Origin of the sequence: Neobacillus vireti (assembly GCF_036962345.1) — a bacterium.
GTDB lineage: Bacteria > Bacillota > Bacilli > Bacillales > Cytobacillaceae > Neobacillus > Neobacillus vireti_A.
Genome location: NZ_JBALNB010000010.1, coordinates 229,624 through 277,134 on the forward strand (window position 1 = coordinate 229,624; position 47,511 = coordinate 277,134).

Sequence of the window (47,511 nt, forward strand, 5' to 3'; positions counted from 1 at the left end):
CCTAATAGTAACGGATATTTTAAGTGAAAAATCCAAAATAACAGGGATGAAAGACCGCCGATAATAAGACAGACTAGGAGCTGACCTCTGATGTAGCTTCCAAGCGATTCATCAATATCTCTAAGAAATCGAGTTCCCTTTCTTCGCCATGATTTTGGTGTCAAATACCACACGGCTCTTTTAATCACCGTAAAATCCTTTAACATGTAGAATGCAATAAAAGGGATAATCATGATCGCAAAAGCAAAATTCAAAAAGTTTAATAAAGAATCTACAATAACAGTCAAGAGAGATTCTAATCGCCTTTCAAAACCCATGATTCCCTCATTAATTTGCTCTTGAAGACCATCCGGCCATTCACGTGTATGTGTTTGAAGTTCCTTTATCCAGTTTCGGTATTGTTCAGCAAGGATGGGAGCACTTTCTGCAAGATCCCTGACTTGTGAAATAAATGCAGGTATTCCTTTATAGATACCAAAGCCAATCCCGCCAAAAAAAAGAAAATAGATTAAAAAAATTGCTAGCCCGCGATGTAAGCCTTTTTCATTCAGCTTTTCAACAATTGGATGAAGCAAATATGTGATAAACCCGCCAATAAGAAATGGGAGCAGGATTATCAATGCAGCTTTTAAAATGGGTAACCATACAAACCTAATAATTAAAAAAACGTAAATTGCAATAAGTAAAAGAAGCAAAAATCCGATTCGATAAAACCATTTAATACGAATTTCCACCGATAAACTGCCTCCTTATCATACTTATTCTTAGAGACAGTTATCGGATTTATACACCAAAAATCCCCCTATCATAAGGGGGATAAATTTTTAGAATAAAGCACGCTTTACTTTTCTTGACATTCTTTTCATTTGACGCTCAGACATAAGGTTGTTTCTTTGTGCAAGATTATATGCTGCCATGCCTACCCCAAATGCCACAACGGAAGTCATCACTTTATTCATACGTCTCACCTCTTCTGTAGTTTGACAGTGCTTTTGTTACGTGCTTACTGTCTACCTTCAGTACATAAGTGTTTCCACTTTATATGGTGTAACGACGTTCTTCTTCTTCAAACAAGTCATCTAATGAACTGAGTGTACCATCTTCTTCGACTTGATGGGTATTTATTACGCCTTTGGCTAGAGACAATTCAATAAAACAATTCCAGCAATAGTATTGGTTTATTCCAATTTTCCCGATATCCTTGCTCTGACAATTGGGACACTTAAGCATGAAAAGACACCTCACGTATGATTTACGTCTACGATGATGGCATCCTTTCCGATTGCAGGGGGCTTCTCGGATTGTATAATCTGCTTCCCTTCCGTAATATCTGAAAAGAAACCATCCGTAATTTCGTACCCTACGATTGTGCCCAATTCTTCATGAAAATATACATCCTTAAGCAACCCAAGGGACTCTCCGCTTTTAGAAATAAGCATTTTTCCATTTAAAGAGTGTTGATGGTGAAGGGTATATTCTGGAGTTGTTTTACGTTTTTTGAGGTGATCATCATCTTCAACCATGATCCCATCCCCGCCAAACGATGTTACATCTTGTATGTCCAGAAAATAGGATTGTTTGAAGAAAACGCCTTTTTTAACCATCAGGCCCTTTACGACCCCTTCATTCGTGATACATAAATCCGTGACTTCACCAATTCTAGCCCCAGACTTCGAATCAAAAACTGGCTGACCTTTTAATAACGAAAATGTTCGCAAAGAGTGCCTCACCTCCTGTGAACATTTATAGTTTCACTCACTTACCATAAAATCATAAGGAGAAAGGTTTTCCATTGGGTAGAAATAATGATAACTACCCAATCATAATTTGTGTAGATGAATGAAAGATTAAACAAGTTATTATTTTGCTGTATAAGCGATTAACAAAGAAAAGTAAGATGTAAAAAAATAGGGTAGAACGTTCCTCTGCTTTACATCCTTTTGGTTTAGCCAGTATTATCTAAAGAAGAAATCATTATTTTGGTCATATTAAAAGTAGCGTTTGCTTTGGCAAATATACAAAATGTCACCTGAATTTTGACTTCTCATTTTTGGCGAACTGCTTCAGGAGGTTTTGAAGTGGAACAACACATTGATTATCTTATCGAGCATTTTGGTTACTTCGGCATCATTATCATGTTAATCGGAGGAATTATTGGGCTTCCTATACCTGATGAAGTCCTTTTAACCTATGTTGGCTATAACGTATACCACGGCAAATTATCCTAATCATTTCTCTGATAAGCGCTGTAGTGGGTTCTGCCGCAGGGATTTCTATCAGTTACTACATTGGTTATAGATTTGGATTACCTTTATTAAAAAAGTATGGTCCGAAAATTTACATTACAGAAGAAAAGGTCAATAAGACACATAAATTATTCGAAAAGATTGGGCCTCCACTCATATTGTTCGGTTATTTTATTCCCGGCGTACGGCACCTTACTGCATATGTTGCCACGCTAAATAAGTTCCCTTTTAGAAAATTCGTTGTTTATGCTTACATTGGTGCTATCCTTTGGAGTTATACTTTTATCACATTAGGTAGAGAACTTGGAAAAAGATGGGATGTAGTTGGACTTTATGTATCAAAATACAGCATGTATTTAGTTTTGTTGGTAATTATTATTGCGATATTGGTTTATCTATATTGGAGAAAAAAGCAGAATTAAGAGGCGGAGAAAAATGGCTGCCCACATTATGTGTTGAATAGCGGACTCTTCAAGGTTAATAATTGATCGTCTTTAAGTAAAAAGAATCCCTTTAAACCAAATTTTTTAAATAAAAAAAGAAGCCGTTATTCAAGGATTTCTTTAAAACAGCTTCTAAGACAACTTAAAATTATTTAAAAAACTTAAGAATTGATCCCATTTGCCTTAACGTATTAATTCCGTTTGTAACTTTTCCCACGTGTCCCATCATCGTTCCTAATCCATTAAATTTAGAAGTTGGTGCTTGTTGATTTTGATTTGGAGCAAAAAAACGACGAGGCTGTTGTCCCATATGATTAGGTGGTCCAAACCTTGGCCTAGATCCTGAAGGGAATCGTCTTCTTCCCGGATTGGGAGAAAAAAATGGCATATTTTATTCACCTCCTATTAGTTCTTTCCAAACTAACATATGACTAGTGTTTTTCAATTGATTAGACATTAAGGAAGGTGGTTTAAAAATATGCTAAATACCTACCAACAGCATTACACCAAAATCATAACGAAGGAATGATTAACTTTCAAAATTCCATGTTTGTCCATTTCAGATTTACCATATTTCCATAAAATATATAGATTCTATAAAGAGGTGGTGATACATTATGTCATATGATGGTGGATCTAGAAACAACTTCGTACTAATCGTGGTTCTATTCATTCTTTTAATTATTGTTGGTGCGAGTTTCATGAGCGGGTACTAACCTGTAAAAGGAACACATAACAAAACACACTACTTCTTCTTTAGTGTATAGAAGCGTCAACCGACGCTTCTATTTTCTTTTTTATTTAGTAATCCACATTAGATTTTTTATTACGAAGAAAAAAGAGACCCATGCTGATTTTTGCCTTGTTTAGATTACTTCATACACTATTAATGGGCTGCATCCACACAAGAATACACAACTAATCATAGCTTATCTAAAAGAGTATTAAAGAGAGGAGGAAGAAGTTGTTGGAGGGTATTGATAATAATCAAACACATAAGTCCAATAAAGAAATGGACCCTTTTTCAAGATTAATGTTTGGAAACCGTAAACCCAGGGAAACTTACAAAGAAAGTGAAAATATTTCACAAGAAATCCCGGAACAAAAAGAACAATTATCTTTTGATACCAGATCAACTCTTGATACCAGATCAAATCTTGATACCAGATCAAATCTTGATACCAGATCAAATTTTAATGTTGATGACTGGTTTTTTGGACGTAGAAGAAAGGAATCTGTATCGGGTTATCAAAACTGACGGAAACAGACTCAAAACACTCAGAATAAAATAGAACATTTCATTAACAATGTTGATATTGGACTGCTTATGGAAACCTTTGATACCATAGTTGCAACATCTAAACAATTTAAACCATTAATTAAGAAGCAGCACTTTTTTTAGTAAAATTTTAAAAAAATTTAAAAAATAGTTTCTTTCTTTAATAATTTAGATGTATTGCAGACGTTTTTCAAAAGATAAAAATAAAAGCCCTTTTTAGGGGCTTGGCTTTAACAATCAGCACTTGTCCCATTCAGATTTATTCTGGGTGCATATGATATTATTAAGCCCGCCAGCCTATTTAAATACCTCCGAAGAGGCGTTTGCATGTATTGCAGACGCTTTTTTATTTTTAGAAATTGTTTAAGGAAATCGCTGATTTTTTTCAGACAGGAAGATGTTTGTCCAATCAACCCTTGTCCTAAGAAAATATATATACATAGAGAAGTATTTTCTCAATGAATATTCCAATAAATAGGTGGTGAGAGAATATGTGGGGATCATGTGGATACGGCGGTGGCTACGATGGTGGTGACTACGGCGGTGGTTATGGCGGCAGCAGCTTTGTATTAATCGTTGTATTGTTCATTCTATTGATTATCGTTCTTGCCGTGGTTTAATAAACCAAACGGCAGATTTTGGCTAAGTAAAATCCTATTTAAGCATTGACTGGAGGTGTTATTAATGAGTGAAAGGCATGGACACGAACATAGACACGAACATGGTGACGGTAAGACGTTAGTCGTTGTATTGTTCATTCTACTGATCATTGTAGGAGTTTCTTTTATGAGTGGCTACTAAATTGTACGGAACAAAGGGCAGGTTAAGTTAAACTGCCCTTTGTTATATAGAGAATTCTAAAATGAAAGGAGGGTGAATTAAATGCCATTTTTTGGATTTAGACGAAGAAGGTTTTTCCCCATTGAAATTGAAATCGAAATCGAGAGAAGAAGACGGAGACGGAGACGGAGACGGTTTTTCCCTATTGAAATCGAAATCGAAATCGAGAGAAGAAGACGGTTTGAAATCGAGAGAAGAAGAAGACGCGGATTCTAATTAAGCAAATAATTTAAACAGTGTTTCCATAGGCCTACGGGCCATTTTTTTTATAGAGAAAGAACATCTGTTGTTAAATAAAAAATCCACATTTAATTTTTTGCAAATTGTTTATTGCATGAAACTCCCGTTTTATCCTGTGGATTTATAATTAAATATTCTTTGAATGGAATATTATCTTGTTCATACAGATAAATCTTCCCTTTATCACCATAATAACTCCATCTTTCTCCTTTTTTCTTTTTACAAAATAGCTTATGTTGTAAAATTCTTTAACATTAGCAAATCTCCTTTAAGATTTTATTTACCAATCCTGCCCCGTTTCTTGAATAAGAAAATAATTAGACATTTTTCAGCAGCGCTCGGCTCATTATCTACTGCTTTAATCATATTCCGTAGTTTTAAAGGTGTTTCTTTAAATGATTGAACTAATATATTCAAAATTCCATGTTTGTCCATTTCAGATTTACCATCGTTCCATAATATATATAGATTCTATAAAGAGGTGGTGATACATTATGTCTTACGAAGGCGGATATGATGGTGGATCTAGAAACAACTTCGCACTAATCGTGGTTTTATTCATTCTTTTAATTATTGTTGGTGCGAGTTTCATGAGCGGGTACTAACCTGTAAAAGGATCACATAACAAAACACACTACTTCTTTAGTGTATGAAGCGTCAACCGACGCTTCTATTTTCTTTTTTATTTTATTAATGGGCTGCATCCACACAAGAATACACAACTAATCATAGCTTACCTAACAGAGTATTAAAGAGGGGAGGAAGAAGTTGTTGGAGGGTAATGATCATAATCAAAAACATAAGTCCAATAGAGAAATGGACCCTTTTTCAAGATTAATGTTTGGAAACCGTAAATCAAGAGAAACTTACAAAGAAAGCGAAAATATTTCACAAGAAATTCTGGAACAAAAAGAACAATTATCTTTCGATACCAGATCAAATCTTAATGTTGATGATTGGTTTTTTGGTCGTAGAAGAAAGGAATCTGTATCGGGTCATCAAAACAGACAGAAACAGACTCAAAACACTCAGAATAAAATAGAACATTTCATTAACAATGTTGATATTGGACTGCTTATGGAAACCTTTGATACCATAGTTGCAACATCTAAACAATTTAAACCCTTAATTAAAGAAGCAGCACCTTTTTTTAGTAAAATGTATAAAAAATTTAAAAAGTAGTTTCTTTCTTTAAGAATTGAGTTATTTAGTTATTGGATATGTTAAATTTTTTGTTGATTTTCGACAAGTCGTAGTGCCAAAATCTTAAATTACTTTAATCAGCACTTGTCCCATTCAGATTTATTCTGATTGCATATGCTATTAGTAAGCCCTCCAGCTCTATATATAAACCTCCTAAGAGGCGTTTGCATGTATTGCAGACGCTTTTTATTTTTAGAAATTGTTTAAGGAAATCGCTGATTTTTTTCAAACAAGAAGAAGATGTTCATACAGATAGGTAAGGGTTGTTTAGCACAATAATGACATTTTGCCAATAATCGTGCTTACAGCATTTTTATACTAGTTTTGTTAAGTTTTTTATCCAAAAAAGTAAAAATGAGGTAGTATAAAGAAGAAATAGAATATAACAAAAGACTATTATTGTGTCACAATTGGAGGGGAATTTAATTGGCAAATAAATATTGCCCTATATGCGGGGAAGTTAATGGATGTATGTCTGGTGCTGGAGAACACGGCAATTGTTGGTGTGATATGGAGGAATTCCCTAAAGAAATCTTTGAATTAGTTCCTTTCGAAAATATAAGAATAGATTGCATATGTAAAAAATGTTTAATTAAATTTCAGGAAGAACAAATTTTAGCGTAATTTCCGCACAAATTGCTTTATATCAATAAAAAATAAGTGCCAAATTCATATACAATTTGGCACTCATTTTAAGTTACATTTTAATGTTTACGATAGGTAACAGAACCAGTTAGTTACGCCATTGGGTCCTTTTTTGCCTTGAATATATAAGGTTCTTTCCTGATCTATTTCTTCACCGATCAAATCTAAGCGTTTGTCCAAGACATCGATATCCTTAATCTTCGAATTGCCCAAATGTTTCTTCCTAGCTATTCTTTATGCTCTATATGCTGATTTTTCTACCCTCCTACAAAAAATCATAAGGTGTAATGTTTTCCATGCCAATCATTGGATGAACCTGCATTAACTTTTCCTCAGCCGATAACGTCAGTTCGTCCTCGTGTTCTTCATTGGAATTTTCCACCGAAATCATTTCTTGAAGCTTTAGAGATAAAGTGGTTTGTCTGCTTTGTTCATCAGCTCGTTCAATTCCCATCCTTAATGCTTCTTCTTCACCGCATAGGATCAATGACTGTTTACTCCTTGTAATGGCTGTATAGATGAGATTTCTTCGCAGCATCCGATAATAGCTTCTTGTGATGGGCAGAATGACGATCGGAAATTCACTTCCCTGAGACTTATGTACAGAACAGCAATAAGCATGCGTAATTTGATTTAAATCCTGTCTTGAATATTCGACTTCATTTCCTTCGAAGGAAATGTATACCATATCCTGTTTCTCTGTATTTTCCTTTGCATAAATAATTGAAATAATTTCTCCAATATCACCGTTAAAGACATTACTTTCGGGCTGGTTGACGAGCTGAAGTACTTTATCACCAATACGATATTTTACTTCCCCAAATATAAGTTCCTTACGAGTGCCATCCGGGTTAGGATTAAAAATTTCTTGTAATAATACATTTAATCGGTCAATACCCGCTGGTCCTCTATACATGGGTGCAAGGACTTGAATATCCCTGGCTGAGTATCCTTTACCTTTCGCATTCAAAGCAACCTTTTCAATAACTTGAGGAATTTGAGCAGTTGAACATTTGATAAACGAACGGTCTGGCTGCTTCATGGTTACATTCGGAGGCAAATACCCCTTTTTAATATCATGTGCGAGTTCAATAATCGAAGAACCTTCAGCCTGACGGTAGATATCTGTTAATCTAACCGTAGGAACTACCTCTGATCTCAATAAATCCTTAAGCACTTGACCAGGTCCCACAGACGGCAGCTGATCCTCGTCCCCAACAAGAATTACTTGAATAGTATCAGGCAAGGCTTTAAATAATTGATTTGCCAGCCATATATCAAGCATTGAGGTTTCATCCACAATCAGAATCTTCCCCTCTAGCGGACTAGCCTCACTTTGATCAAATTCTTCCATACCATTAAAGCCAAGTAAACGATGAATCGTTACAGCAGGCAGACCGGTGGATTCACTCATTCTTTTTGCTGCTCTTCCTGTTGGAGCAGCAAGTAAAAAAGGAAAGGGCTCACCCTTTTTATCGTAGTCTTTCGGCTCTAAAGAGCATCCATGCAGTTCCGCATAAAGCTCAACAATTCCTTTTATAACCGTAGTTTTCCCTGTCCCAGGACCACCTGTTAAGATAAGCATTGGAGACATTAAAGCAGTTTGAATCGCTTCCCTTTGCGTAGGGGCATATTGTACCTTTAATCTTTCTTCAAGATTTCCTAACGCTAGCAAAAATTCGGATTCAGGAAATTGTTCGTTATATTCTGTTTGCTTCAAGATTTTGTTTATACTCGTGACAAGTCCTTTTTCTGCAAAATACAAGGATGGCAAATAAACACGCTTTTCCTCACCGACTAATTTCCCTTCTTCTTCTAGCTTTAAGATTTCAGTTGAGATGTCGGTAAATTCAATTTGGTCGCGTTTATTTTCCTCTAACAGATTCTTCACCTGTACAAGCAGGTCTTCGACGTGCACATAAACATGACCAGTCTGCATACTTTCGTTCTCGAGTGTATAAAGGCATGCAGCTTTTATCCGATCGGGATGATTTCCTGATATCCCAAGCTGATAGCCAAGCTCGTCCGCCCGGCCAAATCCAATTCCCTCGATATCCTCTACAAGCTTATAAGGATTCTTTTGGATAATATCCAGGGTTTCATCCTTATAGGTTTGATACATTCTCATTGAAAGCTGCGGACCAAAGCCGTATTGGTTTAAAGCAACCATAACCTGCTCTAAACCTTGGTGCTCCATTAAGGTATCATAGAGCATTTTTGCTTTATCAGGAGGAAGCTTTGGGACAGAATCAAGTAAGGAGGGTTGATTTAGAATTTTTGTAATCGCATTTTCTCCTAGTGTTTCCACAATGTTTTCCGCGGTTTTCTTCCCAATCCCCTTGAACAATTCACTTGATAAATAAGCCGCTACCCCTTGCTTCGTTTGTGGGATATCTTTCCGAAAATGCTTTGTTTGAAATTGCATGCCAAATTTCGGATGATCTTTAAATTCACCAAAGAATATATAGGTTTCATGCTCATGAATTTTTGGGAAATATCCGGTGATAACCGCTTCCTTATCCTCATACTCATGATTCGTCTCTTCCACACGAATTCGTAATACCGTGTAAAGATTTTGCTCGTTATGAAAAATCGTAACAAGATGCTTCCCTTTTACGAACTTACCTTGTTCAGCAAACAAATCAAGCGAGCTTTGTTTATCCATGGGTGCTTCCTCCTTTCTTTATTTTGTGAAGGTTTATTTTGCTGCTTCTATTAATTTTTTCGCATGTCCTGCTAAAAGATGATCAGGTTGGATCTCAAGTGCTTTATTAAACATGTCAATTGCTTTTTTTCCATTCTCTTTAAAGGCATAGGAAACACCTAAATTATAATAGGCATCTGAATGGTTCTCATCTAATTCAATGCATTTTTCTAATTGCACAATCGCCTCATCAATTAATTCTAACTGCGCCAGACATAAACCATATTGAAAACGCGCTTCTACATCGTCTTCATTTAGCTCGACGCTTCTTTGTAAATAAGGAAGTGCAAATTTCCCCTGATCCATTTGTAAAAGGGTTAGTCCCAGCATGAAATAATTATCACTAGAGTGCAGCCCTTTTTTCATAGCCATTTCAAACATTTTTTTGGCTTTTTCAAACTGATCGTTACTAAAATAAATTGTACCAGTACTATAGTAAGCCGCTGCTGCATTTTCATCCAGCTGAATCGCTTTTTCATAAAATTTCAACGCTTTGTCGTCATCGCCGACAGCGGAAAGCACGTTACCAAAATTTATGTAGGCAATTGGGTCGTTGGGGTTTTCTTCAATTACTTCATTAAAGATTTTTGCTGCATCTTCCCATTTGCCTTCTTGCATGTATTGAACACCTAATTGGTTTTTATCCATGTTAAAATCACTCCGTTCTAATTGTAGAGTATAACATTTTTTAGTGAGATTTGGGATATGATTGGGTAGCTTGTTCGGATTGATTTTATGGAATTTTTTTCTAATTGTCCAAAACCTATTGGAAATTGTCCAAAACCCTCTGAATTTTATCCATAACTTATTGAAAATTGTCCAAAATCCAAAAACATCCTTAAAGGAACTATTTTTCAATCAAAAAAACCCTGATTCCAGCAGGAATCAGGGCATTTATTATCCAACATATGTCAATCGTTGCCCATTTTTATAGACTTCATCGATGGTACCGCCGCCGAGACATTCGTCATCATTGTAGAATACTACTGCTTGTCCAGGAGTAACTGCACGAATTGGTTCGTCAAAGATGACTTTGACTTTATTATCTTCTAAAATTTGCACACTTACTTTACTATCTTCCTGACGATAGCGGAATTTAGCGGTACAGCTAAACTCTGCTGGTTTTTCCCGATTTGAAACCCAGCTTACATTATCAGCAATGATGGAGTCGGAATAAAGCTTTTCATTATGAAAACCTTGTCCCACATAAAGGATGTTTCTTTTCAAGTCTTTTCCAATCGCAAACCACGGTTCACCTGAACCACCGATTCCTAAACCATGGCGCTGACCGATGGTATGGTACATCAAGCCTTCATGCTTCCCTTTTACTTCGCCATCCATCGTTTCCATGTTTCCTGGCTGCGCTGGTAAGTATTGGCCAAGGAACTCTTTAAAGTTGCGCTCGCCAATGAAGCAAATACCCGTGCTGTCTTTTTTCGTCGCCGTAGCGAGGTTTGCCTCTTTGGCAATTTCACGCACTCTTGATTTCTCAAGATTACCAATAGGGAACATTACTTTACTTAACTGCTCTTGCGTTAATTGGTTTAAGAAATACGTTTGGTCCTTATTTTCATCTTTACCACGAAGCATTTTATATTCGCCGTCACGGTATTCTACTTGAGCATAGTGGCCTGTTGCTAGATAATCAGCCCCTAAATTTACAGCATGCTCAAGGAAGGCTTTGAATTTTATTTCTTTATTACACATAACGTCTGGGTTCGGCGTCCGTCCAGCCTTATACTCTTCTAGAAAATAAGTAAATACCTTATCCCAATATTGCTTTTCGAAATTAACGGCATAATATGGGATACCAATTTGATTGCAGACACGGATAACGTCGTTATAATCCTCTGTTGCGGTACAAAATCCAGTGTCATCGGTATCATCCCAGTTTTTCATGAAAATCCCGATGACATCATATCCTTGCTGTTTTAACAACAGCGCCGCGACGGAGGAGTCAACGCCTCCTGACATACCGACCACCACTCGTATATCTTTCGGATCCTTCTTTTCCATTTTTTCACCCCTCTTCCCTATAAAAATAAGGTACATTTATTTTTTCAGACGAGAAACAATTCTTGCAATCTCTTCAGCTGTTTTGATGATTTGGTTTTCTGTTGTATTAAAACCAAAGCTAAAACGGATTGAATTGATTAATCGCTCTGATTCTTTACCATACATGGCAACCAGGACGTGTGAAGGTTCAATCGAACCAGCGGTGCAGGCAGATCCACTTGAAACAGCAATTCCAGCTAAATCAAGATTTACCAGCATCGCCTCCACGTTCGTTCCCGGAAAGCTTAAGTTTAATACATGAGGCAATGATTGTTCAAGTAATCCGTTTATGGAAAAGTCTACATTTTTTTCAGTCAAAACCTCTAAAAAGATATTCTTAAATTCTTGATACTTTTCTCGCTTCACTACCCGGTCTTCTGAAGCGATTTTTGCAGCTTCTTGAAAACCAACGATGGCAGCAACATTTTCCGTTCCCGCCCGTCTTTTTCGTTCCTGCTCCCCGCCGTAGGCACGAGGTACCAATTTAACCTTGTCACGCACATAAAGAAAACCCGTTCCTTTTGGTCCATTGACTTTATGAGCGGAAACAGATAATAGATCCACTTGGAGTTCATCCACGTTGATTTCTTCGATTCCATAGGCTTGAACAGCGTCGCTGTGAAACAGAGCCTGATGAGATTTTAACAGCTCGCCAATCTCCTTAATAGGCTGGATGGCTCCCACTTCATTATTCCCGTACATAATAGAAACCAAGATGGTATCTTCCCTTAATTCCCTTTGAAGATCTTCAACTGAAATTCTACCTGTTTGATCCACCTGTAAATAGGTTACATCATAGCCCATTTTTTCTAATCGTTGACATGCATGCAGGACAGCATGGTGTTCAACCTCAGTTGTTATTATGTGTTTGCCTTTATCCTGATAGTTTTCAGCCACACCAAATAATGCCATATTATCGGATTCCGTACCGCCGCTTGTAAATATAATCTCATTTTCCCTTGCACCAATACTCTTAGCCAGCGTTTCTCGTGCTAAGTCAATATAGTGACGTGCTTCCCTGCCAAAAGAATGAATACTCGATGGATTACCAAAGTTCGTATTCATAATCTCCATCATTTTTTCAATTACCTGGGGGTGCATCGGAGTTGTCGCAGCATGGTCAAGATAGATTCGTTCCATCATTACACCTTCATTCAAAATAATTCTCTTTTCTACTGTTAACATTAAAAAAGGCTCTTTTCTTTACCAGTATTGCTTTATGGAACAAAATTTATAAGAAAAGAGACTGCAAACAAAATTCATAAGCACAAAATAGCTTTTTCCGCGTTAAAATCGGCTTTAAGATTTTAACAACAATCTTCAGGAAAACAGCCTAAATGTAAAACATATAACCGTCGACTTCCGCATCATCACTATGACTTGCAAGATCTTCGAGAGTAGTATGATCGAGAACAGACTTTATGGCATCGCGGATACGAATCCAAAGCTCCCGTTGAGCTTGTCCTTCATCCTCAATCCCTTCAACCAAAGTTATGGGTCCTTCTAGTACACGTATGACATCACCGGCAGTAATTTTTGAAGGTGAATTTGCTAATATATATCCACCATAAGCACCTCTTATACTTTTAACCAATCCTGCGTTTCTTAGGGGAGCTATTAATTGTTCAAGATAATGTTCGGATAAGTCGTTGGCTTGGGCGATCGATTTTAGGGATGTTGGCCCCTCCCCTTGATTTTTTGCCAGTTCAATCATAATCGTTAAACCATACCGGCCTTTAGTAGAAATTCTCATTTTTTATGCACCTCTATTTATATTTTATATCTTTAAATTCTAAGTAATTTGATAGGCATTAGCTATTATATCATATTGTACTTTAATATGCTTTTTCGCGAAAAAATGGTAGAGTTATACCATAAGTTTATATTTAGTTGGAGAGATGATGATGCAGCAAAAGCCACTAGCATTTCGAATGCGGCCTAGAACAATTGAAGAAGTCGTTGGACAGCAGCACCTAGTGGCCGATGATAAGATTATTGCCAGAATGGTGAAAGCTAAACAGCTGACATCGATGATTTTATATGGACCGCCTGGTATTGGTAAAACATCCATAGCCAGTGCGATTGCCGGAAGTACAAAATATGCCTTTCGAACACTTAACGCTGTCACAAGTAATAAGAAAGACATGGAAATCGTTGCTGCGGAGGCGAAAATGTCTGGGAAAGTGATTCTGCTCCTTGATGAAGTCCATCGCCTCGATAAAGGTAAACAAGATTTCCTATTACCTTTTTTAGAAAATGGAATGATCACGCTCATTGGTGCAACAACAAGTAACCCGTATCATGCCATTAATCCTGCTATCCGCAGCAGGTGTCAAATTTTCGAACTAAAGCCGTTAACTCCAGATGAAATTAAGCATGCTCTAACCCGTGCCATTGAAGATGAAGAACGTGGGTTTGGAAATCTGAAAATCAATATTTCGGAAGAAGCATTAATTCATTTTGCTACAGCTTCAAATGGAGACGTTCGTAGTTCTTTAAATGCACTTGAACTTGCTGTTCTTTCAACCGACAAAGATGAGGAAGAAGTTATCCATATTGAAATAAAAACAGCAGAAGAATGCATGCAGAAAAAAAGCTTTGGTTCAGATAAAGATGGTGATGGGCATTATGATGTATTATCTGCCTTTCAAAAATCGATACGCGGCAGCGATGTGAATGCTGCACTCCATTATCTAGGAAGATTAATTGAAGCTGGAGACCTTCAAAGCATTAGCAGACGGTTACTCGTGATTGCCTACGAGGATATAGGTCTAGCCAGCCCGCAGGCAGGTGCTAGAACGCTGGCAGCGATTGAAACCGCAGAAAGAATTGGTTTTCCTGAAGCAAGGATTCCGCTGGCAAACGCTGTGATTGAGCTTTGTTTGTCACCCAAATCCAATTCAGCGGTCATCGCAATAGGTGAGGCAATTGCTGATATCCAAAAGGGGATCATTGGTGAGGTACCCGATCATTTACGTGATGCTCATTACAAAGGCGCAAAAGAGCTTGGCAGAGGAATCGGCTATTTATACCCGCATGATTATGAATCAGGCTGGGTTCCACAGCAGTATTTGCCGAACAAATTGAAGAACAAACAATATTACAAGCCAAAGAAAACAGGTAAATTTGAACAGGCACTTGCTGTCGTTTACGAAAAACTTATTCGCAAAAAATAACCTTTGGGAGGGGTCCCAAAGGTTATTTTTATGCGTCAATATCTCTTTTATTAAAGACGTAGAACGCCAAAAACTGAAAGATCACGTAGTAAATAATTAACACGATAATCGAGAATGACATCGTCATCCCCTCTAACAGCGGGGCTCCCTCAATATATTGCATTAAATTCGTATTCGCAAATAAAATATATTTTGCCCAATCAAACTTCATTGACAATAGTGCAGTGAATTGTCCCCCGGTAAACATTAAAAACAACGATAACCCAATCGCCAGTGAACTATTTCGGAAGACAGATGAAATCATAAATGCCATAGTAGTCAGCATAATCATTTCAATCGACCCTAGACCATAGTAAACGAGCAGGTGGAGTACAATGTGCTGCTCGGTCACTTTCCCATTTAAATAATTCAAATAAGGCAGTGTTTGGTCTGGCAATCCAAATAGCATTGCCCCAAGCAATGCGGAAAAGCCAAATAAAAGCCCTACCATGATCAAAGCAAACAATAATACGGTTAAGTACTTTGATAATAATATCTTGCTTCGATTAATTGGACGGATGAGCAGCAGCTTAATCGTCCCCCAATTAAATTCACTGGCAACAATTCCTGCTGAAATGACAATCGTAAATAGTCCTGCGAGTAAAATAAGCTCAGAATTGTCCTTTACAAAGGACCAGATATTATACTTTTCTCTAAAGGGAATATCATTCTCTATTCGATATTCATTGATTGCAATTTGTTTTTTATAGTAATCCTGCTCCGTTTTAAAGGAACTTGATTCTAACTGTTTTTTCAACGCTTCATTTTCCTGCTGAAGTACCGGCTTCCAGTTTTCCGTCACATTAGGCTCTTCTTCGACCAAATTATACTTCATAAAAACGCCCGTTACCGAAATAATTCTGTACCAGGTCTTCTGAAAATCTTCATTAATTCATTCCGAATCAAGTTAATCATGGTCAGACGCCCCCTTATCTGACGTCACTTCAAGGAAGCGGTCTTCTAATGTTTTGGAAACTTCTTTAATGCCAAACACTTGAATATCCTCTTCCACGAACAGTTTAACCATTTCAGGTACTTCTTTTTTAGGAAGTTCCAACGTTATACCATTTCGTGAATGGGTTACTGGGACATTCGGAAAGGTTGCACGGACAAGGTCTAACGCCTTTTCACTTGGTATCGCGTCAAATTCAAAACTTGCAGTATTACTATGCACGAATTCTTGTACCATTTGGACATCAATGAGACGCCCATTTTGAATAATTCCAATTCGGTCACACATCATTTCCATTTCTGAAAGGATGTGGCTGGAGACAATCACGGCCATCCCCTTTTCCCTTGCCAAGAGACGGATATAATCACGTATTTCTCTTATCCCTGCAGGGTCCAGGCCATTTGTGGGCTCATCCAAAATTAACACTTTGGGATCATGTAAAAGACATTGAGCCAAACCCAATCTTTGCCGCATTCCTAGGGAGTAGGTTTTTACTTTATCGTGGATCCGGTCAGATAATCCCACAAGTTTAACTGTCTCATCAATTTTTTCCTTTGATATCCCTCTTACCATCCGCGCGTAGTGGACTAGGTTTTGATAGCCGCTTAGAAATTTGTACATTTCCGGATTTTCAACAATGGCACCGACATGTCTAACAGCGTCTTCGAACTTGGTTTTGATGCTCGCACCGCCGATTGTAATGTCTCCTGATGTAATACTCATAAGACCAACAATCATTCGAATGGTAGTCGTTTTACCAGCTCCATTTGGGCCTAAAAATCCAAAGACTTCCCCTTTATTTACGTTGAAACTAATGTTATCTATAATGGTTCTGCCTTTTATTACTTTTGTTAAATCCTTGATAACGACGATAGATTCCAAGAAAACTCCCCCTCTCTCTTAACAAGTGTAACTTATACTAGATAAAATTTACCAATTTCACATAAAAAAATACCCCTGAACATTTTGATTCAGGGGTATCGCTTATTTTTCATCCGATACACGATGGATTTTGATATCCTTAAGTAATTCTCGAACTACATAGCTTGCCATGATCAACCCGCAGGCAGATGGGACGAAGGCATTTGAAGCAGGGGGCATTTGTCCCTTACGAGTCGGTGCGTTCTCATTCCCAACCTCTTTCTTGATATCCTCACGAATGACAATTGGGCTCTCATCTGAAAAAACCACTGGAATACCTTTGTGAATTCTTTCCTTACGAAGCTTTGTACGGATTACCTTCGCGATTGGATCGGTATGTGTTTTGGAAATATCCACAATTTTAAAGCGAGTTGGGTCCATTTTATTAGCCGCACCCATGCTGGAGATAATCGGAATATTCCTTTTTAAGCATTCTTTCATGAGATGAATTTTGTAAATAATCGTATCCGAAGCATCAATCACAAAATCCAATCCATATTTAAAAAACTCTTCATACGTCTCTTCGGTATAAAACATTTTTAGGGCAATGACTTCACAATCAGGATTGATATCTTTAATACGTTCTTTCATTAGGTCTGCTTTCGGCTGACCAACCGTAGAAAGAAGAGCAATAAGCTGACGGTTAACATTGGTAATATCAACAACGTCTTTATCAACTAATACTAAACGGCCAACTCCGGAGCGTGCAAGCGCTTCAGCAGCAAATGTTCCGACACCGCCAATTCCTAACACAGCAACCGTAGCGTTTTTCATTATATCCAGGCCTTCTTTGCCAAATGCAAGTTCATTACGAGAAAATTGATGCAGCATGTGAATCCTCCAAAAATTAAATTCGATTTACTATTATCTTTTACCCTAAAAAAATATAACATACTCTTGTATTAATTCAAGTATTTCTATGGGAATTAAAATGCCAAAGAGGGATTGTTGCCCCTATTTCTTCAGCTCCAGATTATCGGCACAATTATTTTAGGGGGGATTCTTCCCCTATTTCTCTAACTCCACATTTATCGGCACAATCATGAGGGGGATTCTTCCCCTATTTCTCCAACTTCACATTTATCGGCACAATCATCCGGGGATTCTTCCCCTAATCTGTCAACTCCCCATTTACGGGCACAATCTCATTTCATTCTAAAAACTAAAAAATAAAAATAGCCCCCTGCATTGCAGGAGACTATTTTTATAAGGGTCCCAATGGTGCCGTCGCGCTTAGTTCCTTCTTTTGATCCCGCCACTCTCGCAGGTGGGTGTCTTGTTCCAAGTTTTTGTAAGTCCCTTTAACCGTATAGGTTGAGGCTTTTACGCGGTTTGAAAACTGCAGACTCCCGAAGAAATAATGTTGGTCAAAAGTTAGGTAATACAACGAACATTTCAGGACACTTATTGGATTGCCTTTATAATATCATATAATGAAAAACCAATCAAGATATTATGAAAGCGTTTCATTCGTTTTATTATTAACATTTAGTGACAAATGAAGTTCTTTTAATTGTGCCTCGGAAACTCCACCAGGTGCATCTGTTAATAAGTCGCTTGCACTTGCGGTTTTTGGAAAAGCAATCGTGTCACGCAGGTTCGTGCTGCCTGCTAGCAGCATAACCAAACGGTCTAAGCCTAGCGCAATTCCACCATGCGGCGGTGTACCGTACTCAAAAGCATTTAACAAGAACCCAAACTGTTCCTGGGCTTCTTCTGGTGTAAAGCCGAGAACGCTAAACATTTTTTCCTGAACAGAACGTTCAAAAATTCTTAAACTACCGCCTCCAAGCTCATAGCCATTCAATACAAGGTCATACGCCTGCGCCCGGACTCTGCCAGGATCTGTATCTAGGTAAGGCAGGTCTTCTCTTACTGGCATCGTAAATGGATGATGGGCAGCATAATAACGACCTTCTTCTTCCCCATACTCAAGCAATGGCCAATCGGTAATCCATAAGAAATTGAACTTGCTTTGATCGATTAATCCTAATTCTTTCCCTAGCTTTAAACGCAATGCTCCTAAGGCGTCAGCAACCACATTTTTCTTGTCAGCTACAAATAGGAGTAAGTCCCCTTCATTCGCATTGAGTACAGTTCTTAAAGCATTCGCGTCTTCACCTGCAAAGAATTTAGCAATCGGACCTTTTAATCCTTCTGCGTCTACCTTCAGCCATGCAAGACCTTTCGCCCCATAAACGCTCACAAATTCAGTTAGCGCATCAATATCTTTACGAGAATATTTTTCAGCAGCGCCTACTACATTAATCCCTTTTACTTGACCGCCATTTGCAACCGCTGCGGCAAATACTTTAAATCCTGAATCCCTAACCACTTCAGAAAGGTCTACCAACTCAAGACCAAAACGAGTATCAGGCTTATCAGAGCCAAAGCGATTCATTGCATCGTCATACGTCATTCGTGGGAATGGAGCAGGAATTTCAAGCCCTTTAACTTCCTTCATCAACCCCGTCATCATTTTTTCCATTAAGCCCAAGATATCCTCCTGACCAAGGAAACTTGTTTCAATATCAATTTGAGTAAATTCTGGCTGACGATCTGCCCGTAAATCTTCATCACGGAAACAGCGGGCGATTTGATAATAACGCTCAATGCCGCCAAGCATTAAGAGCTGCTTGAATAACTGTGGTGATTGCGGCAGGGCATAGAACTCACCTGGATGTACACGGCTTGGAACGAGATAGTCACGTGCTCCTTCTGGTGTGCTTTTTGTTAAGATTGGTGTTTCAATATCTAAAAACCCTTCGGAATCAAGGAAATTTCTGATTTGCTTTGTTACTTGATGACGCATTTTTAATGTTTCAAAAATTACCGGACGACGGAAGTCTAAGTAACGATATTTAAGGCGAATATCTTCCGACGCATCCGTCTTATCTGAAATCACAAATGGAGGTGTTTTCGCTTCGTTTATAATCGTTACGGAATCAGCTTGAACTTCAATTTTCCCTGTTTTTAAATTAGAGTTAATCGTTCCCTCTTCACGGGCAATAACGGTACCTTGAATATCTAGTACATACTCGTTTCGGATCTTCTCGGCCGTTTCAAGTGCTTCTTTTGATACATCAGGATTGAAAACAACCTGGACAAGACCTGAGCGGTCGCGTAAATCGATAAAGATTAGTCCGCCTAAGTCTCGGCGCTTTGCAACCCAGCCTTTTAGTGTAACTTTTTCACCAATGGCTGACTCAGGTACATCGCCACAAAAATACGTTCTTCCGTACATGAAGATCCTCTCCTCTATCACTTTAGTTCTTGAAAATATTCGACAAAATTTGTTAATTCAATTTCCACTTGTTCACCTGTAGCCATATTCTTTAGATTAATTTTATTATTCGTAAGTTCCTCGTCACCTAAAACTGCTACATATTTTGCATTCAGACGATCAGCTGCTTTAAATTGCGCCTTAATTTTTCGGTTTAAATAATCTCTTTCTGCTGAAATACCTGCTAACCGAAGCTTTTGTAAAAGCCCTACCGTGTAGTCCTTTGCTTGGTCGCCAAGGGAAGCAATATAGCAATCAATGCCTTGCTTGACTTCTAGGTCAATTCCTTCAGCATTTAGTGCAGCAATAAAACGTTCAATACTCATGGCAAAGCCAATTCCCGGTGTCTCTGGACCGCCCATTTCTTCCGCTAAACCATTATAGCGGCCGCCGCCGCAAAGGGTGGTAATGGCACCAAAGCCCTCAGCATCACTCATAATTTCAAAAGCAGTGTGATTATAATAATCTAAACCGCGAACCAGGTTTGGATCCACTACAAACCCAATCTCTAATTGTGTTAAATACTGCTGTAGTTTTTCAAAATATGCCTTAGAGTCACCATTTAGATAATCAATAATCGATGGTGCAGATTTCATTAATTCATGATTGTGATCCTGTTTGCAATCCAGAATTCTCAATGGGTTTTTTTCTAAACGATTTTGACAGTCTTGACAAAACTCTCCGATTCTTGGTTGAAAGTGATTCACTAATGCATTACGGTGAGCATTCCTGCTCTCCTTATCCCCAAGACTATTGATCACAAGCTTTAATTTTTTCAAACCCATTTCCTTGTATAAATTCATCGCAAGTGAAATGACTTCTGCGTCAATGGCCGGGTCATTACTGCCCAATGCTTCAATGCCAAATTGTACAAACTGTCTGAAGCGTCCTGCCTGCGGACGTTCATAGCGAAACATTGGTCCCATATAATAAAGCTTTACAGGCTGATTGGGATAGCCGAACATCTTCTTTTCTACAAATGACCGTACCACGGCAGCTGTTCCTTCTGGTCTTAATGTGAGGCTGCGTCCGCCGCGATCTTCAAATGTGTACATTTCTTTCTGAACGATATCTGTGGTATCTCCAACACCCCGTGCGAACAGATCTGTATGTTCAAAAATCGGAGTCCGAATTTCTTGATATTGATATTTTTCACAAAGCTCTCGAGCTTTTGCTTCGATCAGCTGCCATTTTTCAACCTCTCCTGGCAGAATGTCCTGCGTGCCTCTTGGAATGCTAATAGACATAAAGAATTCCTCCTTACTGTTACTTTTATAGGTAAAGCATTGTATAAAAAACAAAAAACTCCCGTCCCTTGTATAAATACAAGGGACGGGAGTTATATTCCCGCGGTGCCACCCTAGTTGAAGGCAAATTTCTGCCAACCTCTTTTACAGTTAACGCCTGCTCACGTTCTTCTCCTACTAGGGCAACGTTAGTTCCTTTTCAGAGAGAAGCCTACGGAGTGTTCATTCATTAAGAATCATGCAGAAATGCTTTCAGCCTAAGGCATTTCCTCTCTTTTCATGTTTTACCTTAATTACTATGCTCCATCACTGGTTCTATGCATGTATTGTATTTATATTATATTACGGAGCATTGAATCCATTGTCAAGAAGGATTTAGGATCTTTCCAAATGTTTTTTCAACTTTCTTACATCACCGATCGTTAGTCCAAATTCGGAGGCAAGCTCAAAAGTAGTATTATGCTGTTCACTTTGAATAAAATCATGAAAGTCTACACCAAAAAGCCTGCTATCCATTGATTGAATGCTATTTCCTTTGTCGCTCGATCTCAATCCCATCACCCCATCATCTTCTTCTATTGTTTTATTATTTCCATCTCGCTAAAAAACTTACATGCGAAAGAAAATAACCGTTTTTTTCACAATAAAGGAATGATTTCCATCCCTTTTTACGATAAAATGAAAGATATTGTGAAGGGAGAGAATAGATGATAAAGAGATTTAACCTTCTGGTAATATGTTTCACCTTGTTTTTTGCAGTATTCCTTCCACAAGAAAAAAGTGTGGCAGCAACCGGTTCTGTTACCATTGCTGAGTCTACTGTGAATATTCGAAGTGGCCCAAGCTTAAGCTATCAGCTGGTGAAACAAGTAAAAAAGGGAGAAAAATTCACGATAATCAAAGAACAAGGAGATTGGATCCAAATTCAGCTTTCTGGTTCGAAATCAGGCTGGGTTGCCAATTGGGTAGTTACAAAATCAGCTAATGGATCGACGATTACCACATCTAACAAAAAATCGGCTGCACAAGCCAATACCAATCAATTAAGAGTGCGTTCAGGTCCAGGGACCAGCTTCCGGATTATAGGCTACTTATCGAAAGGACAAGCTGTTACTGTTCTAGACGATAATGAAAATTGGTTGAAGATATCTGCTTCATCAATTGGGGAAGGCTGGGTTGCACGAGAATACATAGATTTTAAAACTACTACTAGTAATTCTTCGAAAGAGGAAGATACAAGTATTTCCATCGGGACAGGGATTGTTACAGATACATTGAATATGAGGAAAGAACCTTCCGCCACTGGAACAGTAATAGGAAAGCTGGCTAAAGGGACTTCAGTTAGTATTTATTCAAAAAAGAACAATTGGCTGGAGATTAAGTATCGCGATCAAAAGGCATGGGTAAGTGCCGATTATGTTCAAATGGGTAATCAAAGTCAGCCTTCCAACACGAATGCTGGAAGTATTGGGACTGTTACAGCAAGCAATCTTAGTGTTCGCAGCAGTTCTTCCCTAAACGCCGAAATAATAGGCTCCGTTTCTAAAGGACAGAAGTTTACCATTTTAGACGAAGTAAATAACTGGGTGAAAATTGAATTTCAACCAGGAAAAATAGGCTGGGCAGCTGGTTGGTATTTCAATAAGGATAAAGAAAGCTCAAGCTCGCTTACCAAAAATAGCAGGATTACTATTTTACATGATGGAACCAATATTCGAAAAGATCCTAGTGTTCAATCAAATGTCCTGCTGCGAGCAAATGAAGGCGAAAGCTTCCCCATTAAAAGCCTATCAAACGATTGGTACGAAATCATTCTGCCAAATGGCACGACGGGATATATTGCGGGATGGATTGTTTCCACAAATGGAACAGGACCAGGGATTGATAAACAAGGAGCAGAAGGCCATTTAAAATATAAAACGATTGTCATTGACCCTGGCCATGGGGGTATTGATACTGGGGCGACCGGTACAGGAGGCACACTTGAAAAAGAATTAACCTTAAGAACCGCCCAGCTATTGTCGGATAAATTAAAAGCCGCGGGAGCAAATGTATTTCTCACAAGAAGCAGTGATTCCTATCTTCCCCTTCCTTCAAGGGTAAGAATGGCAAGTGTTCATCAGACAGATGCCTTCATCAGTCTGCATTATGATAGCAGCATAGATCGAAATATTCGCGGGATGACAGCCTATTATTATCATTCTTATCAAAAAAAATTGGCTGAGTCTGTTTATTACTCTACCAATGCCCAAACAAAATTAAAAAGCCGCGGTATCCGCTCAGGTGATTATCATGTTGTTCGTGAAAACAAAAGACAAGCGGTACTTATGGAATTAGGCTATATCAGTAATTCAGCAGAAGAAATGACACTTACTTCCGGTCAATTTCAAGAAAGTGTCGCAACAGGGTTATACAACGGCTTGGCAACGTATTTTAAAGAAAAATAAGAGCTTTAGGTTTTAACAATATACATTAGGAATACAGCCAAAATAAAAAAATGCTTGGCAGCTAGTAAGTGCCAAGCATTTTTTAACCTTTACTATCAACGATTAGTGTAACAGGACCATCATTGATTAATTCAACATCCATCATCGCTCCAAAGATTCCCGTTTCAACCTTGATACCTTTTTCACGTAATAAACTGTTAAATACTTCATATAGTTGATTTGCCTGTTCCGGCCTTGCTGCTTCCATGAAATTCGGTCTTCTTCCTTTCCGGCAATCACCATACAAGGTGAATTGAGAGACAGAAAGGATTTCACCGCCGACCTCCAATAGAGATAAATTCATTTTACCGGCTTCATCCTCAAAAATCCGTAGATTTGCTACTTTATCAGCTAAAAAAGCGGCATCCTCTTCTTTATCATCATGGGTTACGCCAACCAGGAGAACAAGGCCCTTAGAAATCTCACCAGTAATCTCTCCGTTAACAGTCACCTTTGCATTTTTACTGCGCTGTACAACAACCCGCATTTTACCTTAACTCCTTAATTCATAATCCGGCGAACCGAATAAATATCTGGGATCTGTTTAATGCGTTCTACCACCTTCTGCAAATGGCTAACATTGTGAATCGCAATCGACATAATAATGGTCGCCATTTTATTGCGGTCAGATCTGCCAGAAACAGCGGAAATATTTGTTTTCGTTTCATTTACCGCCTGCAGAACCTCATTCAGTAAGCCGCGGCGATCATAACCACTTATCTCAATATCGACATTATACTCTTTTCGGTCATTTAAAGAGGATTCCCACTCAACAGGAATTAACCTTGCTTGCGCATCATTTGAATCAATATTGGTACAATCTGCCCGATGAACCGATACACCGCGGCCCTTTGTAATAAAGCCGACGATTTCGTCACCTGGAACTGGATTGCAGCATCGGGATAAGCGGATTAATAAATTATCAATTCCAGCAACACGAACTCCCGATTCCCTTTTCTTTGTTGAAGGGAAAGCCTTCATATCTGAAATTGCATTTGTGATGGTCGCGGATTGCTCCTGATCACGCTTTTTCCGCCATTTTTCGGTTAATCGATTGGCTACTTGTAGTGCTGTAACCCCATTATAGCCGACAGCAGCATACATATCGTCTTCATTGGCGAAATTAAACTTTTCAGCTACCTTTTTCAAGTTATCAGCAGTTAAGATTTCCTTTAAATCAAATTCCATGGCACGGATTTCTTTTTCAACAAGCTCCCTGCCCTTATCGACGTTTTCATCCCTGCGCTGTTTCTTAAAGAATGCACGAATCTTATTCTTAGCCTGAGACGTTTGAGCTAGCTTTAACCAGTCTTGACTTGGTCCATAAGAATGCTTGGATGTAAGGATTTCGATAATGTCACCTGTTTTGAGACGATAATCCAGCGTTACCATTTTCCCGTTCACTTTTGCCCCAATCGTTTTATTGCCGATTTCAGAGTGAATTCGATAAGCAAAATCAATCGGAACAGAACCTGACGGTAATTCAATGACATCTCCCTTTGGAGTAAAAACAAAAACCATATCAGAGAATAGATCAATTTTTAATGATTCCATAAACTCTTCTGCGTTCGCCGTGTCATTTTGGAATTCAAGAATTTCTCTAAACCAAGTTAATTTTTGTTCATAAGAAGTAGTATCACTTAGTGCTTTCCCTTCTTTATATGCCCAATGAGCAGCAATACCGAATTCAGCAATTCGGTGCATTTCAGATGTCCGAATCTGAACCTCTAGTGGATCACCCTTTGGTCCAATAACCGTTGTGTGAAGTGATTGATACATATTAGGCTTTGGCATCGCAATATAGTCTTTAAACCTTCCAGGCATAGGCTTCCAGCATGTATGAATAATTCCTAATACTGCATAGCAATCCTTAATACTATTCACGACAATTCGAACTGCCAGCAGGTCATAAATCTCAGTAAATTGTTTATTTTGCTGGACCATTTTGCGATAAATGCTGTAAATATGTTTTGGTCTTCCAGAAAGCTCAGCATTTATGGACACTTCCTTCATCCTGCTGCTGACCTCGTCCATTACATCGACTAAGTATTGCTCCCTTTCCGCCCGCTTCTTTTTCATTAAGTTCACAATACGGTAATATTGCTGTGGATTTAAATATCTTAATGCAGTATCTTCCAACTCCCACTTAATCTTAGAAATACCAAGGCGATGGGCCAGAGGAGCAAAGATTTCAAGTGTTTCATTTGAAATCCGGCGCTGCTTCTCAACTGGAAGGTGTTTAAGCGTCCTCATATTATGCAAACGATCGGCAAGCTTAATCAAAATAACGCGGATATCCTGAGCCATTGCCACAAACATTTTTCTGTGGTTTTCTGCCTGCTGTTCCTCATGTGATTTATATTTAATTTTTCCTAATTTCGTAACCCCGTCGACAAGCATGGCCACTTCGTCATTAAATTCAGTTTCGATGTCTTTTAAGGTAACATCGGTGTCTTCAACAACATCATGGAGAAAACCGGCGGCGACCGTTGCAGGATCCATCTCCAAATCCGCCAGAATCCCAGCAACTTGAATAGGATGAATAATGTAAGGCTCCCCAGATTTTCTATATTGTTCACGATGAGATTGTTTGGCGAATTCATATGCTTTCTGAACAAATTCACAATGCTCTTCGTTTAAATAGGCCCGCGTCTTGTCGATGACTTGTTCGGCGGTTAGCACTTGATCGTTCGCCATAAAATCACCTTATTTTTCGTCTCATTTTTTATAATTGAATGTTGATATATTATTACTAATTATTAATGAATGTACCTATTATCGAAAAAAAAACATCAGATGTAAAGGGATTGATATTTATTTTACAGTATTTTAAGAAAAAAGTGTCGAAAAACAACTAATTACTACCATGAACCGTTCTCTTCTTATAACAAGAGAGCACTCCTTCACGAGTGCCCTCATTATTATTAATAATTCAACAATGTCATGATGTCGTAGCCATCAAGTTTCTTACGGCCATCAAGGTAGGATAATTCAATCAGAAAAGCAATTCCAGCAACCACACCGCCAAGCTGTTCAACTAATTGGATTGTTGCTTCAATCGTTCCACCTGTTGCTAACAGGTCATCTGTAATCAGAACACGCTGCCCCGGCTGAATGGCATCCTTATGAATGGTTAGGACATCACTGCCATATTCTAACCCGTAGCTGACTTTAACAGTTTCTCGTGGAAGTTTACCTTCTTTACGAACCGGTGCAAAACCAATACCAAGGGCATAGGCTACAGGACAGCCGATAATGAATCCTCTTGCCTCTGGTCCAACAATTAAATCAATTTGCTTATCCTTTGCATAAGCAACAATCTGGTCGGTTGCATATTTGTACGCAGCGCCATTGTTCATTAGCGGCGTAATATCCTTGAAGGAAATACCTGGTTTTGGGTAATCCGGTACGATTGCTATAAATTGCTCTAAGTTCATTACTTAACTGCCTCCTCAATAGTAACTGATTCCTCTATAACCTGGTCAAACCAGCTCTTTAATTGCTGAAAGGATGAAAATAATAAATCTCTTTCAAGTGCATACTGAGCATGTTTGGTTTGGTAGGTAATTGAATCAGTAAGGTCACGCTTTTGTGATTGTTTATTCAATGTAATAAATCCATTGTTAATTGTAACAAAATCTAGTTCAGAAAACACCTTTGACATAAAAGTGACGGTTTCTGTCGACCAGCCGCGTTGCTTTGCAATTTCATCCCCATAACGGCCTAAATCAATAGGGCCTCTTTTTAATAATAAGGCGTAAAACCATTTAAAATGGTCCCTAGTAGGTATGGTGCTAAAGAAATCGCTGGATTCTTTATAGAAATATGCATAAATACGGGCTGGCGGTTTTCCATTAAATAAGTGGCAAAGAATGTCTTTCGATGGCGGCAAGTCAACAAGAACAACATTTGCCTGATGAGAATCAAATGCTTTGGCCTCGGCTTCATCTTGTATGAGTATTGCCTCACTCGAAAGTGCAGGGTCAATTTTAGTAAGCTGGTCCCTGTTAAAAATAACATATTTTCGATTTTCTTTAGGAATAGATTGAGATAGTGAATGAATACGTTTGTCACCGCGGTGATCAAACAATTGCCACGACTCAACTGCAACATCCTGAATAAAAATTTGTGGTTTACGAATATTATTCCACTCATTGATGGCTAATTCACCAATTAACGAAATTTTTGATGCTGGTGAAATTTGGTCGACTAACTGCCCAAGTCCAAAACCAATTCCATCTAAGTTCGCACCATTCTCATTTACCATTATTTTCAGATGATTTTGCTCCGAGCCTATCTTTCTAATTGTGGAGATTTGAACATCATGAATTAAGACCTTCGGCTTAGGATTGTCCATTCCGAATGGAGCAAGTAAATGTAATTCATCTAGAGAAGCTAAGTTGATCTCTTCAATATTTATTTGATGATCAAGTAAGGTAATCGGAACAAAGTCATCATCTGTTAACTGTTCATTCGCAAGAATATTTAATCTATGTCGCAGTTCTGAAACATTGTCTAATTCTAAGGTCATCCCCGCTGCCATTGGATGTCCTCCAAAATGTGGCAGGATATCCCGACAGGTTGATAGGTTTTTAAACAAATCAAACCCGGTAATACTGCGAGCAGAGCCCTTTGCCAGACCTTTTTCTTTGTCAAAACTAAGAACAATCGTCGGCCGGTAAAATCTTTCCACTAACCGAGAAGCAACAATCCCAATGACACCGGCATTCCATCCTTCTTTCCCAATCACCAATACGGAGTTCGAATCGATTGGATAATTTTTTTCAACCTCTTCTATCGCTTCTTGAGTAATAGAATTGACAATGGACTGTCTAGTCTTGTTTAATTCATCCATTTCTTGTGCTAAGGCTTCAGCTTCAAAGTGATCATCTGTCAATAATAGCTCAACTGCCATATCGGCGTCCCCTAATCTGCCAACAGCATTAATTCTTGGCGCCAGAGTGAAGCCTATGGTTTCTTCGTTAATATTTTTTGGATCAACACTTGCTACCTTAAATATAGCTTTTAGCCCTTTGTTGGAGGTCACTTTTAATTTCTCCAAACCTTTTTTTACAATCAGGCGATTTTCATCTTTCAAAGATACTAAATCCGCAATCGTACCGATAACGGCGATTTCTAATAAGTGCTCGGGAAGTTCCCCATATAAGGCATGGGCTAATTTAAAAGCCACTCCTACCCCAGCTAACTCACGAAATGGATAACTACTATCAGGCAGTTTCGGATGTATAATAGCCAGTGCTTCAGGTAAAACCGGACCTGGCTCATGGTGATCGGTAATAATTAAGTCAAGACCCAGTTCATGCGCAATTGCTGCTTCATTTACGGCAGAAATACCTGTGTCTACAGTGATGATTAACTTTATTCCTGATTCAGCTGCACGGCGAAAGGCAGGTTCATTCGGTCCATATCCTTCCGTGAAACGATTTGGAATATAAAATTGGACATTGGCACCCAATTCTCTTAGGGTAACCATTAACACGGTGGTGCTGCTTACACCATCCGCATCGTAATCTCCAAATATTAAGATAGGTTCTTGATTTTCAATTGCTTTATGAATTCTATTTACAGCTATATCCATACCTTTTAACAAAAAGGGATCGTGGAATTGTTCTTTCCCAAATAAAAAATACCGTGCTGAATCAACGGTATCCATTCCTCGGTTGATAAGCATCGACGCAACAAGCGGCGTTATTTTCAATTCAGTTTCGAGAGTTTTTATTAATTGCTGATCGGATTTACGAACAATCCATCTAGTTTTCGACTTTAACATGCGTTCACCCCTCAGACTTTACTATTATACAGGAGTGATTTAGAGCTTTCAATCATGGATATTTTGCCAATAGAAAAAAACCGCAGGAGAATCTGCGGTCTTTTCTATGATTAAACTTGCGGCTCATCAGAGTACACTCTTTTTTCTTTTACTGTTTTAATGGTACCCTTCTTTTTCAATTCCTTTGCTTTTATAACAACCCAAAGGTTTGTCGCAATGAAGACTGAAGAATATACACCAGAAATTAATCCTACTAATAAAGCAATGGAGAAGTTTTGAATCGATTCATTACCAAAGATAACCAACGCAACAACAGTAAATGTTACAGTAAGCACTGTGTTAAATGAGCGTGTTAATGTTTGTCGAACACTTACATTGACAACCTCTGCAATTTCGTCGAAGGTCTTGAGGCGCTTTTTCTTATTCAAGTTCTCGCGCATCCGGTCGAAGGTTACAATGGTATCATTAATTGAATAACCAATAATTGTTAACACAGCGGCAATAAAGGTTAAGTCCACTTCCAGTCTAGTGAAACTGAAGAAGGCAAACATGAAAAATGCATCGTGTAACAAGGAAGCAATAGCAGCAACGGCCATGGCAAATTCAAATCGGATGGTTACATAGATAATAATTCCGATTGAAGCGATAATGAGTGCGACGACACCATTTTTCGCTAGTTCTTTTCCGACTGTTGGTGAAACAGTACTTACATTAGGATCAGCACCAAATTCTTTATGAAACTCCGCTTTTAACTCAGCAATTTCGTCTTTTGATAATACCCCTACTAATCTGGTTGAGGCTCTGTCTTTATTATCGCCAGAAATAACAATACCTTCTGTTTCTAAATCAAGTTTAGCAAATGCACTTTCCACCTGTTCGGTTGTAAGTGGTGCATCTGACGATACATCAATCCGTGTACCGCTTGAAAAGTCGATGGAAAGGTTCAGACGGAATATAAGAATTAATACTAATCCAACAGCAAGAAGCGCGCCTGAAATCATAAAGAATAGTTTTCTATATTTTACAAAATCAAACCTGTCCCATCTTGTTGGAAGATCAATTGTATCAAAGTTTTCTTTAATATCCTTAACCGCTGATTTTTTCACACTAAACCAGCCAATCCGTTTATTTAAGAAACCGCTATTTACCCATAAACCTAGTAATAGACGTGATCCATACACAGCTGTAATAAAGCTTAGCAGAATACTCACCAATAACATGGTGGCAAATCCTTTAATTGAGCTTGTCCCGTAAAAGAACAGAACAGCTGCAGTTAACATTGTTGTTAAGTTAGCGTCAAGGATGGATGTAAAAGCATTTTTGTTACCTGCCTGAAATGCGGATTTTACCGATTTGCCTACCTTAAGTTCTTCCCTAATCCGTTCAGCGGTGATGATGTTCGCATCGACAGCCATACCCACCCCGAGGATAAGAGCAGCGATTCCCGGCAAGGTTAATACGGCATTCATCCAATCAAATATTAACAGCACAAGATAAATATAGGCAGACAAAGTAATAACAGCAATCAAACCTGGGAAACGATAGTAAAACAGCATGAATAAGAAGATAATAGCCACACCGATTATACCTGCGAAGATCGTTTCATTTAATGCTTCTTCACCAAATTGGGCTCCGACAGAGGTAGAGTATACTTCAGTTAGTTTAACAGGAAGGGCACCGGCATTTAGGAGCGAAGATAATTCTTGTGCTTCCTCCACGGTAAAGTTTCCTGTGATAGAAACTGTATTTTGATTAAATACCTCTCTTACAGTTGGTGCAGATAAAAATTTAGGATTTTCCTTTGTGATTTCTGTTTTAAAGGAATCTTTTCCTTCCTCGAAGTCAAGCCAAATAACTAAAAAATTGTTTGGTGCCATACTTACAATTTCTTCTGTAACACTTTTGAATTTTTCTGCACTTTTTAATTTTAAGGAAACACTAGGTGCTCCATTCTCATCAAAAGTTTGTTTTGCGCCATTCTCAGCTAAGTCGGTTCCGTCCATCATGATCCGGTCATTGGCATCACGGAAGGTTAGGTTTGCTTGTGTAGATAAAATATCCCGTGCTTCATTTTGGTCGGTAACCCCTGCAAGCTGAACGCGAACACGATCTACTCCCTCAACTTGTATAGTCGGTTCATTCACACCGAGGACGTCTATACGCTTAGTCAGCGCTTCAGCCGTACTTGCTAATGTATCTTGGGTTACTTTCTCCCCTTTTTTTACAGTTTCAACCTTATACAGGACTTCAAAACCACCCTGAAGGTCTAATCCTAACTTAATGTCTTTTAATATACCATTCGTTGTTAATCCCATTGTACTTCCTATTAGTAATATAACTAGCAGGAAAGCGATAATTCTACTGCGCTTAACCATTATGTAATGTTCCTCCTTAGGGCTTAAACCAAAGTACTGCCATGTAAATGCCATATAGTAATAAACGTTGATTTTATTATGAAATAGTTTAGAAATGCTGTCAATTTATTCTAAGAAAGTTGTTATCACTATTTATTTCAATAACTCTTTCCATTCATTTTCATCTTCTAATTTAAAATCATTGTTTTTATACATTTCTATCGTTGTAAAGCTTATATAATCACTGACCTTAACGGAGAGTATATCATCGATAATCTCATAAAGTCTTATTTCTTCTTTAACCTTCTTCCATTTCTTTTTTAATAAAAATTCCCAAAGATTGCTTTCTGATACATCAATATAGCCAAGCAAGCGAAACTCCTCCAGTTTGCTTACTAATGCAGGCTTTACCTGGGTGTGAAAATGATTGTATGCGTGGCTTTTCTCCAATGCAGCTGCCTCCCTAGACTTAAGTCCATCTCAATTGTTTTTAAAATAGGCTGTTTATGAAATGATTGTTGTTAAAATCTTAAAGCCGATTTTAACCTGGAAATAGTTATTTTGCACTTTAGAATTTAGTTTGCAGTCTCTTTTCTTATTGGAATTATTCTATTTTCTGCGGAAACTTAGCATAAACATTAAATTGTTCCATCAAGCCACAAAGTTTAAGAAAAGGGCCTTAAATAAAAAACACCTTGTCATGCTTTGTCCACCCTTATGCATATAGATTAATTGTATATGAATTCTTCTTTTTTGAGAAGGTGGGAAGTAGGATGTCAAAGTTTTTAAAAGGGACTTTTATCCTGTTAATTGCAGGATTAATAACGAGAGTACTAGGTTTTATTAACAGAATTGTCATAGCACGAAGTATTGGTGAAGAAGGGGTCGGCCTCTACATGATGGCTTTTCCCACTTTTATCCTTGTGGTAACCTTAACACAAATGGGACTCCCGGTTGCGATTTCAAAGAATATCGCCGAGGCCGAGGCAAAGGGAAATCATCAAGAAATAAAAAAAATTCTTGTTGTTTCACTAGCTATCACGATTTCCTTATCACTCATTTTTACCCCAGCGTTAATTCTATTAGCACCTATACTATCTACCACTCTCTTTACTGACCCAAGAACGTATTATCCGTTAATCGCAATCGCGCCAGTTGTCCCAGTCATTGCCGTCTCCTCTGTCTTGAGAGGCTATTTCCAAGGCAGACAAAATATGAGACCATCTGCTGTATCGCAGATCTTAGAACAGCTTGTTAGAATTACCCTGATTGCTGTCATGACAAAAGCTTTTCTTCCATATGGAATTGAATATGCCGCGGCGGCTGCAATGGTCGCAGCCATCGTTGGGGAAGTAGTTTCTTTAGTCTATCTCATGACCGCGTTTAAATTAAAGAAAAGATTTAAACTTCGAAAGAATTTCTTTCAATTTGTTCATTCAGGAAAGAAAACATTTAAGGAGTTAATGGAAATTGCCCTGCCAACAATGGGCAGCAGAATGATTGGGTCTGTCGCTTGGTTCTTTGAACCGATTGTTGTTGCCCACAGTTTAGCAATTGCTGGAGTTGTTGCGGTTGAAGCAACGAAACAATACGGTTCATTAACTGGTTTTGCCATGCCATTATTATTACTGCCTTCATTTATTACTTATTCGTTAGCCACTTCCCTTGTCCCTGCCATAAGCGAAGCGAATTCACAAAAGAACAATCAATTGATTGAACATCGTTTGCAGCAGGCGCTGCGTTTTGCCTTTTTAACGGGAGGATTATCGGTTATCGTCCTATATGTTCTAGCCGATCCACTCATGCAGCTTATGTATGGCTCGACAAAAGGATCTTATTTTATTCGAATAATGGCCCCTTTCTTTTTATTTTATTATTATCAGGGTCCGCTGCAGGCAGTATTGCAGGCATTAAATCTAGCTAGAGCTGCTATGATTAATAGTTTAATTGGTGCGGTTGTAAAAACAGCTGTAATCTTCTTACTTGCCTCACAGCCTTCATTTGGAATAACAGGAGTTGCCTTAGGCATTATCGTAGGCTTTGTATTAGTAACTGTTCTTCACTTTGCGACTGTATTGAAGAAGATTTCATTTAGTTTTTATATAAGGGATTACCTGAAGGGTGCCATTGTTATGGGTATCTCCGCTTGGATCGGTTACTGGTTATTCAATCACATCCTGTTAGGCGAACATCTAGTAATCAGAGTTCTATCTGCTGCTAGCGGCATGTCGTTCGTATATATTTTTCTGCTCATTCTTGCTGGCTTAATTAAAAAAGAAGAACTGAGAAGAATTCCGATTATCCGTAATATCATACCGGTTTAAACAGATAAGAAGACACTCCTTAGGAACGTGTCTTCTTACCTTTCGTCTATAATGTCTACAAAGAACTTTCCATTTTCATAGCTGCAAAATGATATTTTTCGAACATCTTGATAACCCATTTTTTGTAATTCCCGGCGCAGCCAAAAATTTGTTTTGTCGATCCGCTTTAAATTTTCTTCCTCAATCTTCCCATCAATAATTAAGGGAATGGTAATATCCCCTTCTTGGGGCTGTCCATCTTTGTTATACTTTTTTTCGATCACAGAAAGGCTTCCTGAGGATTCTAAGATGGCAAACTCCACATCACCTATACTGCGGATATCCTTTTCTCTTAATTGTGTCAATAAATCATCAAAGTTGTAGCGCTGCTTTCTCATCGCATCTTCATCAATTTTTCCTTTGTTAATAATAATGGTGGGTTTCCCATCTACAAAATCACGAAATCTTTTGCTTTTTAACGATACTTTTGCCATGACTATCTGGATAAACATTAATAAAATCATGGAGAGGGAAGTGGTCGTAATTGATTGTTTAGGATTTTCAATCGCAATTATGGCTAACTCACCAATCATGATAAAAACGACAAGATCGAGAATACTTAACTCTCCTATTTCACGTTTTCCCATTAAGCGAAAAATGATCAGGATAAGTACGTAAAAAAGTATTGTTCGGAAAATAACCGTTAAGTATTGTTCCACAACTGTCCGCCCCTTTGTTTAGCACTCTAGGTTATTGTTCGCTTTTTCGGCTTAATCATTTAAGGAATATTATCCCATTAAAAATAAGAAGTTTTTATTCTATTTTAAAAAGCCGGGAATATGCTTGTACTAGGTAAGAATCTGTTTATCTAAGATTTACAACACAAAGATAAATAACGTAAGGGGGAGAGTATGATCGAATCAAAAAGCTTTGGTACAGCTATTTTGTACGGGTTAATTTTTATTTTCTTATTTGCCATCGTCAGTAGCGCCATATTTGCCTTAATTCTTAACTTTACCTCAGTTCGAGAAGTTTCACTTCAATATGTTGTAACAGCTCTATCGTTTATCGGGGTATTTGGAGGAGGATTTTTGTCTGGCGGTAAACGCAAGCAGAAAGGGTGGCTGATAGGTGGTTTAACAGGCCTGATTTATAGCCTGATTGTATTTTTATCCCAATACCTAGGCTACGACCGCCTTTTTGATGCAGAGCAAGTAATCTACCACGTTTGCTATACGTTAATCGCGATGATGGGTGGAATTCTAGGGGTAAATATTTCAACTAATAATTCAAGGACAGCATAAATAAAAGGAAGCCAGTTAATTGGCTTCCTTTTGTGCGTTCTACTTATCTAATGAAACTTCTGCAGTTGTTGATGTTTTTGCTGATTCTGTTACTTCACGAATCGCATTTCTGTCAAATGTAAGACGGCTTCCGTCTCCACATTTAATCACAGCTTTATTTTCATCGATTGAATCGATAAAGCCATGTAAACCGCCGATCGTGACAATTTTATCACCTTTTTTCAATTCGTTTTGCATTTGTTGTACAGCTTTTGTACGTTTTTGCTGTGGACGAATCAGTAGGAAATAAAATAATACAAACATTAGAATTAATGGAATGATTGAACCAAGTCCTTGCATGTTGTTCCCTCCTTTCAAATAGTATCTATTAGAAATTTTTCGCGTTCGGTTTATTAAAACCATAACGTTCAAAAAACTCTTCGCGGAAATCACCAAGCCTATCCTCTCGGATTGCTTGTCTGACTTTCTCCATTAATCTTAACAGAAAATATAGATTATGATAAGATGTTAATCGAATTCCGAAGGTTTCATCGCATTTAATTAAGTGACGAATGTATGCCCTGCTATAGTTACGGCAAGTATAGCAATCACAATCAGGGTCCAGCGGTCCAAAATCTTTCGCAAATTTAGCATTCTTTACCACCAAACGTCCAGTACTTGTCATCAATGTACCATTCCTGGCAATTCGGGTTGGCAGGACACAATCAAACATATCAATCCCGCGTATTGCCCCATCAATCAAGGAATCCGGTGAACCAACACCCATAAGGTATCTTGGCTTATTTGCCGGCAGCAGCGGAGTCGTAAATTCAAGCACTCTATTCATGATATCCTTAGGCTCACCAACAGATAGACCACCTACTGCATAACCAGGAAAATCAAGTGACACAAGGTCTTTTGCACTTTGCTTACGAAGTTCTTCGTACTCTCCACCTTGAACAATTCCAAATAGTCCTTGATCATTAGGTCTTTGATGAGCATTCAAACAGCGCTCAGCCCAGCGAGAAGTTCTCTCTACTGATTTTTGCATGTATTCATATGTTGCTGGATATGGCGGACATTCATCAAATGCCATCATAATATCGGAACCAAGGTCATTTTGAATTTCCATTGCTTTTTCTGGTGATAGAAATAGTTTCTCACCACTCATATGATTACGGAAATGAACGCCTTCTTCTTCTATTTTACGGAACTCACTCAAACTGAAAACCTGGAAACCGCCAGAGTCGGTTAAAATCGCCCGGTCCCAATTCATAAACTTATGAAGACCGCCAGCTTCCCTGATAATCTCATTTCCAGGACGAAGCCATAAATGGTAGGTGTTGCTTAAGATAATGCCTGCACCCATTTCTTTTAAATCTTCGGGAGACATAGTTTTTACTGTTGCAAGCGTTCCTACTGGCATAAATGCAGGTGTATCAAAGGAACCATGAGGTGTATGTACTCTTCCTAAGCGGGCACCCGTTTGCTTACAGGTTTTAATAAATTCATATCGAATCGCAGTCAAATATTTTTCTCCTTCCTTTCGGGTTAATCAAAATGATTAACCTCGTTCACCTAAATAATCAGCATGGCGTCGCCAAAGCTGAAAAAGCGATAGCGTTCGTTTACCGCAGTATTGTATGCATGCAAGATATGTTCTCTTCCTGCCAGCGCACTAACGAGCATAATCAACGTTGATTTTGGCAAGTGAAAATTAGTAATCATGCCATCGATCGCCTTAAATTGATACCCTGGATAAATAAAGATATTGGTCCATCCACTGCTTGCCGTGAAGCTGCCATTGTTTTCGGAAGCGATAGTTTCAAGCGTTCGGGTTGATGTGGTCCCCACCGTAATAATTCTGCCGCCATTTTTCCGCACTTCATTTAACAACCTTGCAGTCCCTTCGGTAAGCATATAAAATTCCGCATGCATATCATGTTCGAGCACATCCTCAACACTTACAGGCCTGAAAGTACCGAGCCCAACATGAAGGGTAATAAATGCAACGTGAACACCTTTTTCTCTCACTTCATTTAACAGCTCTTCCGTAAAATGAAGTCCTGCTGTTGGAGCAGCAGCTGAACCAGGTTCACGCGCAAACACAGTTTGATATCGATCTCTGTCATCAAGCTGTTCTTTTATATAAGGCGGTAAGGGCATCTCACCAAGCTGATCTAGAATCTCATAAAAAATACCCTCATAATTGAACTCCAATACTCTTCCGCCATGTTCAGAGGTACCTGTACAAACAGCCGTAAGCAATCCGTCACCAAAATCAATTTCTGTTCCCTCTTTGACACGCTTAGCAGGCTTTACAAGTGTTTCCCAGTGATCACCTTCAAGCTGTTTTAAAAGTAATACTTCAATTTTTGCGCCGGTATCCTTTTTTACACCAAAAAGGCGTGCTGGGAGTACCTTCGTATCGTTTAATACGAGGCAATCTCCTTCACGCAAGTATTCACCAATATTTTTAAAAATTTCATGCTTAAGTTCGCCTGTTTCCTTATTAACAACCATTAACCTGCTATCTGTCCGGTTTTGAAGCGGAACTTGAGCAATTAACTCTTCAGGCAAATGAAAATCAAATAAATCTACCTTCATATAAAACATCCCTACTTATTAAAATTACTGTTTTGGCGGCTCCATACCAAAATGGTGATAGACTGATTCCGTTACCATTCTTCCTCTAGGTGTTCGCTGCAAAAAGCCAATTTGCAGTAAATACGGTTCATATACATCTTCAATGGTTTCAGACTCTTCTCCGATAGAGGCTGCAATTGTATCTAAACCAACAGGACCACCACGGAATCTTTCAATAATTCCCTTTAGGAGCTTATGGTCGATATGGTCAAGCCCCAGTTTGTCTACCTGCAGGAGCTCTAAAGACTTCCTCGCCAATGCCAAATCGATTTCCCCATTTCCTTTCACTTGGGCAAAGTCCCTTACCCTGCGTAGTAAACGGTTGGCAATTCGAGGGGTTCCCCGCGCTCTTCTTGCAATCTCGGCAGCCGACTGGTCATCTATTTTTGTTTCAAATAAATCTGATGTTCTTAGTACAATATTTTTTAGTTGGTCTTCCTTATAATACTCGAGTCTGCTCAAAACTCCAAATCGATCGCGAAGTGGAGCTGATAAGGAGCCAGCCCTAGTGGTTGCACCCACAAGTGTAAACGGCGGCAAATCAAGTCTTACAGACCGAGCACTTGGACCTTTGCCAATGACGATATCGAGGCAAAAATCCTCCATCGCCGGATAAAGAACCTCTTCAATCTGCCTTGGAAGACGGTGAATTTCGTCGATAAACAACACGTCACCGGGTTCGAGGGCTGTAAGGATCGCAGCCAAATCACCAGGCCGTTCAATTGCGGGGCCAGAGGTTGTTCGAATATTCACACCCATTTCATTGGCAATAATGACAGCCAGCGTTGTCTTTCCTAATCCAGGAGGCCCATAAAGAAGTACATGATCTAATGTTTCCTTACGGAGTTTTGCAGCCTCAATGAAAATCTCAAGACTTTTTTTCACTTGATCCTGGCCAATATATTGTTTTAACGTTTGCGGCCGGAGGCTTTGCTCTAAGGAGATTTCGTTCTGGTTTGCTTCACTAGAAATAATTCTCTCATCCATGAATAATCACCTTATTTTAATAGCCGCTGCAGGGCTTTTTTAATATATTGGTCGGTTGATAACTGCTCTTTCTTTAACTCAGATGAAATCTTCTTCACTTCTTTGTCAGAATAGCCAAGTGCTTTTAAGGCAAGTACTGCCTCTTCAAATGCATGATTGGTTGACTTTGCTGCGGCTGTGAACGTATCCGCATTAAATAGATTAGGGAAATAATCAGGAACAACATCCTGCAATTTTCCTTTTAAGTCTAGAATCATTTGTCTTGCTGTCTTTTTTCCGACTCCTGGGAATTTTACAAGGAAGCTTTCATCTTCATTTTCGATAGCAGAAACAACTTGCTGTACTTCACCAGAAGCCAAAATCGCCAGTGCCCCTTTCGGCCCAATCCCAGAAACATTCAACAATTTTGTAAAAAGCTTTTTTTCTTCTCGTGATTCAAAACCGTATAACGCCATTAGGTCTTCGCGAACATAATGATATGTATAGACAGTAACAATAGTATTTATTTTACCAGAATAAATAAACGGATTCGGCGTTGAAATTTGATAGCCTATACCATTATTTTCTATCACTAGATACTCAGGACCAACAAACTCAACGGTTCCTTTAATAAATTCGTACAATCGCTTTCTCTCCCTCAGCGTTTCATGTACTCCATTCTACCACATAATTTTAATGGATTTGTAAAAGAACGCTGGGTTAAGGAAGAATAAAAATATTCAGTGAAATAAAATAGCGGCCAAGTGTGAGGCCGCTGGTTATTCCACGAGCTGGTTCTTTACTGCATAAAGTGCAGCCTGGGTACGGTCTTGTAATTCTAGCTTTGACAATAAGTTGGAAACGTGTGTTTTTACAGTTTTTTCTGTTATAAATAGCGATGAGGCAATTTCCTTATTACTTTTTCCTTTAGCTATTTCTTTGAGAACATCCAATTCTCTTTTCGTTAACTCGGAAAGTAAATTACCTTCCTCTTTTTTGTTGGATAAATTAGCTAGCAGATGCGAGGTAGCTTTCGGATGAAGCTGATTTTCACCAGCCATAATCTTTTTAATACTTATAATTAGTTCATCCGGCTCAATGTCTTTCAACTGATATCCGGACGCACCCGCCTCTAATGCAGGTATGACATGATCCTGATCAGAAAAGCTGGTTAACATCATAATTTTTATTTCCGGCAGTTCACTTTTTATCAGTTTTGTCGCCTGAATTCCATCCATCTCCGGCATAACAAGGTCCATCAGAATAAGGTCAGGTTTCAATCTACGTGCCTGTTCAACCGCTTCCTTGCCATTTGCTGCTTCTCCGATAATTTCAATATCACGTTGTGTTTTTAGAAAAAATGCCAGCCCCCGTCTAACCACATGATGATCATCTGCTATCAAAATTCGAATCCCCATTGTTTCTCCCCCTAAATTGGAATCTGTATCTCAATCTCTGTTCCTTTTCCTGGTTCACTCGTTAATAAAAATGTCCCATTTAAGGCCTCTGTTCGTAGTTTCATATTTTTCAATCCAAACGATGGTAGTTCCAGCTTTTCATCATAGTAGAAGCCACAGCCATCATCTTGAATAGTCATTGTGACGAAATCCCTGCTTCTATTTAAAAATAAGGTAACATGTGCGGTTTGGGAATGTTTTTTGCAATTTCCAAGCGCTTCCTGTCCTATTCTCCAAAGAGCTTCCTCCACTTTTTCTGGAAAGCTTGAGATTCCAGATAATTTAGCCTCCAACGTTAAACCCAGCATTTCCGCATAGCCCGTTAAGGCACTAATAATGCCATTTTCAAGTCCCTGCGGTTTAAGCTGCCATATCAGCGCCCGCATTTCCCCAAGTGCATCCTGTGCAAGATCCTGAATATAGGAGAAAGTTTGTTTCACTTCTTCGTTATCCGTCATTTCTCTGCCTGCCCTAGCTGTCAGACTTAAGGAAAAAAGTAATTGATTCACAGAATCATGCAAATCCCTAGCGAGTCGATTCCGTTCGGATATCAGCGCGGTCTCCTGTTCCCTCTGTGTTAATTTAATTCGTTTAAGGGCAGTGCCGATTTGAAAGGCGACAGCCTCGAGCAGAGCAAGTTCATCTTTTTCAAAATGGGTTTTATAAGGTGAGCCGACATTTAATAGTCCAAATTTCTCATTCCCAGCTCTTAATGGGACGGTAGCATGATGGGTCAGACCGGCAGTATCGCCTGCTTTTTCAAGGAGGACGTTCTCGATTCGCTGACATTCGATTATGTTTACTGCTTTGTTCAATTTCCCGTTGTTATAGCGGCTTACACACCAGCAATCACCTGTGCACATTCGAAGGTTATTGTTATGTGCTAATGGTTCTGGCAGCGATACGTTTGCTGCCAGCTGATGGTCACCCTGTTCGTCAATTAAAAATATCCAGCCAGTCTGCAGCCCGGTTAAATGCAGGAGTTTCTTTAACACCCCTTCTAAAACGGTTTTTGAATCTGTCCCCTCATTCAATAATTCGGCTATTTCTTTTAAAATACCGATTTCTTCATATCTGGCCATGTAACACTCTCCCGATTTTGTATCTGTTGATTAAATCATATTCGTTAGCACCCTTTCATTTCAATTAATAAAACGAGGTATCTTAAATTTTTTTAAAGTAGGTTTTACCTTTTGATTAAAAGCAGAGGTGGGATTCTTCCCGTAATTCAGCAGGGATTGAGATTAGGGGCAGAATCTTGGTTGGATTCTTACCGTAATTCAGCCGGAGTCGGATTACGGGCAGAATCTTGGTTGGATTGTTCCCATAATTCTGAAGGAATGTAATTTAGGGCAGAAACATATGGATTCTGCCTGGAAACCGAAAGAAGGAAACTCTAATTTGATTGGATCCTAGGTTGTAAAAATTCTATCAATTCACCATCTGGACCTTGATAAAAAACGGTTTCCCAGCCATTTTTCAGTTTGAATGGGCCCTCTATAGCATAGATACCATTTTCGTGAAAAGTATTGATTAGCTCGTGGAATCTGTCTACTTCAAAACATATGTGAACACCATGAGAATTAGGCTTTTGTCCTCCTGCTATCAGTTCAAGCCTAAAATCATGATTTGCTAGAAATACAATCTCTTCATCATTGAGTGACAATCTTCCCTCTTCCCGGAGACCAATAAACTTTTGATAGAAAGCGATTGATGTTTCCATATCCTTTACTTCAATCGCAAAATGATGAAAACGCATGATAGTTTTCCCCTTTATAAAATTAAATTCATATCGCCAAACTCATGCCAAAGGTATTGCTGTTCAATGGCTTCCTCATAGGCACTCCATAATAACTCTTGCGGAATAAATGCAGTGAGCATATCGAGGTGGCTCGCTTTTGGTTCATGAAACCCAGTAATAATCCCGTCAACCATTTTTAGTTGAAAACATTGATTAATATATAGATTTGTCACTCCACTTAAAGCACCAGATATGCCAGCACTCTCAAGGGCTCTCACCACCGTTGTCCCAACTGCAATTACCCTTCCACCCGCTGCTTTTGCCTTACGAATCTTTTCAATTGTTATTTCGGAAAGATGGTATTCTTCGTAATTGTCAGTTGGTGATGTTTCCAATTCATCATCGAGAAGGTAGCTTAACCCCGTATGAAGCTGTATAAAATCAAGCTCGATCCCTTTCCGCTGGAGATTGAATAACAATTCCCAGCTGAGAGCTCTGCCCGCTGACGGCATTTCAACGGAACCAGGATGGCTGGCGAACACGGTTTGATAATAATCCAAACCCCATTTGTCATGGATATATTCATAACGAACAGGTTCACCAAGCGCATAAATAGTATTAAAAAGCTCTGTTCCTTTTTTTGAAAAAATCATGGTTTTAAGTGGTGAGTTTGCTTTCATGTCAATGACAACTGCAGTAAGGTCTGACGAAAATTGGAGGATGTCACCCAATCTTACTTCATCTGTCACAATCAGCACATCCCAAATCTCCTCATTACGTCGTCTTGCTAGCCGAATTTCAACCCTTTGTTGTACTAGTTTTGAATCCCTTAATAAACTGGCTTGCAGGATTGCAGGTACGGTTCGGCTGTTGTTCATAACAACCAAGTCCCCCTGCTTTAAATAATCACCAAGGCGAAAGAATTGGTCATGACTGACAGAACCTGTTTTTTTGTCTAGAACCATCATCTTAACATGGTCTCTTCTTACTCCCCTCCTCTCAGGCGGGTGTGAAGCATTTAACTTAGACGGTAAATAGAAATCAAATGCAGTAGAAACCATCATAATCCCTCCCCTGTAAACTCTTGTGCTTCAAAGCGCTGACCGGTAATTCCAATTGATTTCTCTGAAGCTAAATATAGGAACACATGGACGACATCCTCCGGTTTTGCGAGTGAGTAATCACAGTCAGGAACAGCTAGGCGGTGCATGTCGGTATCCATTTCTCCAGGGTCGACCATGTTAACACGAACATTGGTTGAGCTTAGTTCATCTGCCCATGTTTCCGTGAGACCTTCAACAGCAAATTTAGAGATCCCGTAAGCGCCCCAGCCTGCATAGCCCACATTCCCCGCTTCTGAGGTCACATTGATGATTGAGCCTTGATTGCGCTGCAGCATTCCTGGGATGACTCTTCTGGTTACAAGGAATGTTGACATTGAATTGACTCGTAAGACTTCAGCAAAGTCGTCTTCCGGATAATCGAGCAATAACGGCATGGGACTTGGTCCTAAAATGGAAGCGTTATTGATGAGAATATCAATTTGACCAAACTCCTCTTCTGTCATGGCTACAAACCGTTCTACATCTCTAGTAAGGGAAATGTCTGCTGTAACAGCCAGCACCTTAGCACCTAATGCTTCGGCTTCTTCTTTTACTTCTAGTATACCTTTAGGAGTTCTAGCACAAATGGCAAGGCTCGCTCCTTCTTTTGCGAATGCTAGAGTTAATGCCCTTCCTAACCCTTTTGATGCGCCTGTAATCATGACTACTTTTTTATTTATCATTTTTATCGCTCCTTTAAGTGTTTAACTTGATGTCTTTAGCTTAAAGGATTTTGGAAATTCCTCCCTCCGAAAAAAGCTTGAACTTTATCTACAACTTTAGGATGAGAAAAATTGGTTGAAATTCATGAAGCCCGAAAACTACCCGTATAAAAAGTACGGGCCTCATGATTGATTCATGAAGCCCGAAAACTACCCATATAAAAAGTACGGGACTCATGATTGGTTCATGAAGCCCGAAACTCCCCATATAAAAGTATGGGCCTCATGAAAAAAATTCAAGTGGCCCCAAAATTAAATACTATTTTGATGTGTTTGTTTCCCTTTATTCGTGAAATTCAGGTTAATGGGAATCAAAAACCATCTTTGTTTCCCTTGATCGGTAGTATATACCGGCATAGGGAATCAAAAACTCTCTTTGGCTCCCTTCATCCCGTGAAATCTCCCATTAAGGGAAACAAATCTTCTCACCTTGCTTATTCCTGCTTCGAATATGGTTTAAAGGTTTCTAAAACCTCTACATAACGATCTTTTGTTTTAATGGGGATACCTTGGAGAAGTTCTTCTTGCTTATTACTTTCAAGCTTTTTCACATCTATTTGAAAAAAAGATTGGATGATTCGCGAACGGTCAGGGCGTCCATTAAATATGGTCAATACCCCATCCTCACTAAGCCCAAAATAGCCATTTGCCTTAAGTAACGGTGAAATATCATCCTCTTGTTTTCTAAAAACCATCGTTGATTCATCCATGTCCACTAACTGCCATTGGTCATACTTGGCCCAAAAGTTTTCAATTGACCAATAAGAATCAAGGACGACTTCCTCGCTTATTTCTCCATCAAGATAGACTCTTTCCAAAATAATGGTCAATTGCTGAGGTTCCGATTTCTGCTGATCTTGATGGTTTTCCATTTGTTCGGCGGAGCCATTGTACATAATGCCAGGCACCTTTACGAAAGACATGATGAGAACAACCGCAACAAGGGCTAAACCAAGCCGATATTTTGTTACCCAATTGAACCTCATGCATAATCACCTCTTAGTTTTTCGAGATCTAATTCATTTTCATTACTAGTTTAGCCTTTTTTTCCCTTTTTATCCTATTTTAAAAAAATCAAAAGAGGCAAGCCGTTTTCAGCCTTGCCTCTTTTTACATATTATTTTCGGCTATTTGGTTCTAATAGCTGGGAATCATTGTTTCTGTTCCGATCACGCCCAAGAGTTCCATCATCAAAGATAACTTGCACGGATCTCCCAGCTGCTAATGGCCTAACGGCTTCTTGAATGGCTCTTCTTGTTTCCTCCGCTCTATTACCATCAGTTAATTTTACGGAAACCATAATAGAGTTTCCATAAACAACAGAGCGGACTTGTTGAACATTCTCAACGTCTGCTACCTTACTTTTAATTCTTTCTGTTGCTTTATCTTGATGTTCAGGATTTGTAGTGGTACCTGTATTCCCTAGTCTTTGATTTAAATGACCATGATAATTGGCATCACTCGTACTGAACTTATTATCCCGTTGAAAGAAATTTTTGTCATGTTTTGCGAGCGGTTTTGACGGGTTGGGTGGATTTCCATTTTCATCTCTATTACTAAACTGCTTTCTTCGCTCATCATTATTTGCTTGGTTTTCAACGCCAAGATTATGGTCCATCATCTCTGTGAACAGACCATCATTGTCCCCAGGCATGCCATTTGATCCATTTTTATGGTTTTCATCGGAATAGTAACCAACAGGCTGACCCATATTTTTGTGATCTTTATCCATAGCAGCACGGTCATCATTTGCACAACCTGACAGCCCAAAAGCGAATAAGGCTGACAGGGGAATCATCCACTGTTTCAAGTTCAAGCGAAAAACCCCCTCGCTAGGATCATGAGCATTAGAAAATATGCTCATGGTTAGGTTGTGAGCTTTGGGGGGATATCATTCTTCCAGAAAGGACCATATGAATCATTTCGTCATCTTTTTTAAGGTATCAATAAAATTTTTTCGCGAAGAAAACTGACCAATGGTTAAGTCCATTACCTGTTTATATTTATGCTGCTCTCGATAGGATCCTTCACGAATTAATCTGTTCCATTCCCGAAAAATATCTGCAGGAAAAGCCAGTGCATATAGAAATGCTTTCTCTTTTAATAATTCATTGAATTGTGAAAAACGTTCCAGCCGATCGTATGACCAATCCAAACTGGGAAGAATTCGATTTGCATACTGTAAATAATCCAACGATTGGGGACCAATACTAATTAAATCAAAATCAATAAGATGCAAAGTTCCTTTTGAATCACGTAAAAAATTATGATGAGCAACATCGCCATGGAGTATGCAAAATGGTTCATCGATAAAAAGGGACCGATCTTTTTCCATTCCGCTTAATGACCAGTTTGCCCAATCCAGAAGCTCTGCTAAGATTTTGTCATTAATAAAATACTTTAAAAATGAAATATTGGAGGAAAACATCTTCCCTCTGTCTTTCCATTTTTCAATAATTACACCTTTTGGAATTAACGTTCGATAACGTGACTCAAAGGACGAGGTGAATTGATGGAACTGTTCTAAGAGTTCAAGCCCCTCCTGCCGGTTTTTTTGAGATTTAAAGGAAAAAGGTATTTTATTTGGGGGAATATATTCCATACACCCAAAGTACGTTCCCTCAAAGAATAATGTCTCTTTTAATTGCGGCTGAACAAATAGATAGGTTTTTGTAAATCCTTCCTTTCTAAGTGTAGAAGTAAAGGCCTCTTGGAGGCGAAGTCGTTTATTGGTATGAAATCCTTTTAGCATATAAGTGTTTTTCACTGTTCTTATTAAAATAACACTTTTTCGATAGGGCACCATTTCGAGGATTTTTTCACTAAATTGCGAGCGTAAATAAGAGAGGAGACGAATGAAGTAATCATCGTCTCCTTTTTGATTAAAAGTCATACTCATTGCTTTCATCTTCGTATCGCATCATTCCATCCATCGGTCCCATTCCATAAGGGTTCATGAACGGAGGCTGCGCTGCATTTACTGGTCCTGTGTATGGTGCACTATATATTGGAGGCGTGGGCGGAACAAAGTTCTGCTGCGGAATGGCTGCTGGTTGTGGACCGCCACAGCCACAGTCACCACCTGACCCAGCCGGTATGCCTCCCTGGGCAGGATATGGCTGTTGCATTGCTGGCATTTGTTCACCGGCAAAAGGCATTCCCATATCTGGTAATTCAAAATCTTCCCTTCCCATTACCTGTGGGGCTGAACCCATTTGTGGATAACCGAATGGCATTTGACCATATGGTCCTCCCATTCCCGGTTGACCGAAGCCTGCCCCCATTGGACCACCCATTCCTGGCTGACCGAAGCCTGACCCATTGGACCTCCCATTCCTGGCTGACCGAAGCCTGACCCATTGGACCTCCCATTCCTGGCTGACCGA

48 protein-coding genes, 1 other RNA gene, 3 pseudogenes and 1 other annotated feature (1 of these 53 only partly in view) are annotated in these 47,511 nt (G+C 38.9%); of the genes and pseudogenes, 13 read left to right on the forward strand and 39 right to left on the reverse strand.

What is annotated here, in order from left to right; genetic code table 11:
- From V7108_RS13315 to V7108_RS13330, 4 genes are all read right to left on the reverse strand, one after another.
- Positions 1–734, reverse strand: partial view of an AI-2E family transporter gene (locus V7108_RS13315; protein ID WP_335568496.1) — the 5' portion only. 346 nt of this gene lie to the left of the window's left edge; the window shows 734 of its 1,080 coding nt (coding positions 1–734); its start codon is at positions 732–734; the stop codon falls past the left edge of the window.
- Positions 735–824: 90 nt separating this feature from the next.
- Positions 825–959 carry a YrzQ family protein gene (locus tag V7108_RS13320; protein WP_335509846.1) on the reverse strand — a complete coding sequence of 45 codons (135 nt, stop codon included), beginning with the start codon at positions 957–959 and terminating at the stop codon, positions 825–827.
- 79 nt (positions 960–1,038) lie between these two features.
- Positions 1,039–1,230: a hypothetical protein gene (locus tag V7108_RS13325; RefSeq protein WP_289343267.1), complete on the reverse strand. Its 192-nt coding sequence runs from the start codon at positions 1,228–1,230 to the stop codon at positions 1,039–1,041.
- A gap of 11 nt (positions 1,231–1,241) precedes the next feature.
- Positions 1,242–1,718 carry a PRC-barrel domain-containing protein gene (locus tag V7108_RS13330; protein ID WP_335568497.1) on the reverse strand — a complete coding sequence of 159 codons (477 nt, stop codon included), beginning with the start codon at positions 1,716–1,718 and terminating at the stop codon, positions 1,242–1,244.
- A gap of 360 nt (positions 1,719–2,078) precedes the next feature.
- Here V7108_RS13330 and V7108_RS13335 point away from each other — a divergent pair.
- A pseudogene (locus tag V7108_RS13335) lies at positions 2,079–2,668 on the forward strand (DedA family protein).
- Positions 2,669–2,837: 169 nt separating this feature from the next.
- On the opposite strand, the gene V7108_RS13340 reads toward V7108_RS13335, so the two are convergent.
- Complete coding sequence (locus tag V7108_RS13340) at positions 2,838–3,077, reverse strand: hypothetical protein (RefSeq protein ID WP_335509854.1); 240 nt, start codon at positions 3,075–3,077, stop codon at positions 2,838–2,840.
- A gap of 229 nt (positions 3,078–3,306) precedes the next feature.
- Here V7108_RS13340 and V7108_RS13345 point away from each other — a divergent pair, with 229 nt between their 5' ends.
- From V7108_RS13345 to V7108_RS13380, 8 genes are all read left to right on the forward strand, one after another.
- Entirely contained in the window at positions 3,307–3,405 is a 99-nt protein-coding gene (locus V7108_RS13345) for a YjcZ family sporulation protein (protein WP_335568498.1), read from the forward strand.
- Positions 3,406–3,656: 251 nt separating this feature from the next.
- Positions 3,657–3,947, forward strand: a complete 291-nt coding sequence (locus V7108_RS13350; RefSeq protein ID WP_335568499.1) for a hypothetical protein — start codon at positions 3,657–3,659, stop codon at positions 3,945–3,947.
- Between the two features lie 512 nt (positions 3,948–4,459).
- Positions 4,460–4,588, forward strand: a complete 129-nt coding sequence (locus V7108_RS13355; protein ID WP_335568500.1) for a YjcZ family sporulation protein — start codon at positions 4,460–4,462, stop codon at positions 4,586–4,588.
- A 64-nt stretch (positions 4,589–4,652) separates the two neighbouring features.
- Entirely contained in the window at positions 4,653–4,769 is a 117-nt protein-coding gene (locus V7108_RS13360) for a YjcZ family sporulation protein (RefSeq protein ID WP_335510463.1), read from the forward strand.
- Positions 4,770–4,850: 81 nt separating this feature from the next.
- Positions 4,851–5,024, forward strand: a complete 174-nt coding sequence (locus tag V7108_RS13365) for a hypothetical protein (RefSeq protein WP_335568501.1) — start codon at positions 4,851–4,853, stop codon at positions 5,022–5,024.
- Between the two features lie 518 nt (positions 5,025–5,542).
- Positions 5,543–5,653 (forward strand): YjcZ family sporulation protein, encoded by a 111-nt coding sequence (locus tag V7108_RS13370; RefSeq protein WP_335510461.1) that lies wholly within the window; start codon positions 5,543–5,545, stop codon positions 5,651–5,653.
- Positions 5,654–5,819: 166 nt separating this feature from the next.
- Positions 5,820–6,230: a hypothetical protein gene (locus V7108_RS13375; protein ID WP_335568502.1), complete on the forward strand. Its 411-nt coding sequence runs from the start codon at positions 5,820–5,822 to the stop codon at positions 6,228–6,230.
- 447 nt (positions 6,231–6,677) lie between these two features.
- Positions 6,678–6,875, forward strand: coding sequence for a cysteine-rich CWC family protein (locus V7108_RS13380; RefSeq protein ID WP_335510455.1), 198 nt, complete (start codon positions 6,678–6,680; stop codon positions 6,873–6,875).
- 87 nt (positions 6,876–6,962) lie between these two features.
- On the opposite strand, the gene V7108_RS13385 is transcribed toward V7108_RS13380, so the two are convergent.
- The 6 genes from V7108_RS13385 to cymR form a co-directional block, all read right to left on the reverse strand.
- Complete coding sequence (locus V7108_RS13385; protein WP_335510453.1) at positions 6,963–7,109, reverse strand: hypothetical protein; 147 nt, start codon at positions 7,107–7,109, stop codon at positions 6,963–6,965.
- A 52-nt stretch (positions 7,110–7,161) separates the two neighbouring features.
- Complete coding sequence (gene recD2, locus V7108_RS13390; protein ID WP_335510451.1) at positions 7,162–9,561, reverse strand: SF1B family DNA helicase RecD2; 2,400 nt, start codon at positions 9,559–9,561, stop codon at positions 7,162–7,164.
- Positions 9,562–9,594: 33 nt separating this feature from the next.
- Positions 9,595–10,248, reverse strand: a complete 654-nt coding sequence (locus V7108_RS13395; RefSeq protein ID WP_335568503.1) for a tetratricopeptide repeat protein — start codon at positions 10,246–10,248, stop codon at positions 9,595–9,597.
- 249 nt (positions 10,249–10,497) lie between these two features.
- The gene (gene mnmA, locus V7108_RS13400; RefSeq protein WP_335510447.1) at positions 10,498–11,616 is read right to left on the reverse strand and encodes a tRNA 2-thiouridine(34) synthase MnmA; all 1,119 of its coding nucleotides are present in this window, start codon (positions 11,614–11,616) and stop codon (positions 10,498–10,500) included.
- Positions 11,617–11,652: 36 nt separating this feature from the next.
- Positions 11,653–12,795, reverse strand: coding sequence for a cysteine desulfurase family protein (locus tag V7108_RS13405; RefSeq protein WP_335568526.1), 1,143 nt, complete (start codon positions 12,793–12,795; stop codon positions 11,653–11,655).
- Between the two features lie 193 nt (positions 12,796–12,988).
- On the reverse strand, positions 12,989–13,408 hold the full coding sequence (gene cymR / locus V7108_RS13410; RefSeq protein ID WP_335568504.1) for a cysteine metabolism transcriptional regulator CymR: 420 nt from the start codon (positions 13,406–13,408) through the stop codon (positions 12,989–12,991).
- Between the two features lie 151 nt (positions 13,409–13,559).
- Here cymR and V7108_RS13415 point away from each other — a divergent pair, with 151 nt between their 5' ends.
- Positions 13,560–14,831 (forward strand): replication-associated recombination protein A, encoded by a 1,272-nt coding sequence (locus V7108_RS13415; RefSeq protein WP_335511908.1) that lies wholly within the window; start codon positions 13,560–13,562, stop codon positions 14,829–14,831.
- 28 nt (positions 14,832–14,859) lie between these two features.
- Here the strand turns inward: V7108_RS13415 and V7108_RS13420 are convergent.
- The 7 genes and pseudogenes from V7108_RS13420 to V7108_RS13450 form a co-directional block, all read right to left on the reverse strand.
- Positions 14,860–15,785: pseudogene (locus V7108_RS13420) on the reverse strand (ABC transporter permease).
- On the reverse strand, positions 15,778–16,704 hold the full coding sequence (locus tag V7108_RS13425) for an ABC transporter ATP-binding protein (RefSeq protein ID WP_335568505.1): 927 nt from the start codon (positions 16,702–16,704) through the stop codon (positions 15,778–15,780). The pseudogene V7108_RS13420 and the gene V7108_RS13425 overlap by 8 nt, the downstream one beginning before the upstream one ends.
- Positions 16,705–16,806: 102 nt before the next feature.
- Positions 16,807–17,574: a tRNA threonylcarbamoyladenosine dehydratase gene (locus tag V7108_RS13430; RefSeq protein WP_335511914.1), complete on the reverse strand. Its 768-nt coding sequence runs from the start codon at positions 17,572–17,574 to the stop codon at positions 16,807–16,809.
- A gap of 377 nt (positions 17,575–17,951) precedes the next feature.
- Positions 17,952–18,148: non-coding RNA, 6S RNA (gene ssrS, locus V7108_RS13435), on the reverse strand.
- A 48-nt stretch (positions 18,149–18,196) separates the two neighbouring features.
- Complete coding sequence (gene aspS / locus V7108_RS13440) at positions 18,197–19,987, reverse strand: aspartate--tRNA ligase (protein ID WP_335568506.1); 1,791 nt, start codon at positions 19,985–19,987, stop codon at positions 18,197–18,199.
- 17 nt (positions 19,988–20,004) lie between these two features.
- The gene (gene hisS, locus V7108_RS13445) at positions 20,005–21,273 is read right to left on the reverse strand and encodes a histidine--tRNA ligase (protein WP_335568507.1); all 1,269 of its coding nucleotides are present in this window, start codon (positions 21,271–21,273) and stop codon (positions 20,005–20,007) included.
- Between the two features lie 78 nt (positions 21,274–21,351).
- Positions 21,352–21,592: a binding site (T-box leader), on the reverse strand.
- A 56-nt stretch (positions 21,593–21,648) separates the two neighbouring features.
- Complete coding sequence (locus V7108_RS13450; protein WP_165903056.1) at positions 21,649–21,825, reverse strand: hypothetical protein; 177 nt, start codon at positions 21,823–21,825, stop codon at positions 21,649–21,651.
- 155 nt (positions 21,826–21,980) lie between these two features.
- Here V7108_RS13450 and V7108_RS13455 point away from each other — a divergent pair, with 155 nt between their 5' ends.
- A complete protein-coding gene (locus tag V7108_RS13455) occupies positions 21,981–23,720 on the forward strand; it encodes an SH3 domain-containing protein (protein WP_335568508.1) in 1,740 nt (579 codons plus the stop codon).
- A gap of 82 nt (positions 23,721–23,802) precedes the next feature.
- Here the strand turns inward: V7108_RS13455 and dtd are convergent, their stop codons facing one another.
- The 6 genes from dtd to V7108_RS13485 all read right to left on the reverse strand — a co-directional run bounded on the left by dtd (position 23,803) and on the right by V7108_RS13485 (position 32,354).
- Complete coding sequence (gene dtd / locus V7108_RS13460) at positions 23,803–24,246, reverse strand: D-aminoacyl-tRNA deacylase (RefSeq protein ID WP_335511927.1); 444 nt, start codon at positions 24,244–24,246, stop codon at positions 23,803–23,805.
- A gap of 14 nt (positions 24,247–24,260) precedes the next feature.
- Positions 24,261–26,456: a RelA/SpoT family protein gene (locus V7108_RS13465; protein WP_335511925.1), complete on the reverse strand. Its 2,196-nt coding sequence runs from the start codon at positions 26,454–26,456 to the stop codon at positions 24,261–24,263.
- Positions 26,457–26,683: 227 nt separating this feature from the next.
- Complete coding sequence (locus V7108_RS13470; RefSeq protein WP_335568509.1) at positions 26,684–27,196, reverse strand: adenine phosphoribosyltransferase; 513 nt, start codon at positions 27,194–27,196, stop codon at positions 26,684–26,686.
- Complete coding sequence (recJ, locus tag V7108_RS13475; RefSeq protein ID WP_335568510.1) at positions 27,196–29,550, reverse strand: single-stranded-DNA-specific exonuclease RecJ; 2,355 nt, start codon at positions 29,548–29,550, stop codon at positions 27,196–27,198. The genes V7108_RS13470 and recJ overlap by 1 nt, the downstream gene beginning before the upstream one ends.
- A 110-nt stretch (positions 29,551–29,660) precedes the next feature.
- Positions 29,661–31,925, reverse strand: a complete 2,265-nt coding sequence (gene secDF, locus V7108_RS13480) for a protein translocase subunit SecDF (protein WP_335568511.1) — start codon at positions 31,923–31,925, stop codon at positions 29,661–29,663.
- Positions 31,926–32,057: 132 nt separating this feature from the next.
- Complete coding sequence (locus tag V7108_RS13485) at positions 32,058–32,354, reverse strand: post-transcriptional regulator (protein ID WP_335511917.1); 297 nt, start codon at positions 32,352–32,354, stop codon at positions 32,058–32,060.
- Positions 32,355–32,677: 323 nt separating this feature from the next.
- Between V7108_RS13485 and spoVB the strand changes: the two genes are divergently transcribed.
- Complete coding sequence (spoVB, locus tag V7108_RS13490) at positions 32,678–34,228, forward strand: stage V sporulation protein B (protein WP_335568512.1); 1,551 nt, start codon at positions 32,678–32,680, stop codon at positions 34,226–34,228.
- 35 nt (positions 34,229–34,263) lie between these two features.
- Here spoVB and V7108_RS13495 read toward each other — a convergent pair whose 3' ends face one another.
- Complete coding sequence (locus tag V7108_RS13495) at positions 34,264–34,926, reverse strand: DUF421 domain-containing protein (protein ID WP_335568513.1); 663 nt, start codon at positions 34,924–34,926, stop codon at positions 34,264–34,266.
- Positions 34,927–35,118: 192 nt separating this feature from the next.
- Between V7108_RS13495 and V7108_RS13500 the strand changes: the two genes are divergently transcribed.
- Positions 35,119–35,511 carry a TIGR04086 family membrane protein gene (locus tag V7108_RS13500; protein WP_335511802.1) on the forward strand — a complete coding sequence of 131 codons (393 nt, stop codon included), beginning with the start codon at positions 35,119–35,121 and terminating at the stop codon, positions 35,509–35,511.
- A gap of 39 nt (positions 35,512–35,550) precedes the next feature.
- On the opposite strand, the gene yajC is transcribed toward V7108_RS13500, so the two are convergent.
- From yajC to V7108_RS13570, 14 genes and pseudogenes are all read right to left on the reverse strand, one after another.
- The gene (gene yajC, locus V7108_RS13505; protein WP_335511800.1) at positions 35,551–35,850 is read right to left on the reverse strand and encodes a preprotein translocase subunit YajC; all 300 of its coding nucleotides are present in this window, start codon (positions 35,848–35,850) and stop codon (positions 35,551–35,553) included.
- Positions 35,851–35,878: 28 nt separating this feature from the next.
- Positions 35,879–37,018 carry a tRNA guanosine(34) transglycosylase Tgt gene (gene tgt / locus V7108_RS13510; RefSeq protein ID WP_335511798.1) on the reverse strand — a complete coding sequence of 380 codons (1,140 nt, stop codon included), beginning with the start codon at positions 37,016–37,018 and terminating at the stop codon, positions 35,879–35,881.
- A 50-nt stretch (positions 37,019–37,068) separates the two neighbouring features.
- Complete coding sequence (queA, locus tag V7108_RS13515; protein WP_335568514.1) at positions 37,069–38,097, reverse strand: tRNA preQ1(34) S-adenosylmethionine ribosyltransferase-isomerase QueA; 1,029 nt, start codon at positions 38,095–38,097, stop codon at positions 37,069–37,071.
- Between the two features lie 24 nt (positions 38,098–38,121).
- On the reverse strand, positions 38,122–39,123 hold the full coding sequence (ruvB, locus tag V7108_RS13520; RefSeq protein ID WP_335568515.1) for a Holliday junction branch migration DNA helicase RuvB: 1,002 nt from the start codon (positions 39,121–39,123) through the stop codon (positions 38,122–38,124).
- A gap of 11 nt (positions 39,124–39,134) precedes the next feature.
- Positions 39,135–39,746 (reverse strand): Holliday junction branch migration protein RuvA, encoded by a 612-nt coding sequence (gene ruvA, locus V7108_RS13525; RefSeq protein ID WP_335568516.1) that lies wholly within the window; start codon positions 39,744–39,746, stop codon positions 39,135–39,137.
- 135 nt (positions 39,747–39,881) lie between these two features.
- The gene (locus tag V7108_RS13530; protein WP_335511790.1) at positions 39,882–40,520 is read right to left on the reverse strand and encodes a response regulator transcription factor; all 639 of its coding nucleotides are present in this window, start codon (positions 40,518–40,520) and stop codon (positions 39,882–39,884) included.
- Between the two features lie 11 nt (positions 40,521–40,531).
- On the reverse strand, positions 40,532–41,641 hold the full coding sequence (locus V7108_RS13535) for a GAF domain-containing sensor histidine kinase (RefSeq protein ID WP_335568517.1): 1,110 nt from the start codon (positions 41,639–41,641) through the stop codon (positions 40,532–40,534).
- Between the two features lie 314 nt (positions 41,642–41,955).
- Entirely contained in the window at positions 41,956–42,318 is a 363-nt protein-coding gene (locus tag V7108_RS13540) for a VOC family protein (protein WP_335568518.1), read from the reverse strand.
- A 14-nt stretch (positions 42,319–42,332) separates the two neighbouring features.
- Positions 42,333–43,361 carry an S-adenosylmethionine:tRNA ribosyltransferase-isomerase gene (locus V7108_RS13545; protein WP_335568519.1) on the reverse strand — a complete coding sequence of 343 codons (1,029 nt, stop codon included), beginning with the start codon at positions 43,359–43,361 and terminating at the stop codon, positions 42,333–42,335.
- A complete protein-coding gene (locus V7108_RS13550) occupies positions 43,361–44,086 on the reverse strand; it encodes an SDR family NAD(P)-dependent oxidoreductase (RefSeq protein ID WP_335568520.1) in 726 nt (241 codons plus the stop codon). Before V7108_RS13550 ends, V7108_RS13545 begins: the two co-directional genes overlap by 1 nt.
- A gap of 473 nt (positions 44,087–44,559) precedes the next feature.
- Positions 44,560–45,111 carry an intercompartmental signaling factor BofC gene (locus tag V7108_RS13555; RefSeq protein WP_335568521.1) on the reverse strand — a complete coding sequence of 184 codons (552 nt, stop codon included), beginning with the start codon at positions 45,109–45,111 and terminating at the stop codon, positions 44,560–44,562.
- Positions 45,112–45,242: 131 nt separating this feature from the next.
- Positions 45,243–45,941, reverse strand: coding sequence for a YhcN/YlaJ family sporulation lipoprotein (locus V7108_RS13560; protein WP_335568522.1), 699 nt, complete (start codon positions 45,939–45,941; stop codon positions 45,243–45,245).
- Positions 45,942–46,043: 102 nt separating this feature from the next.
- Positions 46,044–47,024, reverse strand: coding sequence for a phosphotransferase (locus V7108_RS13565; RefSeq protein WP_335568523.1), 981 nt, complete (start codon positions 47,022–47,024; stop codon positions 46,044–46,046).
- Positions 47,008–47,511 (reverse strand): annotated as a pseudogene (locus V7108_RS13570) (hypothetical protein); the annotation flags it as partial. The gene V7108_RS13565 and the pseudogene V7108_RS13570, both read right to left, overlap by 17 nt.

Bases quoted from the DNA above. Each gene is read 5' to 3' on its own strand.
- V7108_RS13320 (WP_335509846.1), bottom strand. From the start codon at position 959: ATGAATAAAGTGATGACTTCCGTTGTGGCATTTGGGGTAGGCATGGCA.
- V7108_RS13325 (WP_289343267.1), bottom strand. From the start codon at position 1,230: ATGCTTAAGTGTCCCAATTGTCAGAGCAAGGATATCGGGAAAATTGGA.
- V7108_RS13340 (WP_335509854.1), bottom strand. From the start codon at position 3,077: ATGCCATTTTTTTCTCCCAATCCGGGAAGAAGACGATTCCCTTCAGGA.
- V7108_RS13345 (WP_335568498.1), top strand. From the start codon at position 3,307: ATGTCATATGATGGTGGATCTAGAAACAACTTCGTACTAATCGTGGTT.
- V7108_RS13355 (WP_335568500.1), top strand. From the start codon at position 4,460: ATGTGGGGATCATGTGGATACGGCGGTGGCTACGATGGTGGTGACTAC.
- V7108_RS13360 (WP_335510463.1), top strand. From the start codon at position 4,653: ATGAGTGAAAGGCATGGACACGAACATAGACACGAACATGGTGACGGT.
- V7108_RS13365 (WP_335568501.1), top strand. From the start codon at position 4,851: ATGCCATTTTTTGGATTTAGACGAAGAAGGTTTTTCCCCATTGAAATT.
- V7108_RS13370 (WP_335510461.1), top strand. From the start codon at position 5,543: ATGTCTTACGAAGGCGGATATGATGGTGGATCTAGAAACAACTTCGCA.
- recD2 (WP_335510451.1), bottom strand. From the start codon at position 9,561: ATGGATAAACAAAGCTCGCTTGATTTGTTTGCTGAACAAGGTAAGTTC.
- V7108_RS13395 (WP_335568503.1), bottom strand. From the start codon at position 10,248: ATGGATAAAAACCAATTAGGTGTTCAATACATGCAAGAAGGCAAATGG.
- mnmA (WP_335510447.1), bottom strand. From the start codon at position 11,616: ATGGAAAAGAAGGATCCGAAAGATATACGAGTGGTGGTCGGTATGTCA.
- V7108_RS13405 (WP_335568526.1), bottom strand. From the start codon at position 12,795: ATGGAACGAATCTATCTTGACCATGCTGCGACAACTCCGATGCACCCC.
- cymR (WP_335568504.1), bottom strand. From the start codon at position 13,408: ATGAGAATTTCTACTAAAGGCCGGTATGGTTTAACGATTATGATTGAA.
- V7108_RS13415 (WP_335511908.1), top strand. From the start codon at position 13,560: ATGCAGCAAAAGCCACTAGCATTTCGAATGCGGCCTAGAACAATTGAA.
- V7108_RS13430 (WP_335511914.1), bottom strand. From the start codon at position 17,574: ATGCTGCATCAATTTTCTCGTAATGAACTTGCATTTGGCAAAGAAGGC.
- aspS (WP_335568506.1), bottom strand. From the start codon at position 19,987: ATGTACGGAAGAACGTATTTTTGTGGCGATGTACCTGAGTCAGCCATT.
- hisS (WP_335568507.1), bottom strand. From the start codon at position 21,273: ATGTCTATTAGCATTCCAAGAGGCACGCAGGACATTCTGCCAGGAGAG.
- V7108_RS13455 (WP_335568508.1), top strand. From the start codon at position 21,981: ATGATAAAGAGATTTAACCTTCTGGTAATATGTTTCACCTTGTTTTTT.
- dtd (WP_335511927.1), bottom strand. From the start codon at position 24,246: ATGCGGGTTGTTGTACAGCGCAGTAAAAATGCAAAGGTGACTGTTAAC.
- V7108_RS13465 (WP_335511925.1), bottom strand. From the start codon at position 26,456: ATGGCGAACGATCAAGTGCTAACCGCCGAACAAGTCATCGACAAGACG.
- V7108_RS13470 (WP_335568509.1), bottom strand. From the start codon at position 27,196: ATGAACTTAGAGCAATTTATAGCAATCGTACCGGATTACCCAAAACCA.
- recJ (WP_335568510.1), bottom strand. From the start codon at position 29,550: ATGTTAAAGTCGAAAACTAGATGGATTGTTCGTAAATCCGATCAGCAA.
- secDF (WP_335568511.1), bottom strand. From the start codon at position 31,925: ATGGTTAAGCGCAGTAGAATTATCGCTTTCCTGCTAGTTATATTACTA.
- spoVB (WP_335568512.1), top strand. From the start codon at position 32,678: ATGTCAAAGTTTTTAAAAGGGACTTTTATCCTGTTAATTGCAGGATTA.
- V7108_RS13500 (WP_335511802.1), top strand. From the start codon at position 35,119: ATGATCGAATCAAAAAGCTTTGGTACAGCTATTTTGTACGGGTTAATT.
- yajC (WP_335511800.1), bottom strand. From the start codon at position 35,850: ATGCAAGGACTTGGTTCAATCATTCCATTAATTCTAATGTTTGTATTA.
- queA (WP_335568514.1), bottom strand. From the start codon at position 38,097: ATGAAGGTAGATTTATTTGATTTTCATTTGCCTGAAGAGTTAATTGCT.
- ruvB (WP_335568515.1), bottom strand. From the start codon at position 39,123: ATGGATGAGAGAATTATTTCTAGTGAAGCAAACCAGAACGAAATCTCC.
- V7108_RS13530 (WP_335511790.1), bottom strand. From the start codon at position 40,520: ATGGGGATTCGAATTTTGATAGCAGATGATCATCATGTGGTTAGACGG.
- V7108_RS13535 (WP_335568517.1), bottom strand. From the start codon at position 41,641: ATGGCCAGATATGAAGAAATCGGTATTTTAAAAGAAATAGCCGAATTA.
- V7108_RS13540 (WP_335568518.1), bottom strand. From the start codon at position 42,318: ATGCGTTTTCATCATTTTGCGATTGAAGTAAAGGATATGGAAACATCA.
- V7108_RS13545 (WP_335568519.1), bottom strand. From the start codon at position 43,361: ATGGTTTCTACTGCATTTGATTTCTATTTACCGTCTAAGTTAAATGCT.
- V7108_RS13550 (WP_335568520.1), bottom strand. From the start codon at position 44,086: ATGATAAATAAAAAAGTAGTCATGATTACAGGCGCATCAAAAGGGTTA.
- V7108_RS13555 (WP_335568521.1), bottom strand. From the start codon at position 45,111: ATGAGGTTCAATTGGGTAACAAAATATCGGCTTGGTTTAGCCCTTGTT.
- V7108_RS13565 (WP_335568523.1), bottom strand. From the start codon at position 47,024: ATGAGTATGACTTTTAATCAAAAAGGAGACGATGATTACTTCATTCGT.